This window comes from Streptomyces sp. NP160, assembly GCF_006335115.1.
In the GTDB taxonomy this organism is placed as follows: domain Bacteria; phylum Actinomycetota; class Actinomycetes; order Actinomycetales; family Quadrisphaeraceae; genus Quadrisphaera.
On sequence record NZ_VDMJ01000005.1, the window covers coordinates 171936 to 227235 of the forward strand.

General features: G+C 76.0%; 55 protein-coding genes, 3 tRNA genes and 1 other RNA gene (2 of these 59 only partly in view). 33 read left to right on the forward strand and 26 right to left on the reverse strand.

All coding sequences use genetic code 11. The annotated features are described in order from the left end of the window. The 6 genes from FHN55_RS03785 to FHN55_RS03810 form a co-directional block, all read right to left on the reverse strand. Positions 1–555, reverse strand: partial view of a hemolysin family protein gene (locus tag FHN55_RS03785; protein ID WP_139710908.1) — the start only. It extends 846 nt beyond the left edge of the window; the window shows 555 of its 1401 coding nt (coding positions 1–555); the start codon lies at positions 553–555; its stop codon lies beyond the left edge, outside the window. A 13-nt stretch (positions 556–568) separates the two neighbouring features. After that, a complete protein-coding gene (locus FHN55_RS03790) occupies positions 569–1387 on the reverse strand; it encodes a putative protein N(5)-glutamine methyltransferase (RefSeq protein ID WP_139710909.1) in 819 nt (272 codons plus the stop codon). Continuing rightward, positions 1384–2316 (reverse strand): metal ABC transporter permease, encoded by a 933-nt coding sequence (locus FHN55_RS03795; RefSeq protein ID WP_180357622.1) that lies wholly within the window; start codon positions 2314–2316, stop codon positions 1384–1386. The genes FHN55_RS03790 and FHN55_RS03795 overlap by 4 nt, the downstream gene beginning before the upstream one ends. After that, complete coding sequence (locus FHN55_RS03800; RefSeq protein ID WP_139710910.1) at positions 2313–3149, reverse strand: metal ABC transporter ATP-binding protein; 837 nt, start codon at positions 3147–3149, stop codon at positions 2313–2315. The genes FHN55_RS03795 and FHN55_RS03800 overlap by 4 nt, the downstream gene beginning before the upstream one ends. A 5-nt stretch (positions 3150–3154) precedes the next feature. Continuing rightward, on the reverse strand, positions 3155–4183 hold the full coding sequence (locus FHN55_RS03805) for a metal ABC transporter solute-binding protein, Zn/Mn family (RefSeq protein ID WP_218974321.1): 1029 nt from the start codon (positions 4181–4183) through the stop codon (positions 3155–3157). Positions 4184–4286: 103 nt separating this feature from the next. Further along, positions 4287–4712: a Fur family transcriptional regulator gene (locus FHN55_RS03810; RefSeq protein ID WP_139710911.1), complete on the reverse strand. Its 426-nt coding sequence runs from the start codon at positions 4710–4712 to the stop codon at positions 4287–4289. Positions 4713–4851: 139 nt separating this feature from the next. On the opposite strand from FHN55_RS03810, the gene FHN55_RS03815 reads away from it, so the two are divergent. The 3 genes from FHN55_RS03815 (at position 4852) to FHN55_RS03825 (ending at position 8118) form a co-directional block, all read left to right on the forward strand. Then, complete coding sequence (locus tag FHN55_RS03815) at positions 4852–5133, forward strand: GlsB/YeaQ/YmgE family stress response membrane protein (RefSeq protein ID WP_139710912.1); 282 nt, start codon at positions 4852–4854, stop codon at positions 5131–5133. Between the two features lie 208 nt (positions 5134–5341). Further along, a complete protein-coding gene (locus FHN55_RS03820; RefSeq protein WP_218974322.1) occupies positions 5342–7300 on the forward strand; it encodes an alpha-amylase family protein in 1959 nt (652 codons plus the stop codon). 26 nt (positions 7301–7326) lie between these two features. Further along, the gene (locus FHN55_RS03825) at positions 7327–8118 is read left to right on the forward strand and encodes a hypothetical protein (RefSeq protein WP_139710913.1); all 792 of its coding nucleotides are present in this window, start codon (positions 7327–7329) and stop codon (positions 8116–8118) included. On the opposite strand, the gene FHN55_RS03830 is transcribed toward FHN55_RS03825, so the two are convergent. After that, the gene (locus FHN55_RS03830) at positions 8119–8886 is read right to left on the reverse strand and encodes an SOS response-associated peptidase (protein ID WP_139710914.1); all 768 of its coding nucleotides are present in this window, start codon (positions 8884–8886) and stop codon (positions 8119–8121) included. Positions 8887–9021: 135 nt separating this feature from the next. Between FHN55_RS03830 and FHN55_RS03835 the strand changes: the two genes are divergently transcribed. The 3 genes from FHN55_RS03835 (at position 9022) to FHN55_RS03845 (ending at position 13736) form a co-directional block, all read left to right on the forward strand. Beyond that, entirely contained in the window at positions 9022–10230 is a 1209-nt protein-coding gene (locus FHN55_RS03835) for a YihY/virulence factor BrkB family protein (RefSeq protein WP_218974323.1), read from the forward strand. Positions 10231–10430: 200 nt separating this feature from the next. Beyond that, on the forward strand, positions 10431–10898 hold the full coding sequence (locus tag FHN55_RS03840; RefSeq protein ID WP_139710915.1) for a hypothetical protein: 468 nt from the start codon (positions 10431–10433) through the stop codon (positions 10896–10898). Between the two features lie 270 nt (positions 10899–11168). Then, entirely contained in the window at positions 11169–13736 is a 2568-nt protein-coding gene (locus tag FHN55_RS03845) for a SpoIIE family protein phosphatase (protein ID WP_139710916.1), read from the forward strand. 17 nt (positions 13737–13753) lie between these two features. On the opposite strand, the gene FHN55_RS24060 is transcribed toward FHN55_RS03845, so the two are convergent. From FHN55_RS24060 to FHN55_RS03860, 3 genes are all read right to left on the reverse strand, one after another. After that, positions 13754–14686 (reverse strand): MSMEG_6728 family protein, encoded by a 933-nt coding sequence (locus tag FHN55_RS24060; protein ID WP_139710917.1) that lies wholly within the window; start codon positions 14684–14686, stop codon positions 13754–13756. Positions 14687–14767: 81 nt separating this feature from the next. Continuing rightward, positions 14768–15016: a hypothetical protein gene (locus FHN55_RS03855; protein ID WP_139710918.1), complete on the reverse strand. Its 249-nt coding sequence runs from the start codon at positions 15014–15016 to the stop codon at positions 14768–14770. Beyond that, positions 15016–15306, reverse strand: a complete 291-nt coding sequence (locus FHN55_RS03860; protein ID WP_139710919.1) for a hypothetical protein — start codon at positions 15304–15306, stop codon at positions 15016–15018. Before FHN55_RS03860 ends, FHN55_RS03855 begins: the two co-directional genes overlap by 1 nt. A gap of 213 nt (positions 15307–15519) precedes the next feature. On the opposite strand from FHN55_RS03860, the gene FHN55_RS03865 reads away from it, so the two are divergent. Then, a complete protein-coding gene (locus FHN55_RS03865; protein WP_139710920.1) occupies positions 15520–16332 on the forward strand; it encodes a SigB/SigF/SigG family RNA polymerase sigma factor in 813 nt (270 codons plus the stop codon). Between the two features lie 3 nt (positions 16333–16335). Here FHN55_RS03865 and upp read toward each other — a convergent pair whose 3' ends face one another. After that, complete coding sequence (upp, locus tag FHN55_RS03870; RefSeq protein ID WP_139710921.1) at positions 16336–16971, reverse strand: uracil phosphoribosyltransferase; 636 nt, start codon at positions 16969–16971, stop codon at positions 16336–16338. 87 nt (positions 16972–17058) lie between these two features. Here upp and FHN55_RS03875 point away from each other — a divergent pair, with 87 nt between their 5' ends. The 3 genes from FHN55_RS03875 to FHN55_RS03885 all read left to right on the forward strand — a co-directional run bounded on the left by FHN55_RS03875 (position 17059) and on the right by FHN55_RS03885 (position 18163). Then, positions 17059–17559 (forward strand): hypothetical protein, encoded by a 501-nt coding sequence (locus FHN55_RS03875; RefSeq protein ID WP_180357623.1) that lies wholly within the window; start codon positions 17059–17061, stop codon positions 17557–17559. Next, positions 17556–18053, forward strand: a complete 498-nt coding sequence (gene tadA / locus FHN55_RS03880; RefSeq protein WP_180357630.1) for a tRNA adenosine(34) deaminase TadA — start codon at positions 17556–17558, stop codon at positions 18051–18053. The genes FHN55_RS03875 and tadA overlap by 4 nt, the downstream gene beginning before the upstream one ends. 22 nt (positions 18054–18075) lie before the next feature. Next, a tRNA-Ser gene (locus tag FHN55_RS03885) sits at positions 18076–18163 on the forward strand. A gap of 58 nt (positions 18164–18221) precedes the next feature. On the opposite strand, the gene FHN55_RS03890 is transcribed toward FHN55_RS03885, so the two are convergent. Together FHN55_RS03890 and FHN55_RS03895 are read right to left on the reverse strand one after the other, a co-directional pair. Further along, positions 18222–18485 (reverse strand): hypothetical protein, encoded by a 264-nt coding sequence (locus tag FHN55_RS03890; protein WP_139710924.1) that lies wholly within the window; start codon positions 18483–18485, stop codon positions 18222–18224. Continuing rightward, positions 18482–19777, reverse strand: a complete 1296-nt coding sequence (locus FHN55_RS03895; protein ID WP_139710925.1) for a PspC domain-containing protein — start codon at positions 19775–19777, stop codon at positions 18482–18484. Before FHN55_RS03895 ends, FHN55_RS03890 begins: the two co-directional genes overlap by 4 nt. A 152-nt stretch (positions 19778–19929) precedes the next feature. Between FHN55_RS03895 and FHN55_RS03900 the strand changes: the two genes are divergently transcribed. Both FHN55_RS03900 and FHN55_RS03905 read left to right on the forward strand, forming a co-directional pair. Continuing rightward, positions 19930–21231, forward strand: coding sequence for an ATP-binding protein (locus tag FHN55_RS03900; protein WP_218974324.1), 1302 nt, complete (start codon positions 19930–19932; stop codon positions 21229–21231). Then, positions 21228–21914 carry a response regulator transcription factor gene (locus tag FHN55_RS03905; RefSeq protein WP_139710926.1) on the forward strand — a complete coding sequence of 229 codons (687 nt, stop codon included), beginning with the start codon at positions 21228–21230 and terminating at the stop codon, positions 21912–21914. The genes FHN55_RS03900 and FHN55_RS03905 overlap by 4 nt, the downstream gene beginning before the upstream one ends. Here the strand turns inward: FHN55_RS03905 and FHN55_RS03910 are convergent. From FHN55_RS03910 to FHN55_RS03925, 4 genes are all read right to left on the reverse strand, one after another. Continuing rightward, on the reverse strand, positions 21814–23652 hold the full coding sequence (locus FHN55_RS03910; protein WP_139710927.1) for a bifunctional diguanylate cyclase/phosphodiesterase: 1839 nt from the start codon (positions 23650–23652) through the stop codon (positions 21814–21816). The genes FHN55_RS03905 and FHN55_RS03910 overlap by 101 nt on opposite strands. Positions 23653–23805: 153 nt before the next feature. Further along, positions 23806–24105 (reverse strand): type II toxin-antitoxin system VapB family antitoxin, encoded by a 300-nt coding sequence (locus tag FHN55_RS03915; RefSeq protein ID WP_139710928.1) that lies wholly within the window; start codon positions 24103–24105, stop codon positions 23806–23808. 34 nt (positions 24106–24139) lie between these two features. After that, on the reverse strand, positions 24140–24334 hold the full coding sequence (locus FHN55_RS03920; protein ID WP_139710929.1) for a hypothetical protein: 195 nt from the start codon (positions 24332–24334) through the stop codon (positions 24140–24142). 132 nt (positions 24335–24466) lie between these two features. Then, positions 24467–24552 (reverse strand) — tRNA-Ser (locus FHN55_RS03925). A 104-nt stretch (positions 24553–24656) separates the two neighbouring features. On the opposite strand from FHN55_RS03925, the gene ffs reads away from it, so the two are divergent. From ffs to recR, 3 genes are all read left to right on the forward strand, one after another. Continuing rightward, positions 24657–24753, forward strand: an RNA gene (gene ffs / locus FHN55_RS03930) — signal recognition particle sRNA small type. Between the two features lie 25 nt (positions 24754–24778). Continuing rightward, entirely contained in the window at positions 24779–27523 is a 2745-nt protein-coding gene (locus tag FHN55_RS03935) for a DNA polymerase III subunit gamma and tau (protein WP_373995695.1), read from the forward strand. A 59-nt stretch (positions 27524–27582) separates the two neighbouring features. Beyond that, positions 27583–28182, forward strand: coding sequence for a recombination mediator RecR (gene recR / locus FHN55_RS03940; protein ID WP_139710931.1), 600 nt, complete (start codon positions 27583–27585; stop codon positions 28180–28182). A 75-nt stretch (positions 28183–28257) separates the two neighbouring features. On the opposite strand, the gene FHN55_RS03945 is transcribed toward recR, so the two are convergent. The 3 genes from FHN55_RS03945 to otsA form a co-directional block, all read right to left on the reverse strand. Next, the gene (locus FHN55_RS03945) at positions 28258–29331 is read right to left on the reverse strand and encodes an ABC transporter ATP-binding protein (protein ID WP_139710932.1); all 1074 of its coding nucleotides are present in this window, start codon (positions 29329–29331) and stop codon (positions 28258–28260) included. Between the two features lie 167 nt (positions 29332–29498). Then, complete coding sequence (gene otsB / locus FHN55_RS03950) at positions 29499–30284, reverse strand: trehalose-phosphatase (protein WP_139710933.1); 786 nt, start codon at positions 30282–30284, stop codon at positions 29499–29501. Beyond that, on the reverse strand, positions 30281–31747 hold the full coding sequence (otsA, locus tag FHN55_RS03955) for an alpha,alpha-trehalose-phosphate synthase (UDP-forming) (protein WP_218974325.1): 1467 nt from the start codon (positions 31745–31747) through the stop codon (positions 30281–30283). Before otsA ends, otsB begins: the two co-directional genes overlap by 4 nt. A 162-nt stretch (positions 31748–31909) precedes the next feature. Here otsA and FHN55_RS23190 point away from each other — a divergent pair, with 162 nt between their 5' ends. From FHN55_RS23190 to FHN55_RS03975, 3 genes are all read left to right on the forward strand, one after another. Next, entirely contained in the window at positions 31910–33976 is a 2067-nt protein-coding gene (locus tag FHN55_RS23190; RefSeq protein WP_218974326.1) for a serine/threonine-protein kinase, read from the forward strand. A 78-nt stretch (positions 33977–34054) separates the two neighbouring features. Further along, on the forward strand, positions 34055–34834 hold the full coding sequence (locus FHN55_RS03970) for a thioredoxin domain-containing protein (RefSeq protein WP_139710934.1): 780 nt from the start codon (positions 34055–34057) through the stop codon (positions 34832–34834). Beyond that, positions 34834–35532 carry a vitamin K epoxide reductase family protein gene (locus FHN55_RS03975; RefSeq protein WP_139710935.1) on the forward strand — a complete coding sequence of 233 codons (699 nt, stop codon included), beginning with the start codon at positions 34834–34836 and terminating at the stop codon, positions 35530–35532. The genes FHN55_RS03970 and FHN55_RS03975 overlap by 1 nt, the downstream gene beginning before the upstream one ends. Positions 35533–35535: 3 nt before the next feature. On the opposite strand, the gene FHN55_RS03980 is transcribed toward FHN55_RS03975, so the two are convergent. Then, a complete protein-coding gene (locus FHN55_RS03980; protein ID WP_139710936.1) occupies positions 35536–36561 on the reverse strand; it encodes a LacI family DNA-binding transcriptional regulator in 1026 nt (341 codons plus the stop codon). A 171-nt stretch (positions 36562–36732) separates the two neighbouring features. On the opposite strand from FHN55_RS03980, the gene FHN55_RS03985 reads away from it, so the two are divergent. The 5 genes from FHN55_RS03985 to FHN55_RS04005 all read left to right on the forward strand — a co-directional run bounded on the left by FHN55_RS03985 (position 36733) and on the right by FHN55_RS04005 (position 43481). Next, the gene (locus tag FHN55_RS03985; RefSeq protein WP_257570673.1) at positions 36733–38760 is read left to right on the forward strand and encodes a glycoside hydrolase family 127 protein; all 2028 of its coding nucleotides are present in this window, start codon (positions 36733–36735) and stop codon (positions 38758–38760) included. A gap of 115 nt (positions 38761–38875) precedes the next feature. Further along, positions 38876–40195: a sugar ABC transporter substrate-binding protein gene (locus FHN55_RS03990; RefSeq protein ID WP_139710937.1), complete on the forward strand. Its 1320-nt coding sequence runs from the start codon at positions 38876–38878 to the stop codon at positions 40193–40195. Continuing rightward, positions 40192–41097 (forward strand): carbohydrate ABC transporter permease, encoded by a 906-nt coding sequence (locus FHN55_RS03995; protein WP_139710938.1) that lies wholly within the window; start codon positions 40192–40194, stop codon positions 41095–41097. The genes FHN55_RS03990 and FHN55_RS03995 overlap by 4 nt, the downstream gene beginning before the upstream one ends. A 10-nt stretch (positions 41098–41107) precedes the next feature. Continuing rightward, positions 41108–42031 (forward strand): carbohydrate ABC transporter permease, encoded by a 924-nt coding sequence (locus FHN55_RS04000; protein ID WP_139710939.1) that lies wholly within the window; start codon positions 41108–41110, stop codon positions 42029–42031. Positions 42032–42239: 208 nt separating this feature from the next. Further along, positions 42240–43481, forward strand: coding sequence for an MFS transporter (locus FHN55_RS04005; protein ID WP_180357624.1), 1242 nt, complete (start codon positions 42240–42242; stop codon positions 43479–43481). Positions 43482–43493: 12 nt separating this feature from the next. Here FHN55_RS04005 and FHN55_RS04010 read toward each other — a convergent pair whose 3' ends face one another. Together FHN55_RS04010 and FHN55_RS04015 are read right to left on the reverse strand one after the other, a co-directional pair. Further along, positions 43494–44255 carry a ThuA domain-containing protein gene (locus tag FHN55_RS04010; protein ID WP_139710941.1) on the reverse strand — a complete coding sequence of 254 codons (762 nt, stop codon included), beginning with the start codon at positions 44253–44255 and terminating at the stop codon, positions 43494–43496. Further along, on the reverse strand, positions 44252–45355 hold the full coding sequence (locus tag FHN55_RS04015) for a Gfo/Idh/MocA family protein (RefSeq protein ID WP_180357625.1): 1104 nt from the start codon (positions 45353–45355) through the stop codon (positions 44252–44254). The genes FHN55_RS04010 and FHN55_RS04015 overlap by 4 nt, the downstream gene beginning before the upstream one ends. A 57-nt stretch (positions 45356–45412) precedes the next feature. Here FHN55_RS04015 and FHN55_RS04020 point away from each other — a divergent pair, with 57 nt between their 5' ends. The 8 genes from FHN55_RS04020 (at position 45413) to FHN55_RS04055 (ending at position 51913) form a co-directional block, all read left to right on the forward strand. Next, positions 45413–46000 carry a TetR family transcriptional regulator gene (locus FHN55_RS04020; RefSeq protein ID WP_180357626.1) on the forward strand — a complete coding sequence of 196 codons (588 nt, stop codon included), beginning with the start codon at positions 45413–45415 and terminating at the stop codon, positions 45998–46000. A 54-nt stretch (positions 46001–46054) separates the two neighbouring features. Next, positions 46055–47134 (forward strand): SDR family NAD(P)-dependent oxidoreductase, encoded by a 1080-nt coding sequence (locus FHN55_RS04025; protein WP_257570674.1) that lies wholly within the window; start codon positions 46055–46057, stop codon positions 47132–47134. 59 nt (positions 47135–47193) lie between these two features. Continuing rightward, positions 47194–47269, forward strand: a tRNA-Thr gene (locus tag FHN55_RS04030). An 82-nt stretch (positions 47270–47351) separates the two neighbouring features. Further along, positions 47352–47675: a putative quinol monooxygenase gene (locus FHN55_RS04035; protein ID WP_139710944.1), complete on the forward strand. Its 324-nt coding sequence runs from the start codon at positions 47352–47354 to the stop codon at positions 47673–47675. Beyond that, positions 47675–48469: a GolD/DthD family dehydrogenase gene (locus FHN55_RS04040; protein ID WP_139710945.1), complete on the forward strand. Its 795-nt coding sequence runs from the start codon at positions 47675–47677 to the stop codon at positions 48467–48469. The genes FHN55_RS04035 and FHN55_RS04040 overlap by 1 nt, the downstream gene beginning before the upstream one ends. Positions 48470–48502: 33 nt before the next feature. Beyond that, positions 48503–49360 (forward strand): ribokinase, encoded by an 858-nt coding sequence (locus FHN55_RS04045; protein ID WP_139710946.1) that lies wholly within the window; start codon positions 48503–48505, stop codon positions 49358–49360. Positions 49361–49370: 10 nt separating this feature from the next. After that, positions 49371–50825: an aspartate ammonia-lyase gene (locus FHN55_RS04050; protein ID WP_139710947.1), complete on the forward strand. Its 1455-nt coding sequence runs from the start codon at positions 49371–49373 to the stop codon at positions 50823–50825. Between the two features lie 83 nt (positions 50826–50908). Continuing rightward, positions 50909–51913: a sugar phosphate isomerase/epimerase gene (locus FHN55_RS04055; RefSeq protein WP_139710948.1), complete on the forward strand. Its 1005-nt coding sequence runs from the start codon at positions 50909–50911 to the stop codon at positions 51911–51913. Positions 51914–51961: 48 nt separating this feature from the next. On the opposite strand, the gene FHN55_RS04060 is transcribed toward FHN55_RS04055, so the two are convergent. After that, positions 51962–52303: a GNAT family N-acetyltransferase gene (locus FHN55_RS04060; RefSeq protein ID WP_218974327.1), complete on the reverse strand. Its 342-nt coding sequence runs from the start codon at positions 52301–52303 to the stop codon at positions 51962–51964. 115 nt (positions 52304–52418) lie between these two features. On the opposite strand from FHN55_RS04060, the gene FHN55_RS04065 reads away from it, so the two are divergent. After that, complete coding sequence (locus FHN55_RS04065; RefSeq protein ID WP_139710950.1) at positions 52419–52784, forward strand: hypothetical protein; 366 nt, start codon at positions 52419–52421, stop codon at positions 52782–52784. Between the two features lie 8 nt (positions 52785–52792). Here FHN55_RS04065 and FHN55_RS04070 read toward each other — a convergent pair whose 3' ends face one another. Continuing rightward, positions 52793–53827, reverse strand: coding sequence for an aldo/keto reductase (locus FHN55_RS04070; RefSeq protein WP_257570675.1), 1035 nt, complete (start codon positions 53825–53827; stop codon positions 52793–52795). Positions 53828–53934: 107 nt separating this feature from the next. On the opposite strand from FHN55_RS04070, the gene FHN55_RS04075 reads away from it, so the two are divergent. Then, positions 53935–54906 carry a tetratricopeptide repeat protein gene (locus FHN55_RS04075; RefSeq protein WP_180357627.1) on the forward strand — a complete coding sequence of 324 codons (972 nt, stop codon included), beginning with the start codon at positions 53935–53937 and terminating at the stop codon, positions 54904–54906. A gap of 3 nt (positions 54907–54909) precedes the next feature. Here FHN55_RS04075 and FHN55_RS04080 read toward each other — a convergent pair whose 3' ends face one another. Next, positions 54910–55300: the final stretch of a SpoIIE family protein phosphatase gene (locus FHN55_RS04080; protein WP_139710952.1), read on the reverse strand. 1847 nt of this gene lie beyond the right edge of the window; the window shows 391 of its 2238 coding nt (coding positions 1848–2238); its start codon lies beyond the right edge, outside the window — the gene reads right to left on this strand; its stop codon occupies positions 54910–54912.

Sequence of the window (55300 nt, forward strand, 5' to 3'; positions counted from 1 at the left end):
CTCGTCGGCGGAGCGCGCCGACGCCAGCTCCTCGGCGGGCTCGGTGCGGAACACCCGGCGGAGCACGGCGTTGGCCAGGCCGTTGAGCAGCCGGATCGGCCACGCCATGGCGCGGGCGAAGCCGCGGCTGAAGCCCTGCACGGCGTAGGCGGTGGCGTAGGGCAGCGAGATGGCGAGGTTCTTGGGCACCAGCTCGCCGAAGACCATCGTGCCCAGCGTCGACAGCCCCAGGGCGATCACCACCGAGGTGGCCGTGGCGGCACCGCCCGTGATGCCCACGCCCGCGAGCCACGGCGCCACCAGCCGGCCGATGGCCGGCTCGGCGAGGTAGCCGATGGCGAGGTTGGTGATGGTGATGCCGACCTGCGCCCCCGACAGCTGCGTGGACAGGCTCCGCAGAGCGGCCAGGGTTCCCGCGGCGCGCCGGTCCCCTCCGGCGGCGTCACGCTCGACCGTGGCCCGGTCCACCGTGAGCAGCGAGAACTCAGCGGCCACGAAGCCTCCGCAGGCCACGACGAGCGCGGCGGCGGTGAGCAGGAGGAGCAGCTCTGTCACGGTGCTCGCCAGGCTAGGCCCTGGCGAGCACGCACGACGCCTCCAGGTCGTCGTCGTGGACGGCCACCGCGGCCAGGCCCCCTGCCCGGCAGGCGGCCAGCGTGCCCTCGGCCTGCGGCTCGCTCGTCTCCAGGACCAGCGCCCCGCCGCGGGCGAGCCACGGCCGGGCCCCGGCGGCCACCCGGCGGTGCACGTCGAGGCCGTCAGCCCCGCCGTCCAGCGCGGTCAGCGGCTCGTGGTCGCGGGCCTCCGGCGGCATGAGCGCCACCCGCGAGGTGGGCACGTAGGGGGCGTTGACCACCAGCAGGTGCACGCGGCCGCGCAGCGCGGCGGGCAGGGCGGCGTAGAGGTCTCCGGTGTGCGCGCGAGCCCCCGGCACGCCCCGCAGGTTGTGGGCGGCGCAGGCCGTGGCCAGGGGGTCGGCGTCTGCGGCGTGCAGCGCCACGTCCACCCCCTCGGCCGCCGCGCCCACGGCCACCGCCAGCCCCACGGCGCCCGTCCCGCAGCACAGGTCGACGACGACGCGGGCGTCGCTGCGCCCGGGAACGGCGCGCAGCGCGGCGAGCCCCTCGCGGACGAGCAGCTCGCTCCGGCGCCGCGGCACGAACACCCCGGCGGCCGTGCCGACCCGCAGCCCGGCGAACTGCGCCCACCCGAGCACCAGCTCCAGCGGCTCGCCGGCCTCGCGGCGGCGGACGCGCTCCTCGAGCGCGTCCGGGGGGAGCCCCTCCGCGAGCAGCAGCGCCGCCTCGTCCTCCGCGAAGACGCACCCCGCAGCGCGCAGCCGGGCGACCAGCCGGGCCGCGCCGACGCCGGACGGGGGCGCGGTCACACGGGGGCGCCGGTGAGGCCGGACGGGCCTCCCGCCGCCGCGCCGGGAGTGGCGCCCGGAGTGCTGGACCCGGCGGCGGGGCGCCGCCGGGTCCAGCCGCGGCGGCCCCGGCGGGCACCGAGCAGGCGGCAGACCACGTAGATGGCGAAGGAGATGGTGGTGACGTACGGGCTGATCGGCACGGTGCCGCCCAGGGCCAGCAGGATCCCGCCGACGGCCGAGGTCACCGCGAAGGCGACGGAGAGCACGGGCACCCACAGCGGCGAGGCGGACACGCGCGTGGCGGCAGCGGCCGGGGTGATGAGCAGCGACAGCACGAGCAGGGCGCCGACCACCTGCACGGCCATGGCCACCGACAGGCCGAGCACCACCATGAACACCAGCGACAGCCCGCGCACCGGCACGCCGCGGGCCGCGGCGCCGTCCGGGTCCACGCTGGCGAACAGCAGCGGGCGCCACACCACGGCCAGCACCGCCAGGACCACCGCCGAGGTGGCGAGCATGGTGATCAGCCGGGGGTCGTCCACGGCCACGACCTGGCCGGTGAGCAGGCCGAACTTGTTCGCGGAGCGCCCCGGGTAGAGGGCGAGGAAGAGCACGCCCAGCCCGAGGCCGAACGGCATGAGCACGCCGATGATGGAGTTCCGGTCGCGCGCCCTGACCCCGAGCACGCCGATGAGCACCGCGGCCAGCAGCGAGCCGACCACCGAGCCGAGCACCACGTCGACGCCGACGAGCAGGGCGGCCGCCGCGCCCGCGAAGCTCAGCTCGGAGATGCCGTGGACCGCGAAGGCCATGTCCCGGGCCGCCACGAGCACCCCGACCAGGCCGCCGACCAGCCCCAGCGCCGCGGCGGCCCACAGCGAGTTGGTGACCAGGGGCAGCAGGCGCGAGTAGTCGTCGAAGTTGATGACCGCGTCCCAGCTCACCGGACCCCCTCCACGTCCACCGCCCGCGCCGGGTGGCAGTCGTGCTCGCCGGCCGCGCCGGTCGCGGCGATGAGCACGCGGCCGCCGTGGTGGAGCACCTCCACGCGGGTCCCGTACAGGTCGGAGAGCGACTCCGTGGTCAGCACCTCCTCCGGCGTCCCCACGCGGTGGCCCGCGGGCGCCAGGTAGAGCACCTTGTCGACGACGTCGAGGACGGGGTTGATCTCGTGCGTCACGAACAGCACGGCCGTGCCCGCGCGGCGCCGCGCGTCGATGACGCCGACCACCTCGCGCTGGTGGGCCAGGTCGAGGGAGAGCAGCGGCTCGTCGCACAGCAGCAGCGCCGGGTCGGTGGCGACGGCCTGGGCGATGCGCACCCGCTGCTGCTCGCCCCCGGACAGCAGCCCCACCGGGACGTCGCCGTAGGCGGTGGCGCCCACGGCGGCCAGCAGCGCGTCCACCCGGTCGCGCACGCGCCGCCCCGGCAGCGGCACCCCCCAGCGGTGCCCGTCCAGGCCCTGGCGCACGAGGTCGCGGGCGCGCAGCGGCGTCATCGGGTCGATGAGCCGCTGCTGGGGCACGTAGCCGATCTCGGGGGAGCCGGCCCGCGGTGGGCGGCCCCGCACCTGCACGCGGCCCCGGGTCAGCGGCTGCTGCCCGAGGACCGTGCGCACGAGGCTGGTCTTGCCGGACCCGTTGGGGCCCAGGACGGCGACCAGCTCGCCCGGGGCGACGTCGAGGTCCAGGCCGGACCAGACCTCGTGGTCGCCGTAGCTCAGGGCCGCCCCGCGCAGCGAGAGCGCGGGAGCCGGGGCCCCGGCCGCCGCGCCCACGCCCGTCAGCCCTGGACCGCGGCGCGGATCGCCTCGGCGTTCGCGGTCATCCACTGCGTGTAGTCCTGCCCGTCGGGGAGCGTCTCGGTGACCGGCACCACGGCGGTGCCGGCAGCCTCCGCGGCCGAGAGCACGGCCTCGGTCTCGGCGCCGGTGGTCTGCTCGTTGTACACCAGCGCCTTGACGGCGCCGTCGCTGAAGAGAGCACGGGTGTCGGCGAGGACGGCGGGGGAGACGTCGGTGCCCTCCTCCACGGCCTCGGAGAAGGCCTCGGGGGTCTTCACCACCAGGCCCATCGCCTCGAGCATGTGGTCGGGGACGGGCTCGGTGATCGCCACGCCGGTGCCCGCCGAGCTGGCCTTCACGGACGCCTCGACCTGCTGCACGGCGGCGAGGCCGTCGGTGAAGGCCTTCGCGTTGGCCGTGAACGTGCTCGCGGCGGACGGGTCGACGGTGGAGAGCTCCTGCGCCACGGCCTCCGCGACCTTCCCGGCGGTGGCCAGGTCGTACCAGACGTGCTCGTTGAACTCGCCGTGGTCGTGACCGCCCTCGTCGGAGTGGCCCTCCTCGGAGTGGCCCTCCTCGGCGTGGTCGTCGGCGGAGGCCTCCTGGGAGCCCTCCAGGCCGGAGACCTCCACGGCGTCGACCACGGGCGCCTGCGTCCCGGAGGCCGAGAGCAGCTGCGTCATGAACGGGTCGTACCCGCCGCCGTTCATGACCACGAGCTGCGCGTCCTGGACGAGCAGCTGGTCGCGCGTGGTCGCCTCGAAGGAGTGCGGGTCCTGGCTGGGGTCGTTGATGATCGAGGTGACCTCGACGGCGTCCCCGCCGACCGCCTCCACCACGCTGCCCCAGACGTCGGTGGAGGCCACCACCGAGACCCTGTCACCGGCGGCGCCGGCCGGGGCGCCCTCGCTGCTCGAGGGCGCGTCCGTCGGAGCGGTGCCGCCTCCGCACGCCGTCAGCAGCACCGCGGCGGTCAGCCCGCCGACCAGGGCGAGCGGGCGAGCGGGTCGGAGTGCGGGGCGGTGCACGGGCCCTCCAGAGCGACGATGAGAGTCGGAGTGATAACTCTTCTCATCTTAGACCGCGCCGAGGCCCCTGATGACCAGGCCCGGTGCCGGGTGGTGGAGGCGCTCAGCGAGCAGCGGCGCAGTCGGCGCAGGTGCCGAAGATCTCGACCACGTGGTCGACGTCCGTGAAGCCGTGGCCGCCGGCCGTCCGGCGGGCCCAGGCCTCCACGGCAGAGCCCTCGACCTCCTCCGCCCGGCCGCAGCGCCGGCAGACGAGGTGGTGGTGGTGCCCCGTGCTGCAGCGCCGGTACACCGCCTCGCCGTCCTCGCCGGTGCGCAGGACGTCGACCTCGCCGTCCTCCACCAGCGCCTGCAGCGCCCGGTAGACCGTGGCCAGCCCGATCGGGTTCCCCTGCTCGCGCAGGCGCGCGTAGAGGTCCTGCGCGGAGGTGAAGCTCGGCTCGGAGTCGAGCATGGCGGCGACCGCCGCCCGCTGGCGTCCGGTGCGGCGCTGAGCAGGGCGGTTGCGCGACGGGGCTGCCTCGGTCATCACCCACCATCATCACACGCGGCGCTGGGTGACCGGCGTCCGGCGAGCGGCCGCCCCCGCCCGTCCCGAGATGCCGGGACGGGCGTCTGGGCCTACCGTCGTGGACGCCAGGAAACCACTCCTCACCAGGGCGGACGCCATGCTCGGAACCATCATCGGCCTCATCGTCATCGGCATCATCGCCGGCTACATCGCACGCCTCGTCGTGCCCGGCCGGTCGGGCCTCGGCATCGGCGGGACGCTGCTGCTGGGCATCGTCGGGTCCTTCGTCGGCGGCTTCCTCGGCTACTTCCTGCTCGGCCGCAACAGCAGCGGGGAGGGCTTCGTGCAGCCCTCCAGCTGGATCGGGTCGATCATCGGCGCGATCATCGTGCTGGCGATCTACCAGGCCACCCGCGGCCGCAGCCGCAGCCGCGCCTGACCCCTCGGGGGCCCGCGGCCCCCGCACCACCTCCGGGACCGTCGAGCCGAGCGCGGCCCCGCCCCACCGCAGCCCCACCCGCCGAACGGGTGGGGCTGCGGTGCGTCCCGGGGTCCCCCGGCCGGGTCCGGGCCACCTGGGACGCCGAGGTGCCGATGGATAGCGTGGCGCCGCGCCGCGCGGGCGGCGCGGCCGAGCGGGAGGCGTGGTGGACGTGGTGCAGGACGACGGCTCCAGGGACGGGGCCGAGCAGCTCGTGGAGGAGCTCGCAGGCGACGTGCTCGCCGGTCTGTCCGCCGAGCGCCGTGAGCTCTTCGCGCTGCGGGTGGAGCGGTGGTGGCCCGACCTGCGGGCCGGCCTCGCCGCCGTCCACGCGCCCGACGTCGTCGCCGACCTCGAGCGCCGGCTGCTGCGCGCCGCCGCCTCCGCCTACGCCGAGCGCGAGCCGGAGCTGCACCGCCTCGACCAGGCCCGCACCCTGCGGCCCGACTGGTTCCAGGAGCCGTCGATGCTGGGCTACGCGGCCTACACCGAGCGCTACGCCGGGACCCTCGGCGGAGTGCGCGGGCGCCTCGACCACCTGCGCGAGCTGGGTGTCACGTACCTGCACCTCATGCCGGTCCTGCAGCCCCGGGAGGGCGACAGCGACGGCGGCTACGCCGTGGCCGACTACCGCGCGGTGCGCCCCGACCTCGGCGACGTCGAGGACCTGCGCGAGCTCGCCCGCGCCCTGCGCGCGCAGGGCACCTCGCTCGTGCTGGACCTCGTGCTCAACCACGTGGCCCGCGAGCACGAGTGGGCGCGGAGGGCCCGCGAGGGCGACCCCCGCTACCGCGCCTACTTCCACGTCCACCCCGACCGCGCCGTCCCCGACGCCTACGAGCGCACGCTGCCGGAGGTCTTCCCCGACTTCGCCCCCGGCAACTTCACCTGGGACGACGAGCTGGACGGCTGGGTCTGGACGACCTTCAACAGCTTCCAGTGGGACGTCGACTGGTCCAACCCCGACGTGCTGGTCGAGTACGCCGAGGTCGTCCTGTTCCTGGCCAACCTCGGCGTCGAGGTGCTCCGCCTCGACGCGATCGCCTTCATCTGGAAGCGCCTGGGCACCGACTGCCAGAACCAGCCGGAGGTCCACAGCCTCACCCAGGTGCTGCGCGCGCTGACCCGCGTGGCCTGCCCCGGCGTCCTTCTCAAGGCCGAGGCGATCGTCTCCCCGCAGCAGCTGGTGGCCTACCTGGGCCAGGGCGAGCACCACGGCCGCGTCTCCGACCTGGCCTACCACAACACCCTCATGGTGCAGTTCTGGTCGATGATCGCCTCGCAGGACGCACGGCTGGCCGCTCACGCCCTGCGCTCGCTGCCCGCGGCGCCCACCAGCGCCGCGTGGATCACCTACGTGCGCTGCCACGACGACATCGGCTGGGCCGTCAGCGACGAGGACGCCGCGGCAGTCGGCCTGAGCGGCTTCGACCACCGGTCGTTCCTGTCCGACTGGTTCAGCGGCTCCTTCCCCGGCTCCCCGGCGCGCGGGCTCGTGTTCCAGGAGAACCCCGTCACGCGCGACCGGCGCATCTCCGGCTCCGCCGCCGCCCTCACCGGCCTCGTCGCCGCGCAGGACTCCGGCGACGCCGCCGCGGTCGAGGCCGGGGTGGCCCGGGTGCTCCTGGGCCACGCGCTGGTCATGGGCTGGGGCGGGATCCCCGTCCTCTGGATGGGTGACGAGCTGGGGCTGCGCGGCGACGAGGCCTGGGCGTCCGAGCCCGGCCACGAGTCCGACAACCGCTGGGTGCACCGCCCCTGGATGGACGAGGGTGCGCTGGCCGCCCGCCACGACCCGGCCACGCTGCCCGGGCGCCTCTTCGCCGGGGTCCGCCACCTCGCCCGCGTGCGCGCCTCGCTGCCGCACCTGCACGCCTCGGTCCCCTCGCAGGTGCTGGAGGTGCACGACCCGGGCGTGCTGCCCGTGCTGCGCCGCCACCCCGTGGGCGACCTGCTGTGCCTCTACAACGCCACCGACGGCTGGCGGCACTTCCCGGGCTGGCGCCTGGCCGAGCTGGGCCTGGCCGGCGCGCGGGACGCCCTCACGGGCCGCGCCGCGCACGTCGGAGATGACGGGAACGTCTGGCTCGCCCCTTGGTCGGCGGCGTGGCTGCACCGCCCGTGACCGGCGGCTGCGCCACCATGTGAGACATGGGCAGCCGCGGTGAGGGCCTCGCGCTCGCGCTGCTGCGCGTGGCGCTCGGTCTGCTGTGGCTGCAGGACCTCGTGCTGCCTCGGCTGGGCGCGCAGACCTGGACCACGGGCGGCCTCGGGCTGGACGGTGCCGCCGGGTGGCTGCTGCCGGCGCTCGAGGTGGCCCTGGTCGTCACCCTCCTGACGGGACTGCTCGTGCGGCCCGCGGCCGCGGTGGGCGCTGCGCTCGCGGTCGCCGGTGCGGTCCAGCTCGGTGCCGGCCAGTCGGCGCAGGCCGAGGCCGGCGCCTGGGCCGTGGTGCTGCTCGCCGTCGTCCACGGCGTGCTCGTGGTCGGCGGTGCGGGCAGCTGGGGCGCGCTCGACGTCGTCCGCCGCAGCGGCGACCCGGCCCTCGCCGCCCGGCTGGGCCGGGGCTGGGGCCTGCTGGCGCTGGCCGCCGGCGTCACGGGCGTGGTGCTCGCCTCCCGGGCGCAGCCGCGCTGGACCACCGAGCACGTCGTCGAGCTGCCGCGGGGCCTGCTCTCGCTCGGCACGTGGGACCTGCCGGGTGCCCTGGTCGTGGGAGGCGCCGGGCTGGTGCTGCTGCTGGGCACGGCGCCGCGCATGTCGCCGATGGCGCTCGTGGCGCTGCTCGTGGCGGGCGGTGGGGCCGTGCTCGTGGTCATCGGCGTGCTGGCCGGTGGCGTGGCCTCCGCCTCGCTGCTGGCCGCCCTCGCCGTCGTCGCGGCGGTCTGCGCGCCCCACCTGCGGGCCGCGGCCGGCGGCGGCGGGGACGACGGCGAGGTCTGATCACCCCTGCAGCTCGTCGAGGGGGAGCACCAGCTGGGGCCCGTTGACGCGGGGGCTGCCGACGGCGCGGCCCACCTCGTGGGTGGCCAGCTGCGGCGGCGGCACGGCGTCGAGCACCTGGCGGACCAGGTCGAGGTCGGTCAGGGCCGGGTCGAGCCAGTCGGCCTGGAAGTCCGCCGGCAGCACCACGGGGCTGCGGTCGTGGATGCGCCCCGCCGCGTCACGCGCCTGGGTGGTGATGACGGTGACCGTCCACAGCCACGGGTCCTCGCCCTCGGGGGTGGCCGGGTCCTTCCAGAGCTCGTACAGCCCGGCGAAGGTCAGCGGGCCCCCGTCGGCGGCGTGCAGGAAGTGGGGCACCTTGAGCTCCTTGCCGGACCCGTCCGGCGCGGGGCGGCGCTCCCACTCGAAGTAGCCGTCGGCGGGCACCAGGCAGCGCCGGCGGGCCGCCGCGCGCTTGTACGCCGGCTTCTCGGTCACCGTCTCGACCCGGGCGTTGATCATCCTCGAGCCGATGCCGGGGTCCTTGGCCCAGGAGGGCACCAGCCCCCACCGCAGCGTGCGCAGCTGCCGCTGCGCCCCCTCGGCGCTCCCGGCCGGGGCGCCCCCGGCCTCGTCCTCGCGCGGCTCGCGCTCGACCACGGCGCGCACCTGCTGGGTCGGCGCGACGTTCCAGGAGGGACCCACCTCGGGCCCGACGACGGCGTCGACGGCGTAGTCCTCGACGAGCTGGGCGTCGGACCTGCTGCTGGCGTAGCGACCGCACACGCCAGGCAGTCTGCCGCCGGCCACCGACGGCAGCACCGCCAGGCGCTCCGGTCGCCGCTGCGTCCCCCTCGCAGCAGACTGGCCGCGACGTCGAGCCCACGGCGCCCCACCGCCTGAAGGGCCCGCCGAGCCGAGATGAGCGTCGACGACCACGCGCGCACCGCGCAGAAGGCGCGCACCGCGCCCGCACCCGACGACCCCCGCAAGCCCGACGACCCCACCGACCTCACCAAGCGGTCGTGGACGTACGTGCTGCGCAAGACGGCGCGCGAGTTCACCGGTGACGGCTGCCTGGACCTGGCCGCCGCGCTCGTCTACTACGCGGTGCTGGCGCTCTTCCCGGGGCTGGTGGCGATCATCTCGCTGGTCGGTGTGCTGGGGCAGGGGCCGCAGACCACGCAGACGCTGCTGGAGGTCATCGGGGGCTTCGCGCCGGAGACCGTGACCGACCAGCTCGGGGGCGTCATCAACGGCCTCCAGGAGAACCAGGCCGCTGGCCTCGGCCTCGTCGTGGGCCTCCTGGGCGCGCTGTGGTCTGCCTCGGGGTACGTGGGCGCCTTCTCCCGCGCCATGAACCGCATCTACGGCATCACCGAGGGGCGCCCGTTCTGGAAGATGCGCCCGATGCAGCTCTTCGTCACGGTCGTGGCGGTGGTGCTGGTGGTGGCGGCCCTGATCATCCTCGTGGTCTCCGGCCCGGTGGCCGAGTCGATCGGCGACGTCGCCGGACTGGGCTCCGCGGCGGTGACGGCGTGGGGCATCGCCAAGTGGCCGGTGCTGGCGCTCATCGTCGTCGTCGTGGTCGCGGTGCTCTACCAGATGACGCCCAACATCAGGCGGCCCAAGTGGACCTGGACCAGCGTGGGCGCCGTCACGGCGATCCTCGTGTGGGCCGTCGCCTCGCTGCTCTTCGGGCTCTACGTGGCGAACTTCAGCAACTACAACAAGACGTACGGCAGCTTCGCCGCGGTGATCATCTTCCTGCTCTGGCTGTGGATCACCAACCTCGCGCTGCTGTTCGGCGCCGAGCTCGACGCCGAGCTCGAGCGCGGCCGCGAGCTGCAGGCCGGCATCGAGGCCGAGGAGGACCTCCAGCTGCCGCCGCGCGACACCCGCAAGAGCGACAAGGCGGCCGCCAAGCACGAGGAGGACGTCGCCCTGGGTCGGCAGCTGCGCCTCGCCCACGGCGCGGACGACGACGAGGGCGGGGGCGCCCGTCCCGGGCAGGCCTCCGGTGGCGGGTCCCACGCGGCGGGAGGCGAGCGGCGCCCCGAGGTGGCCGCTCCGGACCGCCAGGCCGAGCGCGACGCGGCCGTGCGCAGGGCGGGCGGCACGCCGACCTGAGCGGGCGGCGCGAGGGCGGTCGCGACGGCTCCGCGACACGCCGGGGCGGTGCTGGCTGTGTGTCTCAGGTTCCTCTAACTTCTCTCAAGTCACACGAGTCACACACGTAGCAAGAGCAACGCGAGCACCGCCTGATACACCAGCACCGCGCAGCCCCGGGGTCCACCGGGGCCGGCCAGCCAGCCAGATCGGAGCCAGGAATGTCTGCTGCCCCTGCGTCACCGGTGGTCGACCTCGACGCGTGGCGCCAGCGCGCACGGGTCGTGCGCGGTGCTGAGGTCTCCGCCGGCGCCGCCGCCGACCAGGCGGGACCGGCGGCCGCCAGCGGTGGTGCCGGGTCGGTCCTCCGGATGCCGTCGCCCGCCGGCCCGGGCCCTCTCAGCGTCTTCGGCCCCGTGATGGCCTTCGGGCTCGTGCGACGCCCGGCCGCCGGTGAGCTGCCCACCCGCCCGCGCGCGGTGCACGCCCCGCAGCTCGAGGCGGCCCGCGCCGCCGAGGCCAGCGGTGACGGTGGCCCCGACGCCGCAAGACAGCCGGCCCCGGCCGGGCCGCCCGCGCTGCGCGTCCTGCCCGCCCTGTCCAGCGAGCAGGGCGTGACGTCGGCGCCCATGCCGCGGCTGCGCGCCGTGCTCGACAGCCGAGGGACCACCCGGGGGCCCCGCCGCTGACGCACCGCCGACCCACCGGTGACCTCGCGGTGTCCCACCGGTGACCCCCTGCTGGACCTGAGGGCACCGGTGGATCCCGCAGAGGGGACGGCCCGCGCGGCCCCACCGCCCGGCGAGTGGGCCCCGTGCCTGCGCGGGACACCCGCCGTGCCCCAGACTGCTCACAGGTCCGGGCCTGGCAGGCGCGACCCGCCGGTCCAGGACGGGGCGGCACAGGGCCCCGCGGTCAGCGCGAGCCGACGAGCGGGGGGTCCGGTGGAGGCTGGTCGAGTGGCTGCCTGGCTCGAACGCGGTGGTGGTGCGCCCGCCGGTGGACCCGGGCCCGGTGGTGCGTCCGCGCAGGAGCCGTCCGCGCAGGAGCCGACCGGGCTGGACCGCCTGGCCGACCTCGCCGCACGGCTGGTCGGTGCGCCGTGGGCCCAGGTGTCCCTCGTGCACGACGACGTGCACGAGGTGGTGGGCTCCGCGGGCCGGCCGGCCGGGCTCGCGGCGCGCCGCGCGGACCGCGCCGAGGACACCCTGTGCGAGCTGGTCGTCGTGGACGGACGGGTGGTCGCGGTGGAGGACGCCGCCGCCGACGCCCGCACCGCCGACCGGCCGGGGGTGGCGGCCGGGCTGGTCGGCTCCTACCTGGGCGTGCCCCTGGTCCACGGCGGACGCACCGCGGGCGTGCTGTGCGCCTACGGCCCCGAGCCCCGGCGCTGGGAGGAGCACGAGGTCGAGGCCCTCGTCCACCTCGCCGCCAGCGCCGCGGCGGAGCTCGAGCTGGATCGCATCGCCGCGGAGATGGAGCGCAGCCGGCTGCGCGTCCAGCTGGCCGTCGACGCCGCCGGCGTGGGCAGCTTCGACTGGGACCTCCTCACCGGCGACCTCGAGTGGGACGACCGCCTCCTGGAGGTGTTCGGCCTGGACCGCGACTCCTTCGGAGGCACCATCGAGGCCTTCAACTCCTGCCTGCACCCCGACGACCTCGACCGCGTCTCGGCCGCGCTGCGTCACTCGATCGACACCTGCGGGGAGTACGAGGCGGAGTACCGGGTGGTCCGGCCGGGCGGCGAGGTGCGCTGGGTGCAGGCCCGCGGCCGCACTCTGCGCGACCAGGAGGGGCGGGCAGCGCGCGTGGTGGGAGCCGCCTTCGACACCACCGACGTCCACGAGGGCGAGGCGCGCGTGGGCCGCGTGCTCGAGAGCATGTCGGCCGCCTTCTACAGCCTCGACGCCGCGTTCCGCTTCACCTACGTCAACGCCGAGGCCGAGCGCCTGCTGGGCCGGCCGCGCGGCGAGCTGCTCGGCGGGTCCCTGTGGGAGCTGTTCCCCGCCGCGGTCGGCGGCGACTTCGAGCACCACTACCGGGCGGCGGTCAGCAGCGGGCAGCCCCGCACCTTCGAGGCCCACTACCCGCCGCCGCTGGACGGCTGGTACGAGGTGCGGGTCTGGCCCGCTCCGGACGGGCTGTCCGTGTACTTCCTCGAGATCACCGAGCGGCGCCGCGCGCAGGAGCGCGCCGACGCGGCCGCAGCCCAGCTCGCGCTGCTCGCCCGCACCACCGAGCAGCTGACCGAGGTGCTGGACGGCCGCACGGCGGTCGCCCGGCTCGCCGCGCTCGTGGTCCCGGCGCTCGCCGACTGGTCGGTGGTCTCGCTGGTGGAGGACGGCGGCGCCCTGCGCGACGTGGGCTGGGCGCACCGCGACCCGGACCTCGTGCCGCTGGTCGAGCGCTACGCCGCCTGCCGGTCCCGCGGCCTCAGGGACACCTCCCCGCTCCTGCGGGCGCTGGCGAGCGGGGAGCCCCAGCTCGTCGAGCGCGACGCCGCCGCCGCGGTCCGTGAGGCGCTGGGCGACGAGCAGGCGCGGCGCCTGGTGCTCGAGCTGGCGCCCGGGGCGCTGTGCGTCCTGCCCCTGACGGCCCACGGCCGCACGCTCGGCGCGCTCTCGCTGTTCTGGGACCCGCAGCGGGGGGCGCCGGGCGCGGACGACCTCGCCACCGCCCGGGAGGTCGCCTCGCGCGCCGGCTCCGCCCTGGAGAACGCACGCCTCTACGAGCGCCAGCGCGAGCTGGCCGAAGAGCTCCAGCGCAGCCTGCTCACCGCACCGCCGGAGCCCGACCACCTCGAGGTCGTGGTGCGCTACCTGCCGGCCGGTGTGGCCGCGCAGGTGGGAGGCGACTGGTACGACTCGTTCCTGCAGCCGGACGGCGCCACCGTCGTCGTCATCGGGGACGTCATCGGGCACGACACCGCGGCGGCAGCCGCCATGGGGCAGCTGCGCGGGCTGCTGCGCGGCATCGCCTACACCACCGGGGCGGGGCCCGCGGAGGTGCTCGAGCGCCTCGACGCCGCCATCCCGGGCCTGATGGTGTCCACCACGGCGACGGCGGCGGTGCTGCGGCTCGAGCAGGGCGAGCGGGAGGGCGCTGCGGCCACGACCGCGCTCCGGTGGTCCAGCGCCGGCCACCCCCCGCCGCTCGTCCTGCACCCCGACGGCTCGGTGACCGCGCTCGAAGCCGAAGAGGCCGACCTGCTGCTGGGCATCGACCCGGGGGTGGTCCGCCAGGAGCGCGTCGAGCAGGTGGAGCGCGGCTGCACCGTGCTCCTGTACACCGACGGGCTCGTGGAGCGTCGCGGGCAGTCGCTCGACGACGGGCTGGACCGCCTCGGCCGGCTGCTCGCCGAGCTGGGGCACCTGCCCCTCCAGGAGCTGTGCGACCAGCTGCTCCGCGTGCTGGTGTGCGATCAGCCGGAGGACGACGTGGCCGTGGTCGCGGTCCGCCTCCACCCGGAGGACCGCCCGCGCCCCGCGGAGGCAGGGCCCCAGCGCGTGCCGCCCGCCCTGGCCTGAGGCGGGCCCGGCCGGCATCAGGCCGCGGGGGTCGCCCCGAGCGCCAAGACCACCCGGAACAGCGAGCGGGGGTCCTGCAGCTGCGCCGGCCTGGCGAGGGCCGCCCGCGGGACCACGTCCACCCAGCGGACGGCGCGGCGGTGGGGGACCAGCGCGCCGCTGCCCGCGAAGGCGTACTCGCCGGTGACCTCCCCGAGCAGGAGCGACCTGCCCTCCTGGACCGGCACGGCCACCTCGTCGCCCACGGCCACCTCGGAGACCAGCGCCTCCAGCTGGCGCAGGGCCTTGCCGGGCCGGCGCTTGACGCCGGTGGCCTCGGCGCGCTCGGCGAGCAGCGCGCGCAGGCCGCCGTCCGCGGGCCCCAGGTCGGCCGGGACGTCGATGCCGCTGCTCGTGTCGAGCCCGACCACCCCCCGGTCGACCAGCAGGCCCAGGGTCGTCGGGTCGGCGGCGCGCACCACCCACAGGGCCCGCCCCGGCACCGCGGGCCGCTCCGGCACGTCGTCGGCGCCGGGCCAGACGTACTCCAGGTCGTCCTGCAGGCCGGCCTCGAAGCGCCCGCCGTAGAAGCCCGGGTCCTTGCGCAGCAGGTTGGACCGGTGCGAGCGGTGCAGCGGCTCCAGGCCGAGCCACGAGGGCAGCTGCGCGGAGGCGGCGAGCTCCTCCTGGGAGGAACCGGCGGCGTCGGGGGCGAACTCGGCGATCTGCGCCGCCGTGGAGTCGGCGTGCCCCCGGGAGGTCCACTCCCGCACGCAGGCCAGTCCGTAGCAGACGAGGGCGGGGGTGCGGCCCCGCCACATGGCCACCACCGGGTGGCTGCTCCAGCCGTACTCCGGCAGCTCGAGGGCCCGCAGCACCTGCAGCACCTCCACCCTCTGCTTGCCCAGGCGCGGCGCGTCGAGGACGGCGGCGCTCTCGGCGAAGCCCGGGAAGGGCAGGAAGGTCTGCACGCCGGATCGGTCCTCGCTGGTGGTGGTGCGGGTGGTGCGGGCGCCGCAGCCCCTCGGGGAGCGGCTGCGGCGCGGGTGGCGCTACTGCGCCCGGTGCCCCTCCGGCTCCTCCTCGGCGGGCTCGGACAGCCGGCCGGTCGCGTCCATCACCTGGCCCGTCTCGTCCTGGTCGTCGGAGACCACGCGGACCTCGTCGGGCACGGAGTTCACGCCCATCGCCGCGGCGATGTCGGCCTCGCTGACCTCGGGCAGGCCCGCGGTGGGGTCCTCGTCGGTGCCGGTGCCCAGGGGGGTGGCGGCGTCGCTGCTCGTGCGGTCCTGCTGGCTCATCAGCTCTCCTCGCGGGTCTTCTCGTGCGCGTTGCCGGCGGTCTCCTCGAGCGGCGCGTCCACGCCCAGCTCCCGGTCGACCACCACGTGCCGGCCCTGGCTCACCTCAGCGGCGGTGTCGTCCACCCACTTCTGCGGCTGCTCGGGGAAGCCGCGCTCCGCGATCCGGCGCGCGAGCGCCTCGCGCACGACGTCGACGTCGTCACCGCCGTGGTCGGCGTGGACCTCGGAGACGATCTGCTGCAGCAGGACCTGGCGGTCGTGCTGCGCCTCGGGAGCGGGTTCCGGCATGCGCCCTGCCTACCACCGGGGAGACGGCCGGACCACTCCTGCTGGACCGGTCGTTGAACCACTCCTGGCTCGGCTTGCCGGGGGTGCGGGGCGGTGTTGTGCTGGTCCGCGTCCCGGAGGCTCGAGCCCGGTGGTGCCCTCGGGCGGCCGCCCGCCCGGCCTCGGGACGACCGCGCCCGTGCGGCGAACGACGCGAGAGCACAGGAGCCTTCGATGACCGCGTCCGTCGACGCCCCCGCGGCCCGCACCGAGGGGGTGGGCAGCGCGCGCGAGCAGGCCACCGAGGACCTCCTGCTGCGCGCCTCCACCGCTGCGCCGCAGGAGCGCGCCCGCCTGCTCGACGAGGTCGTCGTCCTCAACCTCCCCGTGGCGCGCGCCCTCGCGGCGCGCTTCCGCGACCGCGGAGAGCAGCAGGACGACCTCGTGCAGGTCGCGTCCCTCGCGCTGGTCAAGGCCGCCCAGGGCTACCAGCCGGGGAAGGGCCGCGGCTTCCTGCCCTACGCCGTGCCCACCATCACCGGGGAGCTGCGCCGCCACTTCCGCGACCGCCAGTGGGGCGTTCGACCGCCGCGCCGGCTCCAGGAGCTGCGCCTGTCGCTGGGCGCCGCGGCCGCCGAGCTCACGCAGAAGATCGGACGCGCGCCGACGGTGCCCCAGCTGGCCGAGCACCTCGGGGTCGACCAGGAGGAGGTCATCGAGGCGCTGGCCGCGGCGCAGGACTACCACCTGGCCTCCCTCGACGCGCCCATGGACGGCGAGGCCGACGGCACGCCGCTGGGGGCCACCCTCGGCGGGGACGACGGCGCCATCGACAGGGTGGTCGACCACGTCAGCGTGGCGCCTCTGCTGGCGTCGCTGCCGGAGCGGGACCGCCGGATCCTGTCCCTGCGCTTCTTCCGCGGGTGGACGCAGAGCCAGATCGCCGCCGACATCGGCGTCACCCAGATGCAGGTGTCGCGGCTGCTCGCGCGCACGCTGGAGCGGCTGCGCAGCCAGCTGGAGGACCCCGAGGCCGAGGCCGCCTGAGGGTCAGACCACCCCGTACAGGCGGTCTCCCGCGTCGCCCAGGCCGGGCACGATGTAGCCGTTCTCGTCGAGCCGCTCGTCGACGGCGGCGGTCACCACGGTGATGGGGGCGTCCGCGCCGAAGGACGAGGTCACCACCTCGACGCCCTCGGGCGCCGCCAGCAGGCACACCGCCGTGACGTCGGTGGCTCCCAGCTCGAAGAGGTAGCGGATCGCCGCGACCAGCGTGCCGCCGGTGGCGAGCATCGGGTCGAGCACGTAGCACTGGCGGCCGGACAGGTCGTCCGGGAGGCGGTGGGCGTAGGTGCTGGCCTGCAGGGTCTCCTCGTCGCGGACCATGCCGAGGAAGCCGACCTCGGCGGTGGGCAGCAGGCGGGTCATCCCGTCGAGCATGCCCAGTCCCGCGCGCAGGATCGGGACCACGAGGGGCTTGGGGCTGGCCAGCTTCACCCCCGTGGTGGGACCGACGGGGGTGGTGATGTCGAGGGGCTCCACCCGCGCGCCGCGCGTCGCCTCGTAGGCCAGCAGCGTGACGAGCTCGTCCGCGAGGCGCCGGAACGTCGGCGACTCGGTCCTCTCGTCGCGCAGGGCCGTGAGCTTGTGGGCCACGAGGGGGTGGTCGACGACCTGGACGCGCACGGACGCCGACCCTACCCAGTCACGCTCGGTCAGGGGCTGTCCGCGCGCCTCTCGCCTGGCGCGCCCGTCTGCGCCACGATGACCTCCATGTCCTACTTCACCGCGGTCCTGGCCTCCGACGGGGACGGCTGGCGCTCCGTCGACCTGGACGTCGAGGACGCCGTGGACGTCGACGAGCTCGCCGACGAGGTGCGCGCCGCCGTCGACGGCACCGGCGACGCCCCCGGCCCGCTCCTGGTGGTCCTCGAGCGCGAGGACGACTGGTTCGCCCTGGTCAGGGTGGACGGCGAGGAGCCCCGCGCCTTCGTCTCCGACCTGGCCGCCGCCACGACGAGCCACTTCGGCGAGCTGCTCAGCGTCACGGCCGACTCCCCGGCGCCGCAGCCCGCCCCCCAGGAGGACGAGGAGGAGGACAGCGCCGCCCGCGTGGCGGCGCCCACCTGGGCCGGCGACGCCGACCTCCTCGCCGACCTCGACCTGCCGGGCAGCGAGCTGGCCGACACCGCCGAGTCCCGCGACCCCGCCAGCGCGCTGGTGGCGGTGGGCGAGAAGGTCGGGTTCGTCGACCTCCTCGAGGCGCTGCGCTGACGCGGCCCGCCAGGAGCGGCCGCCGCGACGACGAGCGGCTGGTCCGGCTGGCGCTGGCGCAGGCGCGCTCGGCGCTCCTGGCCGGCGGGGCAGCAGGTGACGTGCCGATCGGCGCCGTGGTCGTCGACGGCCGCGGGCGGGTGCTCGGAGCCGGCGCCAACGAGCGCGAGGCCACCGGCGACCCGACGGCGCACGCCGAGGTGGTGGCCCTGCGCCGGGCAGCGGCCGCGAATGGGTCCTGGCGGCTGGAGGGCGCGACCCTGGCCGTGACGCTGGAGCCGTGCACGATGTGCGCGGGCGCCCTCGTCCAGGCCCGGGTGGCGCGTGTGGTCTTCGGCGCCTGGGACCCCAAGGCGGGGGCCGTGGGGTCCCTGTGGGACGTCGTCCGCGACCCTCGCCTCAACCACCGCCCCGAGGTGGTCGCCGGGGTGCTCGAGGGGGAGTGCGGCGGCCTGCTGCGCGCCTTCTTCGGGGAGCGGCGCACGCCGCCCTGACCGGGCGGGTAGGCTCCTCGGCGGTGGCGTGACCGAGCGGCCGAAGGAGCGCGCCTCGAAAGCGCGTGAGGGGAAACTCTCCGTGGGTTCAAATCCCACCGCCACCGCCACGAGGACGGCGGCGCCCGCAGGGGCGCCGCCGTCTCGTCGTCTCAGCGCCCTCTCGTCTCAGCGCCCGCGCAGGCCCGCGGCCAGGCCACCCGCCACGAGCAGGGCTCCCAGCGCCACCAGGGCGACGGCGGCGACGGCGGTGGCGTCCACGCGCACACCGGCCAGCACGCCGAGCCCCACGAGCACCGCCACGAGGAGGGCCGCCAGGCCCGTCACGAGGCTCGGGACGTGAGGGCCGCCGGGCGCCGGCTCGACCGGCTGCTCGACCGGCTGCTCGACCGGCTGCTCGGCCGGCTGGGGGAGGGTCTGCTCGGTGCTCATGCTGCGCTCCTGACGATCTCGAGCTGGCCGACGGCGGTGCGGGCGTCCACGACCAGGCGGACGGGCTCGGGCGCACCCGCCGCCGTCGTCGCGGTCGCCGTCGAGGAGGTGCTGGTGAAGAAGCCGTCGCCGCGCCCGCGGGTGGTCCAGCCGCCCCCGCGGGTGACCACCTCACCGATGACGCCGCTCGTGCGGACCTCCACGTCGGCGTCGGCCGGCACCAGGACGCGCGCGTCGCCGAAGCCGTGGCGCAGCACCACGTCGACCGTGGCGCCGGCGGCGGACGGGTCGTCGGCCACGGAGCGCAGGTCGAGGGTGGTCTCACCCGCCCAGGAGGCGAAGCCGCGCTCCGCCTGCGCCGCCGTCAGCGGTCGCCAGTCGACGTCGCCGACGCCGCGGACGTCAGCGCCGGGCGGCACGGCCAGCGCCACGAGGGCCGTGGTGGCGCCGGCGAACGCCCAGAACCCGAGGCCGTCCCCGCGCCGCCCGGACAGCCCCGCCAGCACCAGCGCCAGGGCCAGCGCGGCGGTCCCCGCCGCCGCGGCCACGGCCACCACCTGCGGCCCGGTGAGGTCCGCGGGCCAGCCCGCGACAGACCACCCGCCGAGGCCCAGCGGGGCCAGCGCCTCCGGCCGGCTCGCCAGCCACGCCGCGGCGCCCAGCAGCAGGGCCAGGCCGAGCGCGGTGGCGGTCGCCCACGCGGACACCGGGGGGCGCTGAGCGCGCCGCTGACCGCCGCGGGCGCTGCGGACCGCCTCGGCCACGGGCTGCCCGTCGGGGCGCGCCCCGCCCGCCGAGGCGGGCACCAGGCGCGGCAGCAGGGCCACCGCCACCGCCAGGACGACGCCGACGACGACGAGCGAGGCGACGTCACCGCCGCTGACCACCCGGCCGTCCGCCACCCACGACCAGGGGGCGGGGACCGCGGAGGCGACCGCCACCAGCCCCAGCGCCAGGACCGCCGACGCCGAGACCTCACCGCCCACCAGCGCCCGCGCCTCGATCCGGCCCGCGCGGTCCGGCAGCAGCAGCCACGCGGCGGCGTAGAGCACCAGGCCCGCGCCGCCCAGGAGGGCGACGACCACCACGACGACGCGCAGCAGCACGGGGTCGACGCCGAGGCGCTCTGCCGTGCCGGCGGCGACGCCGCCGAGCCAGCGCTCGTCGGAGCGGCGCAAGTCCAGGCGGCCCAGCCAGTCCCAGAAGGCGGTGCGCGGGGCGGTGCGGGGAGCCGACGCGGAGGGGCCGGGGCCCTGGTCCCCGCCGGCTGCGGAGCTGGGTGTGGAGGTCATGGCGTCGAGACTGCTCCGCAGCCGGGTCCGCCGGATCCGGGGAGGACCCTGGGACGACCCTGGTCGTGACGGTCCCGGCTCGGGGTCGGACCGGGGGGCTCCCAGGGTGGCGCAGGGGTGACCGGCGGCGCAGCAGCCACGACGATGGACCGGTGAGCAGCACGACCCCCGGCGCGGTGCGGCCCGGCGGCGCAGCGGGAGCCGGGCGGCGAGCACGGCCGCCGCTGCGCCGCCCGCTGCGGGGCCGCTGGGTGGGCGGCGTGGCCGCCGGCACCGCGGACCACCTGTGCCTGCCCGTGGCCGTCGCCCGGGTGCTGTGGCTGGGCCTGGTCGCCGCGGGCGGTGCGGGCCTGGTGGGCTACGCCCTGCTGTGGGTGCTGGTGCCGCTCCGGGGCGAGGACGCGCCGACGGGCGCCGGGGCGCGCGGCGCCGCCGACCGGCTCTCCCGGTGGAGCCCCGCCGGCGGTGCCGGCGCCCAGCTGGTGGTGGGGGCCGTGCTCACGGGCGCGGGGCTCCAGCTGCTCCTCCAGCGCAGCAGCGTCGACCTGCCCGGCGGCCTCCTCGTGCCGGTGGCCGCCGGGCTGGCCGGGGCCGCGGTCGCGTGGGGCTCCCTCTCCACCGCCCGGCGCACGGCGCTGCTCGCGCAGGTCGGTGGCGGGACGCCCGACGGCACGCGCCGCGTGGTCCTCGGGACGGGCCTGGCGGCCGCCGGGCTCGTGGTGCTGGCCCTGGGCGGCGCGCAGGCGCAGGCGCTGGGACCCGCCGCGGTGGCGGCGCTCGCCGTGCTCGGCGGCGCGGCGCTGGTGGTTGCGCCGTGGGTGGTGCGGCTCCTGCGCGACCTCGGCGAGGAGCGCACTGCCCGGCTGCGCGAGGCCGAGCGGGCCGAGGTGGCGGCCCACCTGCACGACTCCGTGCTCCAGACCCTCGCCCTGCTGCAGCGCCACAGCGACGACCCGGCCACCGTCACCCGCCTGGCCCGCCGCCAGGAGCGCGAGCTGCGCGACTGGCTCTACGGGGGGCGGGTGCAGCCGGGGGAGCAGGGGAGGGGGAGGAGCCTGGCGGAGCGGGTGCGCGCCGAGGCCGCGGACGTCGAGGACGCGGTCGGCGTCCCGGTGGAGGTCGTCGTGGTGGGCGACCGGGAGGTGGGTCGCGTCGAGGAGGCGCTCGTCGCGGCCCTGCGCGAGGCGGTGCTCAACGCCGTGCGCCACGGCCGTCCCCCGGTGCAGGTCTACCTGGAGGCGGGCCCAGGGGGCGCCGAGGCGTTCGTGCGCGACCACGGCGACGGCTTCGACCCGGACGCGGTGCCTGCGGACCGCCGCGGCGTGCGGGAGTCGGTCATCGCCAGGATGTCCAGGGCCGGTGGGTCGGCGCAGGTCGGTCCGGCTCCCGGCGGGGGCACCGAGGTGGTGCTCCGAGCGGGCGCGGCCGCAGACCAGGGAGGGGGTGGGGCGTGAGCGGGCTGAGGGTCCTCCTCGTCGACGACCACGCGCTGGTGCGCTCGGGGGTGCGGGCCGTGCTCCCGCCGGACCTGGTGGTGGTCGGGGAGGCCGAGGACGTCGGCTCCGCGGTCGAGGCCGTCCAGCGCCTCGCGCCCGACGTCGTCCTCCTCGACGTGCACCTGCCGGGGGGCGACGCCCCCGGCGGGGCGGGCAGCGGGGGTGCGGAGGTGCTGCGCCGCTGCTCGGGCGCGCTGCGGGCCGACGGGCAGCCGGTGCGGTTCCTGGCGCTGAGCGTCTCCGACGCCGCCGAGGACGTCATCGCGGTGGTGCGCGCCGGTGCCCGGGGCTACGTCACCAAGTCGGTCGACGCCGCGGCGCTCGCGGACGCCGTCCGCCGCGTCGCCGAGGGCGACTCGGTCTTCTCCCCGCGCCTGGCCGGCTTCGTGCTGGACGCCTTCGGCGCGGCCGGCGGCGGCGCCGAGGTCGCCACCACCGACGCCGAGCTCGACCGGCTCTCCGCCCGCGAGCGCGAGGTGATGCGGCTCATCGCCCGGGGCTACGCGTACAAGGACGTGGCCCGGCAGCTGTTCATCTCGGTCAAGACCGTGGAGACCCACGTCTCGGCGGTGCTGCGCAAGCTGCAGCTGTCGAACCGCCACGAGCTGACGCGCTGGGCCAGCGACCGGCGCCTGCTGTGACGGCCGCCCCCCACAGGGCCGGCACGTCGTCGGGGTGCAGCGGCTCGGCCACCGCGCTGCCCTGGGCGAGCAGGCAGCGCCCGCCGGCCATCCGCCGCAGCAGGGCCAGGTGCTCAGGCCCCTGCGCGCCCTCGGCCGTGACGGGGACGCCGAGGCCGTGGCCCAGATCCACCAGGGTGCGCAGGACCACGGCCGACCGCGCGTCCTCGGGGGCCCGCTCCACGTAGCGCCGGTCGATCTTCAGGCCGTCCACGTGCAGCTCGGACAGGTGGCTCAGCCCCGCGGCGCCGCTGCCGACGTCGTCGAGGGTGAGGGCCACCCCGAGCGCCCGCAGCGCCCGCAGCGAGGGCTCGGCGGCCCGGACGTGGGCGGCGGTGGCCACCTCCGGCAGCTCCAGCCGCAGGACCCTGGACGGGACGCCCGCGCGCGCCAGCTCCCGGGCCACCACGGCGGGGAGGTCGGGTGCGAGCAGGCCCGCCACCGAGAGGTTGACGTTGAGGTGGGCCGGCACGGCGTCGCCGTGCTCGGCCGCCCACCGCGCCCTCTGGGTGAGCGCCGTGCGCAGCACGTGCGCGTCGAGCTCCGCGGAGTAGCCGGCCGCGGCGACGTCGTCGAGGAAGTCGGCGGGGGCCAGCAGCCCCCGCTGGGGGTGCCGCCACCGCACGAGCGCCTCGAGGCTGCGCAGCGAGCCGTCGGCGACGGCGACGATCGGCTGGTAGTGCACCTCCAGCTGGCCTGCGGCCGCGGCGGCCTCGAAGGCGCGGTGGTCCGGCGCCAGCGGCGCGGCGTCGCTGCACCAGGAGGCGTCCACCACCTCGCAGCGCCGCCCTCCCGCCTGCTTGGCCCGGTAGGCCGCGAGGTCGGCCTCGTGGAGCAGGGCGCTGGGCTCGGCCGGCAGCGCCGAGCAGACCGCCACCCCGGCGCTCGCCCGGCCGGGGAGGACCCGGCCGCCGAGGTCGTGGGGGCGCCCCAGCGCCTCCTGGAGCCGCGCCGCCAGGTGCTGGGCGTCGGCGGCCGAGGCGCCGGCCAGCAGCACCGCGAACTCGTCCCCGCCCAGGCGCGCCACGACGGCGCCGGGTCCGGCGCAGCCGCGGAGCCGCTCGGCCGTGCGGCGCAGCAGCTGGTCACCGGCGGCGTGGCCGGAGGAGTCGTTGACGGCCTTGAAGCCGTCGAGGTCGACGCACGCGACGACCGCCCCGCCGGTGCCGGCGCACACCTCGTCGAGGCGGCGCAGGAAGTCCGCGCGGTTGGACAGGCCCGTCAGCGGGTCGGTGAGCGCCTCCCGCGCGAGCTGCGCCGAGAGGGCGCGGAACACCCGCTCGGCCTCGAGCAGGCGCAGCTCCCCGTCGGGGCGGCGCACCAGCACCTCGGAGAAGCGCCGCGACCGCTCGCGGGCCAGGAGCATCTCAGCGGCCCGGGGCACGCCGGTGGAGGCGTCGATGACGAGCACGTCGCGGTCTGCGAGGTGCCCCACCGGACGCCGCGCGTGCAGGGAGCGCCCGTGGCCGAGGCGCCCGCTCATCGCGCTGAGGAAGGCGGTCCTGGAGAGGAGCCCGGGTGCCGGCCGCGCGCGGTCGTCGTCCGTGACGGCCAGGCACAGCAGGTCGGGGTCGGCGCGGAAGGCCTCGTCCACCCGCCAGCACGGGGTGCTCGCCGGCACGGAGCGCAGCGGCTCGCCCAGGTCGTCGACGCAGACCACCGGATCGGCGTCCAGGAGGGCCCGGGGCACCTGGCTCATGCGGAGCTCGCCGGGGACACGAGGGTGGAGTGTGTCAGGGTTCCGCCCCCTCCCGGACCCCCGCTGCGCTGTCGGCCCCGAGGGAGGGCGGTCCTCGCGGCGCTGCTCGTGCGGCGCCGGCGCGCCTGACCCGCTGCCCCGGTCCTCTGCGCGTCAGTCCGGGATCACCAGCACCCGCGCGTGCAGCACGCTGCGCTGCTGCAGCGCCGCCCGCAGGGCGCGGTGGAGCCCGTCCTCCAGGTAGAGCGCGCCGCGCCACTGCACGACGTGGGCGAACAGGTCGCCGTAGAACGTCGAGTCCTCCGAGAGCAGGCTGCCCAGGTCGAGCGTGCGCTTGGTGGTGACGAGCTCGTCGAGGCGCACCTGCCGCGGCGGCACGGCGGCCCACTGGCGGGGGGTGTCGCAGCCGTGCTCGGGGTAGGGCCGGGAGTCTCCGACGCGGGCGAAGATCACCCGGTCGAGCCTACGCCGCGCAGGCCGCGGGCCCTCAGGCGACGACGGCCAGGTGCTGCCGGCGGGCGGAGGGCGCCGGGTCCGCGCCGAGCAGCAGCGCCCCCGAGCAGGCGGTGCAGACCCGCTCGGGGCACGCCTCGCCGTGACCGTCGGCGCACGGGGGGACCTCGAACGGCCGCGGCCCCGAGCACCAGGGGCAGTCCAGCTCCTCCAGCACGTCCTCCAGCACGCTGACCTCCTCGCTCAGCGCCCGGCGGGCGCCCCCTCGACGACCCGTGGACCGTCCCAGAGGGGTCTGACAGCCCGTCCGACGCCGGGACGCAGCAGGGCCCGGACGCTCGTCGCGTCCGGGCCCCGGGGGCGGAGGATGCGGGATTTGAACCCGCGAGGGCTGTTAACCCAACCCGCGTTCCAGGCGAGCGCCATAGGCCACTAGGCGAATCCTCCGTGGGCGACCTTACCGGACGGCCGCTGCGTCCGTCAGCGGTCCCCCGTCCCCGCGACGCGCGGCGGGCCGCTCGGTCCGGCGGCCGGGGGGGCGCTACAGTGGTCGCGGCCCCTCGTGCGGCGCCATCCTGCTGAACCCCCCCAGGGCCGGAAGGCAGCAAGGGCAGGTGGGCTCTGGCGGGTGCGCGAGGGGTCCTTCCCTGTCCGGCCCCGCTGTCCACAGGCGCTGCAGCGGCGGCCCCGAGCTGTCGGAACCCGGCGGGAGGATGCTGACGTGGCCACCGCCCTGTACCGCCGCTACCGGCCCGACTCCTTCGCCGAGGTGATCGGGCAGGAGCACGTCACCGACCCGCTGCGCGCCGCCCTGCGGTCGGGCCGGGTCGGCCAGGCGTACTTGTTCTCCGGGCCGCGCGGCTGCGGCAAGACCACCTCGGCCCGCATCCTGGCCCGCTGCCTCAACTGCGCCCAGGGCCCCACCGACACGCCCTGCGGCACCTGCGACAGCTGCGTCGAGCTCGCCCGCGGCGGCTCGGGCAGCCTCGACGTGGTGGAGATCGACGCCGCCAGCCACGGCGGCGTCGACGACGCCCGAGAGCTGCGCGAGCGCGCCACGTTCGCGCCTGCGCGCGACCGCCAGAAGGTCTTCATCATCGACGAGGCGCACATGGTGACGCCCCAGGGCTTCAACGCCCTGCTGAAGATCGTCGAGGAGCCCCCGCCGCACATCGCCTTCATCTTCGCCACCACCGAGCCGGACAAGGTGCTCGGCACCATCCGCTCGCGGACCCACCACTACCCCTTCCGCCTGGTCCCGCCGCAGGTGCTGCAGGCGCACCTGCAGCAGGTCTGCGACGCCGAGGGCGTGCAGGTGGGTCCCGGTGTGCTGCCTCTGGTGGTCCGCGCGGGAGCGGGCTCCGTGCGCGACTCGCTGTCCGTGCTCGACCAGCTCGCCGCCGGCGCCGGCACCGGCGGGATCGACTACGAGCACGCGGTGGGCCTGCTCGGCTACACGCACGCGACCCTCCTGGACGACGTCACCGCTGCCTTCGCCGCCGGCGACGGTGCCACGGTCTTCCAGGTGGTCGACCGGGTCATCTCCTCCGGCCAGGACCCGCGCCGCTTCGTCGACGACCTCCTCCAGCGCCTGCGCGACCTGGTCGTGGTCCAGGCGGTCGGAGAGCGCGCCGCCCAGGTCTTCCCCGGCGTCCCGGCCGACCAGCTGGAGCGGATGGCCCTGCAGGCGGCGGGCTTCGGCGCGGCCCAGCTCTCCCGGGCGGCGGACCTCGCCAACACCGCCTCCACCGAGATGACCGGCGCGACGTCGCCGCGCCTGCACCTGGAGCTGCTGTGCGCGCGGATGCTGCTGCCCGCCGCTGACGACGGCGAGCGCGGCCTGGCGGCTCGTCTCGACCGCGTCGAGCGGCGCCTGGCCGTCCCCGGTGGGGTGCCCGCTGCCGGGGGAGGTGCTCCGGCGGCCGAGCACGAGGGAGCGGCCCGTGAGCTGCACCCCGGCGCCGCCGCCCTCCCCGCGGGCCCCGCCCCAGACGACGGCGAGCCCCGCGGCGCCCAGCACGTCCGCGACCTGATCGCGCGCCGTCGTGACGGCGGCGCGCCCGCGCCCGCCCCCGGTCAGCCGACCGAGCCCGCCCGGGACCAGCGCGCCGCCGGGGCTGCGCAGACGGTTCCCGCCGAAGAGCCGGCAGCACCGGCCGGGGCCACGGCGGTCGACCCGGTCGCCCAGGTGCCGGCGCCTGCTGCTGCGCCCCCGCAGGGGCGGCAGCGGGAGTGGCCCGAAGAGACCGCCGGTGCGTCCTCCCAGGGACCCCGGGAGGCGCGCGCCGTGCCGGACGGCGGGCCCGTCGAGGAGCCCGTCGACCGGGGACCCGCCGACCGGGACGACCGGGACGACCGGGCGAGCGCGGCCACGCCCGTGGCCGTGTCGCCGGACCCCGTCGGCGGCGTGCCGACCGGCGGACCCGCCGGGCCCCACTCCACCGAGGCCGTGCGCCGGATGTGGCCCGAGGTGCTCGACCACCTCGCCAGCGTCAAGCGCCGCACCTGGACGCGCGTCAGCCAGGACGCGCAGGTCGCCCACGTGGACGACCAGCGCGTCGTCCTGCAGTTCGCCCGTCCCAACACCCTCCAGGCGTTCAGCATCGGCCCCCACGCCGACTTCGTGCGGGAGGCGCTGATCGCCGTCATCGGCCTCGACCGCCAGGTGGTCGCCGTCAACGCGGGCGCACCCGTGCCCGGGGCGTCCGCGCCGGCTCCCGCGGCAGTCGCGCCTGCGCCTGCAGCTGCACCTGCGCCTGCTCCCGCTCCGCAGCGCCTCGCCGCCGGCGAGGAGCAGGAGCAGCCCGCGCCGCAGCGCGAGGGCGTCACCCGGCCCGACGCGTCCGCCGCCGCTCCCCAGCGGCCGGCCCAGCAGGCACGGCCGGCGCAGGCGCCGCCCCCGGCGCAGCGGGCGCGCCAGCGCAGCGCGGCGCCGCCCCCCTGGGAGGACGTCCCGCCGCCGGAGCCGCCCGACGACGGGGAGCCGCCCCCGCCGGAGCACGACGACCCCTGGGCGGACCCCGGCCAGCTCTCGCGCCAGCGCCCCGCTGCGCCGGCAGCTCCGTCGTCGTCACCGGAGGTCCGCGGAGCGCCGCGGTCAGCGGACGCCCCCGCGAGCAGCCCCGCTCCCGCCGCGCGGTCCGGGCAGCAGCCCGCTCCTCAGCCGGTGCAGCGCGCGGCCGCGCCCGGCCGGCCCCTGAGCGGAGCCGACCTCGCCCGCTCGGCGATGCGGTCGGCGGCAGGGGCAGCTGCCGGCGGCGACGTGGCCCCCGGTGGCCCTGCCTCGGGGGCGCAGGCCGCTCCCGAGGACGAGCCCAGCCGCGACGACCCCGACGCCGAGGGGTCCGGGCAGGTCGGTCTGCCCGTGGTGCAGCGGCTCCTGGGCGGCAGGGTGCTGTCCGTCGACGAGCGCCGCTGAGCCCGGCGCCGGTCGGCGTCCGGGCCCGGGCGGTCGGCGCCGGCACGTAGGCTCGACGTGTGTACGAGGGCGCGGTCCAGGACCTCATCGACGAGCTCGGGCGGCTCCCCGGTGTGGGGCCCAAGAGCGCCCAGCGCCTGGCCTTCCACCTGCTCGCCGCCGACGAGGACGAAGTGGCGCGCCTGGTGTCGGCCCTGACCGAGGTGAAGCGCCGGGTGCGGTTCTGCTCGGTGTGCGGCAACGTCGCGCAGGAGGAGCAGTGCCGCATCTGCCTCGACCCGCGGCGCGACACCACCGTGCTGTGCGTGGTGGAGGAGCCGAAGGACGTCGTGGCCATCGAGCGCACGCGGGAGTTCCGCGGCCGCTACCACGTGCTCGGCGGCGCCATCAGCCCCATCGAGGGCGTCGGACCCGACGACCTGCGCGTGCGGGAGCTGCTGTCGCGGCTCGCGTCGGGCGAGGTCACCGAGGTCATCCTGGCGACCGATCCCAACCTCGAGGGTGAGGCGACCGCCACCTACCTGGCGCGGATGCTCAAGCCCATGGGGCTGCGCACCACGCGCCTGGCCTCCGGGCTGCCCGTCGGCGGTGACCTGGAGTACGCCGACGAGGTCACCCTCGGCCGCGCCTTCGAGGGTCGCCGCCTGCTCGACGTCTGACGCGCCGAGGGGCGCCCCGCCGCAGCGGGACGCCCCTCGGGTGGAGCTGGTGGTGCTGAGCCGCCGGAGCGGAGCTCAGTCGCCGATGCGCTGACCGTCCTTGGACGAGAACAGGTGGATGTGGTTCGACTTGGGGACCACGCGCACCGTGGAGCCGGCCTGGGGAGGACGGCGGCCGTCGACGCGGGCGATGATCTGCTGCTCGGTGGAGCCCAGCTTCGCGCGGCCGTACAGGTAGGCGTCGGCGCCGAGCTCCTCGACGACGTCGACCTCGACGGGCAGGCCGTCGTCAGCGAGGTCGAGGTCCTCGGGACGAACACCCAGGGTCACGGTCGAGCCGGTCTCCTGGAGGGTGTCGCGGGGCACCGGCACGGTGGTGGAGCCGAACTTCACGCCGCCGTCGACGACGTCGAGGTTGAGCAGGTTCATGGCGGGGGAGCCGATGAAGCCGGCCACGAAGACGTTGTTCGGGTGGTCGTACATGCGGCGCGGGCTGTCGACCTGCATGAGCAGGCCGTCCTTGAGGACCGCCACGCGGTCGCCCATCGTCATGGCCTCGACCTGGTCGTGGGTCACGTAGACGGTGGTGACGCCGAGGCGGCGCTGCAGCTGGGCGATCTGGGTGCGGGTCTGGACGCGCAGCTTGGCGTCCAGGTTGGACAGCGGCTCGTCCATGAGGAAGACCTGCGGCTGGCGCACGATGGCGCGCCCCATGGCGACGCGCTGGCGCTGACCACCCGAGAGGGCCTTCGGCTTGCGCTCGAGGTACTGGGTGAGGTCGAGGATCTTCGCGGCCTCGGCGACGCGGGTCTTGATCTCGTCCTTCTTGACGCCGGCGATCTTCAGGGCGAAGCCCATGTTGTCGGCGACGGTCATGTGCGGGTAGAGCGCGTAGTTCTGGAACACCATCGCGATGTCCCGGTCCTTGGGCTGCACGTCGGTGACGTCGCGGTCGCCGATGAGGATGCGCCCGGAGTTGACGTCCTCCAGGCCGGCCAGCATGCGCAGGGACGTCGACTTGCCGCAGCCCGACGGGCCGACCAGCACGAGGAACTCGCCGTCGGCGACCTCGAGGTTGAGCTTGTCGACCGCGGGGCGCTCGCCGCCCGGGTACAGGCGCGTCGCGTTGTCGTAGACCACAGAAGCCATGAGAAAGCGTCCTCCCACCGGCAGGAACGTGCCGGACGATCCGAGTGAGGGACTCCGCGCGGCCGGCGGTGGCCGTGCGAAGGGCTACCGGCGGCCGAGGTGGACGCCGGTGTCCGAGCCACATACTGCCCTAGACCGGTCCTGCGTGGAAGCCCCGAGGTCCGCCATCACGCCCTGAGAACGCTCACAAGGTGCTGGAGCAGCGCTGAGACGTCCTCGGGAGTGCCCACGCGGAACTCCGCCGCGGTCTCGCCCTCGCCCACCTTCACGCCCACGTCACCGGCGCCCGGCTCCAGCGCGCGGAACGCGTCCTCGTCGGTGACGTCGTCGCCGGCGTACACGACCACGGGCCGCGTGCCGCTCCGCTCGGCCAGCCGGTCACGCAGGGCCAGGAGCGCGCTGCCCTTGTCGGCCTCGACCACGCTCAGCTCGACGACCTCCTTGCCGCGCAGGGCGCGCACGCCGTCCCACGCACCCGGTCCGTCCTCGACGAGACGGGAGGCCTGCGCGGCCACGTCGCGCGCGGCGGACCGGGTGTGGATCACTGCCCCGGCCGGTTTGAGCTCCAGGTGCGTCCCGGCGTGGGCGTCCACCACGGCGCGCACCGCCTCGACCACCCGCGCCAGCAGGGCTCGCTGCCCGTCGTCGAGCTCGCTGGGCACGCCGTCGCCCTCGGCGCCGTGGCTCGCCACCAGCAGCGCGCCCTCGGGCGGGCCGCTGACCTCGCGCAGGGAGTCCATCGCGCGCCCGCTGACCAGGGCCACCGCGACGCGGTCGGTGCGGACCAGCTCGTCGATCGCGGAGGCGCTGGCAGGCAGCGCCCGCGCCCCGCCCGGCTGCTCGACGATGGGCGCCAGCACCCCGTCGAAGTCGAAGGCCAGCAGCACCGACCGGGCCGTGGCCACGGAGCCGAGCGCCTCCAGCAGGGGGGCGGGCAGGGCCCCGGCGCTCACCGCTCACCCGCCGCGGCCTGCTCCGCCTCGGGGGTGGCCGCCCCGGAGCCGCGGCCGGTCTCAAGCGCCGCCAGGAACGCCTCGGCCCAGCGCGTGACGTCGTGCGTGCGCACCCGGCGGCGCAGCTGCCTCATGCGCCGGGACTGCTCCTTCTCCGGCATCGCCAGCGCCTGAGCGATCGAGCGCTTCAGGCCCGAGATGTCGTGGGGGTTGACCAGCAGCGCGCCGCCCAGCTCGTCCGCGGCCCCGGTGAACTCACTGAGCACCAGCACCCCGCGCTCGTCCAGCCGGGACGCCGCGTACTCCTTGGCCACGAGGTTCATGCCGTCGCGCAGCGCCGTCACGAGCATGACGTCAGCGGCCTGGTAGAGCGCCGACATCTCCTCCCGCGGCTGGTTGTGGTGGAGGTAGTGCACCGCGGCCCGCCCGATGGAGCCGTGCTCGCCGTTGATGCGCCCCACCGCCAGCTCGATCTCGTCGCGCAGCTGGCGGTAGCTGTCCACCCGCTCCCGGCTGGGGGTCGCCACCTGCACGAGCACCGTGTCTTCGGGGTCGACGGCGCCGTCGTCGAGCAGCTCCCCGTACGCCTTGAGGCGGTGCATGATCCCCTTGGTGTAGTCGAGCCGGTCCACGCCGAGGAGCAGCTTGCGCGGCGCGCCCAGCTCGAAGCGCACCTCGGTCACCCGCGACTGCACCGCGGGCCGGGCCGCGAGCTCCTCGAACGCCGGGGTGTCGATGGAGATGGGGAAGGCCGCGGCGTGCACCTGCCGCTCGCCGCCCTGCTCGTCGCGCACGCTGATCCGGTGGCGCCGGCTGTCCAGCCCGAGCAGCCGCCGGCACACGCGCAGGAAGTTGTTGGCGTCGGACTGGCGCTGGAAGCCCACCAGGTCGGCGCCGAGCAGGCCCTCGACCACCTGGCGGCGCCACGGCATCTGCGCGAACAGCTCGTAGGGCGGGAAGGGGATGTGGTTGAAGAAGCCGATCCGCAGGTCGGGACGCAGCTCGCGCAGCACGGCCGGGACGAGCTGCAGCTGGTAGTCCTGCACCCACACGGTGGCCCCGCGGGCCGCCTGGGCGGCGGCCGCCTCGGCGAAGCGGCGGTTCACCCGCACGTAGGCGTCCCACCAGGCGCGGTGGTACGTGGGGACCGCGATGACGTCGTGGTAGAGCGGCCAGAGGGTGTCGTTCGAGAAGCCCTCGTAGTAGGTGGCCACCTCGTCCTCGGACAGCGGCACCGGCACGAGGTGCATGTCCTCGCCGTCGAAGGGCTCAGGGGCGTCGCCCGCGTCGCCGCTCCACCCGACCCAGGCGCCCTCGGCGCGGCGCATGACCGGCTCCAGGGCCGTCACGAGGCCGCCCGGCGAGGTGCGCCAGGTGGTGCTCCCGTCGTCGGAGACCACGCGGTCGACGGGAAGGCGGTTGGCCACCACCACGAAGTCGTACTCGCCCACGCCCTGCGGCACCCGGCGTCAACTCCCAGCTCGTCCGACAGCTCCGCCGACCAGGGGACGGCTCGGCCCCGACCCTAGGCGGGCGTCGCCCGACCCGCGACCCCCGCCCGACCCGCGACGCCGGCCCCGTCGCGCCACGGGCGCAGTGGGGCGTCGTCCGCGTACCGTGGCGGGGTGGACGCCAGGACCTCGGGGCCCGTCGCGCGCGACGGCGCCGGGAGCCGCGCGCCCGGCTGGCCCGCGGTCCAGGCGGCGGGCGCCGCGCGACCGGCGGGCGCCCCGGCCGCGGCGCCGGCGGCCCCGGCGACACCGTCCGTGATCGGTCGGCTGGGGCCCTACCGCCTCCTGCAGGTGATCGGCGGCGGCGGGATGGGCGTGGTCCACCTCGGGCTGGACCCCGCCGGGCGGGCCGTCGCCATCAAGGTCCTGCGCCCCCACGTGGCCGCCGACCCCTCGGCCCGCAGCCGGCTGGCCCGCGAGGTCGACGCGCTGCAGCGGGTGCGCTCCCCCCGGGTCGCCGAGGTCCTCGACGCCGACCCCGACGCCGACCAGCCCTACGTGGTGACCGAGTTCGTCCCCGCCCCTCCGCTCGACGTGCTGGTGGAGCGCGAGGGCCCGCTGGCAGGCGCCGCCCTCGGGCGCCTCGGGCTCGGCCTGGGTGACGCGCTGGCGGCCATCCACCACGCCGGCGTGGTCCACCGGGACCTCAAGCCCGGCAACGTGCTGGTGGCCGACGGCGACCCGGTGGTCATCGACTTCGGCATCGCGCAGGTCGCTGACGACGTGCGCCTGACCAGCGCCGGTCTCGTCATGGGGACCCCCGGGTACCTCGCCCCCGAGGTGCTCGACGGCGCGTCGCCGACGTCGTCCGGCGACTGGTGGGGCTGGGCGGCCACCCTGGCCTTCGCCGCCACGGGTCGCCCGCCCTTCGGCACCGGTCCCTCCGAGGCGGTGCTCTCGCGGGTCCGTCGGGGAGCCGCGGACCTCACCGGCGTCCCCGGTGCCCTGCTCGGGCTCCTGGGGTCCGCGCTGTCCCCCGACCCCGCCCTGCGCCCGCCCCCGCGCCGGCTGCGGCAGGCCGTGCAGGCCCTCCTGGAGCCGGACGCCGGCACGTGGCCCCCCGTCCGCACCGGCTCCAGCGCCGCGCCCACCGCCGCGGTGCCGGTGCACCGCCCCGCGCCGGCGCCGGCCGCGCCGGTCTCGGCCGTGCTCCCGGAGACCAGCGTCATGCCGGAGGCGGCGCCTCCCCTGGTGGGCGCGCCTCCCGAGGCGGCTCCGGTCCCGTGGCCCGAACCGCCCGTCCGCGGCCCCGGGGCCGACACGCCCACCGAGGTGGTGGACGCCTCCACGGCGCCCTCCGCCCGGGGCTCGCACCCGGCTCCCCCCGCGGCCGGGACCACCCGGGTGCTGCCCTCGGACCCCTCGCCCCCCCGGCTCCCGGCCGGCTCGCTGGACCGCACGCAGGTGGTCCTCCCGCCCGCCCCCGCCAGGTCCGCGCCCGAGCAGCCCGATCGCGACGAGCGCCCCGGCCAGCCCCAGCAGCACGACGGCGCGCACCGCGGTCCGCCCCCGCCCTACGACCCCCCGCGGGGCTACGAGCGGCCGGAGCCGCCAGCCGGCCAGTCCTCCCCGTACGCCCCGATCGGAGACGCCGCCGAGCCGGGCCGACCGGTGACGGGGGCGGTGCTGCTCCTGCTGCTCCTGGTCGCCGTGGCGCTCGGCGCCGTCGCGCCGCTGGTGGCGGCCATCGCCGTCGCCGGGGCCGTCGTCGTGGCGCGCACCGTGGACCGCTCCGTGGCGGCGGTGGTCCGGCGCCGCTACGAGCGGGGCCCGCGCCGCTCCGACGGCGCCGTGGTGGCCCTGGCGCTGCCGGGCCAGCTGCTGCTGGCGCTCCTCGCATCGCTCCCGGCGCTCCTGCTGCCCGCCGCGATGGCGGTGAGCACGGCCTTCCTCGTGGGCTGGGCCATCGCCCCGCAGAGCACCCCCGTGCCGGGCCAGGCCCTGCCCCTCGCGGCGGCGGTGCTCGTGGGCACGGCCACCGCCTGGTGGGGACCCGGGAGCCGCACCGTGCGCCGCGGCACCCGGACCGCGGTGCGCGGTGCGCTGCCCGGGCGCACCAGCAGCCTGGTGGCCGTGTCGGTCCTGGCCCTGGTGCTCCTCGCCTGCGCCATCGTGGTGGCGAACAGCGGGGGGACGCCCGACTGGACCCCGCTCACCACGCCGCCTCCCGGCCTGGGCTGAGCCCCCGCTGCACCGAGGGGACTCCCAGGTTGCGCCCCTACCCTGGGCGCCGACCGGACACCCCTGGAGGAAAGACCCGTGCCCGACCGGCCCACCACCAAGGACGCCCGCCGCGAGGCCGCGCGCGAGAAGGCCCGCCAGATGCGGGAGGCCCAGGCGCGCAAGCAGCGCCGCAACCGCGTCCTGGCGATCTCCGCGGCAGCCGTCGCGCTGGTGCTCGTGGCCGGTGCCGTGGCCTTCGGCGTCAGCCGCGCGAGCGGAGGCGGCGAGCCCGTGGCCGCGCCCCCCGGGGTCACGGCCGACGGGGGCATCGTCCTCGGCGAGAGCAGCGCCCCGCACACCGTCACGATCTTCCAGGACTACCAGTGCCCGGTCTGCAAGGCCTACGAGGCCGCCGTGGGCCCCTGGCTCGACCAGCAGGTCGAGGCGGGCACCACCAAGCTCGAGTACCGCCCGCTGACGTTCCTCGACGGGCAGTCGAGCGGCACGAAGTACTCCACGCGCGCGGCCAACGCCGCGTACTGCCTGGCCGGCCAGCCGGACGCGGACTTCTACGCCTTCAACACCGCCATGTACGTGGAGCAGCCCGAGGAGGGCGGCACCGGCCTGACCGACAGCAGGCTCGTCTCCATCGCCCAGGCGGCGGGCGGTGACATCGGCACCTGCATCGCGGACGGCACCTACGACCGCTTCGCCCAGCAGCAGAACGACGCCGCCTTCGAGCTCACCGACGCCCAGGGGCAGCGGCTCGTCAACGGCACGCCGACCGTCCTCGTCGACGGGAAGCTGCTGCAGAACCCCCAGGGCGGCGCCCCCGACCAGCAGGCGCTGGCCACGGCCCTCGGCGTCGCGGGCTGATGAGCACGCGCAGCGGCGTGCGGCCGCCCGCTCCGCGCGCGTCGTCGTCCCCGGCGGCCGCCGAGGACGACGACGCGGGCCGCGCCGCCGAGGGGCACCTCTCCGCCGACCCGGTGCCCCCGCGGCGCCTGGGCCTGCTCCTCACCGTCGGGGGCGTGATCGGCTTCCTGGCCGCGTTCACGCTGACCGTGGAGCGCTTCAAGCTCGCGGCGGACCCCGGGTACGAGCCCTCCTGCGACGTCAACCCCTTCATCTCCTGCGGCTCGGTGATGTCCCAGCCGCAGGCGGCGCTGTTCGGGTTCCCGAACCCCCTGCTCGGCATCGCCGCGTTCGCGATCGCCACGACGCTGGGGGTGCTGCTGCTGTCCGGCACCGCGCTGCCCCGGTGGGTGCGGGCGGGCTGGCAGGTGGGCATCACGCTCGGGTTCGTCTTCATCGGCTGGCTCGTCACGCAGAGCCTCTACGAGATCCGGGCCCTGTGCCCGTACTGCATGGTCGTCTGGGCGGTGGTCATCCCGCTGTTCTGGACCACCACCGCGGACTCGCTCGACCGCGGCGTCATCCCGGTGCCCGCGGGGGCGCGTCGCGCCGTCGCGACCTTCGTCGAGTACCGGCTCGTCGCGGTGGTGCTGACCTGCCTCGCCGTGGTCGTGCTCATCGCCCAGGCGTTCTGGTCCAGCTGGGTCGCCCTCGTCTGACCCTCACGACCCCAGGGTCGACGCGCGCAGCACCAGCTGCGACGGCAGCACGGTGAGCGGCGGCACGTCGCGCCCGTCCACGGCGTCGAGCAGCAGCTGGGCGGCGCGCCGTCCCACCTCGGTCAGGCGCAGGTCCACGGTGGTCAGGGGCGGGCGCGACGCCAGCGCCATGACGTCCCAGTCGTCCACGCCGGTGACGGCGACGTCGTCGGGGACCGCCCGGCCCAGCTCGCGCAGCCGGTCGCAGACCCCGCGGGCGATCTGGTCGCTGCCGCAGCTCACGGCGTCGAGGTCGGGGTGCCGGCGCAGCAGCACGTCGACGGCCTGGCGCCCCCACTGCTCGGTCCATGCACCGAACAGCGGCTCGCCGGCGGCGGCGCCACCGAGGACGTCGGCGACGGACGCGGCGCGCACCCGGGCGCTGTGGTGCTCCGGCCAGCCGGTGACGTGGCCGACGCGGCGCCGGCCGAGGTCGAGCAGGTGGCGGGCGGCGTCGGCGGCACCGCCCGCCTCGTCCACCACCACGCTGGTGTCGCCGGCGCGGGCCGACGGCTGGAAGGCGTAGACCACCGGCACCGCGCCCGCTGCGGCGCCGGCGAGGTCCACGGGCGGGCGCGGGTCGGTGCGGCGGCCCATGACGATGATCCCGTCCACCCGGCGGCTGGCCAGCATGCGCAGCAGGTGCTTCTCGCGCAGCGCGTCGTCGCGGGTGTCGCACAGCAGCACGGCCATGTCACCGGCGCCCAGGGCGTCCTCGGCGCCCTGCAGCACGGGGATGGTGAACCTCCCGAAGCTGTCGGTGGTGACCAGCCCCACCGTGAAGCTGCGCCCCGAGGACAGGGCGCGGCCCACGCCGTCGGGGGTGAAGCCCAGCTGGTCCGCGGCGCGGCGCACCCGCTCCACCGTCTCGCTGCGCAGCTGCCCAGTGCCGTTGAGGGCCTTCGAGGCGGTGCCGGGGGACACCCCGGCCAGGGCGGCCACGTCCACGATGCGCGCCACGGCGCGCCGCGGGGCGGCCCTGCTGGTCACGCGGCACCTCCTCGGCGCGGGGTGTTCCGGGTTTTCCGCTCGAGGTCCGGGCGGGGGACGACAGTAGCGCTCCTTCGTCACGGCGAGCGGGTTGTGATCCTGGGCCCGTCGGGCTACCGTCCCAGAAAACGTGTTCCGGATGTTCCGCGATGATGCGAGAGAGGGAGCCGCGTGGCCACCCAGACCGCCGCCCAGCCCACCGACACCACCCTCCCGCCGGGTGCGCCACCCGTGAGCGCCGGGCCCGCCCGTCCCACGCCGGGCACCACGGCGCTGCAGCCGGTGGCACCCGGCGCGGCCCGCATCACCGGTGGCTACTGGGCCGACCGCCAGCGGGCCAACCGCGAGAACGCCATCCCCACCGGGCGCGAGCGCCTCGAGAGCGCCGGCAACCTCACCAACCTGCGGATCGCCGCCGGCACCGCGCCGGAGGGAGCGCGCGTCACCGGGCCGATCTTCATGGACTCCGACGTCTACAAGTGGCTCGAGGCCGCCGCCTGGGAGCACGGCCGCGAGCCGAGCGAGCAGCTGCTCGGCTGGATCCGCGAGCTCACCGCGGAGGTCGCCGCCGCGCAGGCCGAGGACGGCTACCTCGACTCGGTGGTGCAGGAGCAGGACGGCTCCCTCGGCAGGCGCGGGCGGTACGCCGACCTGCCGTGGAGCCACGAGATGTACTGCGCCGGGCACCTGTTCCAGGCCGCCGTGGCCGTGGTCCGCGCCACCGGCGAGCGCGGCCTGCTCGACGTCGCCGTGCGGCTGGCCGACCACCTCGACACCACCTTCGGGGACGGCGAGGGGCAGCTGCGCGACGTCGACGGCCACCCGGTGGTCGAGATGGGCCTGGTGGAGCTGTTCCGCGAGACGGGCGAGCGGCGCTACCTCGAGCTGGCGCGCTGGATGGTCGAGGCGCGAGGCACGGGCATCATCGAGGGCCACGGCAAGGAGCCGACCTACTTCTCCGACCGCGTCCGGGTGCGCGAGGCCACCACGGTGGAGGGCCACGCGGTGCGCGCCGTCTACCTCACCGCGGGAGCGGCCGACGTCGCCGCCGAGACCGACGACGCCGAGCTGCTCGCCGCCCTCGGCCGGCAGTTCGACCACATGCTGGCGACCAAGACCTACATCACCGGCGGTCTCGGCTCGCGCTGGGACATGGAGGCCTTCGGCGACCCCTACGAGCTGCCCAGCGACCGCGCCTACGCCGAGACCTGCGCCGCCATCGGCGGCATCCAGTGGGCCCACCGGATGCTGCTCGCGACCGGCGAGGCGAAGTACGCCGACGTCGCCGAGCGGATGCTGCACAACGGCTTCCCCGCCGGGGTCTCACTGAGCGGCGACGAGTACTTCTACGTGAACCCGCTGCAGTTCCGCGACTCCTCGCACGCGAACGAGAACCGCAGCCCCGCCCACGGGCGCCGCGGCTGGTTCGACTGCGCCTGCTGCCCGCCCAACATCATGCGGACCATCTCCAGCCTGGACGGCTACCTCGCCACCACCGGCGCGGTCGACGGGACCGACGGCGTCCAGCTCCACCTCTTCGCCCCGAGCGCGCTCACCGCGCAGGTCGAGGGCGTCGGCGCCGTCGGGCTGGTCGTCGAGACCGGGTACCCGTGGGACGGCGGCGTGCGCGTGCGCGTGGACAGCTGCAGCCCGGGCGGCCAGGGCGAGCCGGCGGGCACCGCGGAGTGGACCCTCTCCGTGCGCGTCCCCGCCTGGGCGGCCGGCGCCACCGCGCGCGTCGCCGGCCAGGAGCTGGCCCCGCAGCCGGGTACCTACCTCCGCGTCACCCGCACCTGGGCCGCCGGCGACGTCCTCGAGCTCGACCTGCCTCTGGACGTGCGCCTCTCGCGCGCCGACCGGCGCGTCGACGACGCCCGCGGCGCCGTCGCCCTCGAGCGCGGCCCGCTCGTGTACGCCCTCGAGCAGGTCGACCAGCCCGAGGGCGTCCTCGTGGACGACGTCGTGGTCGACGGCTCCGCCCCCGTCGGCGCGGAGCACCGCGACGACCTGCTCGGCGGCGTCGTCGTCCTGCACCCGAGGGGGCGCAGCGCCGGCCACGAGGGCGGCGCGGCCACCTGGCTGCCCGCCACCGACCCCGAGCCCGCCCCGGGGGAGGACGTCGAGCTCACCGCCGTCCCCTACGCGGTGTGGGCCAACCGCGGCGTCGGCCCCATGCGGGTGTGGCTGCCGGTGCGCTGACGCAGGGCCCGCGAGGGCCCCCGCAGACCCCGCCGGGTCCGCTCGTCCAGCAGGGCGGACCCGGCGGAACACCGCGGCGCAGCCAGCGCCGCACACCACGGAGGGAGGCGCGAGGGTGCGCACCAGACGGGAGTTCCTCGCCCTGGCGGGGGTCGCAGGCCTGGCCGGCCTGTCGCCGGCGATCGCCGGGTGCGGCAGCGGAGTGCTGCCGGCGCCGGACACAGCGGCCCCCGGCTTCGGGCAGGACGCCAGCGGTGTGCTGCGCCTGTGGGCCCGGTCCGACACCCAGACCGGCACGCAGGCGGTGGTCGACGCCTTCCACGCCAGCCAGGACCGCATCCGCGTCGAGCTCACCCCGGTGCTGGGCGCGCAGTACGTCACCAAGCTCGCCACGGCCATCCGGGCCCGCGCCGTGCCCGACCTGCTGGCGATGAACGACATCGACACGATCCTGTTCATCGTCAGGGACGTCTTCACCGACCTGACCGACCTCGCGGCGCAGCTGCCGGGGCGCGACCAGCTCAGCCCCGGGCAGACGGCGCTGTCCACCCTGGACGACCGCGTCTTCGGCCTGCCGTTCCTCGCCGACAACTCCGTGCTCTGGTACAACTCCGAGCTCTTCGACCGCGCCGGCGTCGACCCCGCGTCGCTGACGGACCTGGACGGCTGCCTGGCCGCCGCCCGTGCGGTGCGCGGGCTCGGCGGCGACACCTACGGGTGGTCCCTGCCGGGCAACTCCTCGGGCATCATCGGGTTCGTCACCCAGCCCCACGTCTGGGCCGCGGGGACCGACGTCATCACCGGGGAGGTCGGCCAGCAGCGGGGCGACGTGGAGGGCAACGCCGCCCTGCGGTCCGTGCTCGGCTTCTACCGGACGATGTGGTCCGAGGACCTGCTGCCCCGCGCGAGCTTCGCCGACGCCGGCACCTCCTGGGGCTCGGACTTCACCGCCGGCAGGATCGGGATGCTGCCCGGCAACTACTTCGCCGCCGTCATGGGCCAGCCGCCGGAGGTGGCCGCCCGCACGGGCGTCTCGCTCCTGCCCGGCCCCACCGGCGGGGTCTCCTTCTTCACCGGCGGCGACAACCTGTGCATCCCCCGGGGCGCGCAGAACGCCTCGGCGGCGTGGGAGTTCGTGAGGTTCGCCCTCGACGTCGCCCAGCAGGAGCGGCTGCCCGAGGGCGGGTACTTCCCGGTGCGCGCCGACGCCGCGACCGACCGCTACCGCGAGGAGTTCCCCCTGGCCGTGGCACCGCTGGAGCAGATCCAGACCGGCTACGCGCCGCGCACCCTCTCCTACAACCTGCTCTACAACCAGCCCGACAGCCCGTACTTCGAGATGTTCCGCCGGGCGGTCTTCGACGGCGACGTCGACGGCGCGGTGGCGGGGGCGCAGGGCGCCTACGACCGCATCCTCGAGCAGGCGCAGCGATGAGCGCCGCGCAGGTGCCCGCCGGGAGCGGGCGCAGCACCATCACGCACCGCTCGTCGACGGGCCTGCTGCTGGTGCTGCCGGCGCTCGCGTTCGTCGTCGTCTTCGTCCTGGTGCCGTTCGTGTTCGCGATCGGCATCTCCCTGACCAACTGGCCGCTGGTCGGGGCCTTCCGCTTCGTCGGGCTGGAGAACTACGCGGCCATCCCCGGCGACGCCGCGTTCTGGAAGTCCGTCGGCTACACGCTGCTGTACACGGCCGTCGTCACCCTGCCGATCCTGGTCGTCGGCTACCTCATGGCGGTGGTGGTGCGCGCGAACCGGCGCGGCTCCACGCTGCTGCGCACCCTCTTCTTCCTGCCCTACGTCATCGGCCTGTCCACCCTGAGCTTCCTGCTGGTCCTGGAGGTGCAGCCCGGCAGCGGAGCGGTCAACCTCCTGCTGCAGGCGCTGGGGGTCACCGACGGCCAGACGGCCTGGGTCACCTCCGCCCCCCTCGCGACCGCGCTCATCAGCGTGCTGGTGGTCTGGGGCGTCTCCGGCCTGACGATGGTGCTGCTGCTGTCCGGCATGCAGGCCGTGCCGCGGGAGTGCTACGAGTCGGCCGAGGTGGACGGCGCCACCTGGTGGCAGCGCGAGCGGGACATCACCATCCCGATGCTCCGCCGCCCCATCGCCATGAGCCTGATCCTCTCGGTGATCGGCTCCTTCCTGGCCTTCACGCAGTTCTTCGTGCTGACCCAGGGGGGCCCGGGCACCGACACCACCCCGGTGGTGCTCGCCATCTACAACCGCGCCTTCGTGCAGCTGCAGGTCGGGTCGGCGACCGCGCTGTCGCTGGTGCTCGTGCTGGTGGTGGCCCTGGTGACCGCCGCCCAGTTCTGGCTGCTGCGCGAGAAGGACTGAGGGAGACCCCATGGCCACTGCCGCACCCGCGCGCCCCGCTGCCGCGGACGACCCGTCCGGCAGCACCCGCAGGACGACGACGGCGAGCGCCGCCGGCCACGCCGAGCCGCGCACCAAGCTGGTGCTCTACGCGCTGGCGGCGGTCCTGGCGGTGCTGGTCTTCGCCGCTCCGCTGCTGTGGTCGCTGCTGCGCGCCTTCCAGACGAACGCCGTCATCACCGAGGCGCCGTCCTGGTCGACGTTCTTCGACCTCACCGCGGCCAACTTCGCCGCCGTCGGCGGCACCGCGGGCCTGGGGCGCGCGACGCTCAACAGCCTCCTCGTGTCGGTCTCCACGGCGGTGCTGACCGCCGTGGTGGCGACGATGGCCGGCTACGGCTTCGGGCGGTTCCGGTTCCGCTTCTCGGGGGCGGCGTTCGGCGCCATCGTGCTGACGCTGATGATCCCCTTCCAGGCGATCATCACGCCGCTGTTCATGCAGCTCAACGCGATGCGGCTCACCGACAGCCTGCTCGGGCTGGTGCTCTTCTACACGACGGTGAACCTGCCGTTCGGGGTCTTCGTCATGCGGAACGCCTTCGCGGCGGTGCCGTCCGAGCTCGAGGACGCCGCCTTCGTGGACGGCGCGGGCACCGGCCGCACCTTCTTCTCGGTGCTGCGCCCCCTGGTCACGCCCGGCATCGCCACCACGGCGCTCTACGCCTTCCTCGCCTCGTGGACCGAGTTCCTCGGCGCGCTGACGTTCCTCACCCAGCAGCGGCTGTACACGCTCCCGGTGGCGCTCCTGAACCTGCAGCAGGGCGCGTACGGGGCCGTCGACTACGGGCTGCTCGCAGCGGGGGCGATCATCGCGATGGTCCCGTGCGTGGTGCTGTACGTGGCGCTGCAGCGGTACTACGTGGCGGGGCTGGCGAGCGGCTCCCTCAAGGGCTGACGGCCAGGAGGGGCCGCCGACGACGGAATCCGCGGCCCACCGGGAGGACGACCGGCCATCCGCCACGCGGACGGTCGGTTCGGAGTGGGAACAAGCGGTGGGGGTCTGGCACTGTAGGGAGTGCTGGTCCGCGTCCCGGGCCCGCCCACCGCCGGGGTGCTGACCCGGCCGCGGCGCCCGTCGGCGCTGGTACCTGAACGGATCGTCGTTGTCCCTCGCCGTCTACCGCGGAGTGCTCGCACGCCGCGGAGTCCCCGCCGTCATCCTCATCGGGCTCTTCGCGCGGATCCCGATCGCTGCTGCCCCCGTGGTCCTCACCCTCCACGTGGTGCTCGACCTCGGGCACGGCTACGGCCTCGCCGGCCTGCTCGGCGCCGCCTTCGCCGTCGGCGCCGCGGTCGGTGCGCCGCTCGTCGGCCGGACCGTCGACAGGGTCGGCCTGCGCCCCGTCGTGGCCGTCACCACGGTCGCGTCCACCGCCTTCTGGGTGGTGGCCCCGCACCTGGAGTACTCGGCCCTGCTCCCCGCTGCGCTGCTGGCCGGGCTGCTGTCGCTGCCGGTGTTCTCCGTGACGCGCCAGGCGCTCGCGGCGATGCTCACCCCCGAGCTGCGCCGCCCCGGCTTCTCGCTCGACTCCATGGCCGTGGAGATGAGCTTCGCCGTCGGTCCGGCGGCGGGCATCGCCCTCTACACCGCCACGACGGCGGCCACCACGCTCACCGCCGTCGCCGGGCTCGTGCTGGTGGCCGGCGCCGCGCTGCTCGTCCTCGACCCCCCGGTGCGCGACCCCGAGCTGGCCCGCACCCTGGCCGCGGGCGAGCGCGCCGAGCGCCCGCGCCTGCGCAGCTGGATGAGCCGGCCGGTGGCGGCGCTGCTGCTGGTCACCTCCGCCGCCACCGTCACCGTCAGCGGCACCGACACCGCGCTGTCCGCCGTGATGACCTCGTGGGACGCCGTGCCGCACCTCGGCCTGGTGTTCGCGATCTGGTGCATCGCCTCGCTCGTCGGCGGCTTCGTCTTCGGGGCGGTGAAGGACCGGCCCTCTCCGCTGCTCGTGCTGCTCCTGCTGGCGGGCACCGCCCTGCCGGTGTCCCTGGCGGGCAGCTGGCCGGTGCTGGCGCTGCTCGTGGTGCCCACGGGCCTGTTCTGCGCGCCGCTGATGGCGGGCACCGCGGAGGCCCTCACCCACGCCACCCCGGCCACCGTGCGCGGCCTGGTCCTCGGCGTGCACGCCTCGGCCCTGACGCTGGGCGACGCGTTCGGCGCGCCGCTGACGGGCGTCGCCGTCGACAGGTTCGGCGCCCAGTGGGGCTTCGCGGCGGTCGGCGCCGCCGGGCTGGCGCTGGCAGCTCTGGCCCTGCTCGTCGGTGGGTGGCGCGTGCCGGCGGCGGCCGGAGCCGCGCCGCGCCCGTCGTCGTCCTCGCTCCCCGAGGCCGCCCTCTCCCGCTGACGGAGCGGGTCCTCAGAAGCGGCGCGGCGGGTTGGTGCAGCCGAGCTGCTCCTCGGTGAGCCGCTCCACCTCGGGGCGGTGCGCCCACTGCACGGCGTTGGCGAGGACCCGGCGCACGTCCGGGTGCTGGTAGACGGGGTACTCCTGGTCACCGGGGGAGAAGTAGAAGACCCTCCCCTGCCCGCGCTGGTAGGTGACCCCGGACCGGAACACCTCGCCGCCGGCGAAGGTCGACAGGAACACCACCTCGTCGGGGTGGGGGATGCCGAACGGCTCCCCGTACATCTCCTGCTTCTCGATGACGACGGGGTTGGGCACGCCCCGGGCGATGGGGTGGGACGGGTCCGTCGTCCACACGAGCTCGCGCTCGCCCTCGTTGCGCCACGCCAGCGAGCACGTGGTGCCCAGCAGCCGCGTGAAGATCTTGGAGTAGTGCGCCGAGTGCAGCCCGATGAAGCCCATGCCGGCCAGCACGTGCCGGTGCACGCGGGCGACCACCTCGTCGCTGACCTGCTCGTGCGCGGCGTGTCCCCACCACAGCAGCACGTCGGTGCCGGCGAGCACCTCCTCGGTGAGCCCGTGGTCGGGCTCGGAGGCCAGCGTCGCCGTGCGCACCACCGCGCGGTCGCCGAGGTGCTCGGTGATGCCCTCGGCGATCGCCCCGTGCAGGCCGGACGGGTAGATCTCCCCGATCCACTCGGGGTGCTGGCGCGCCTCGTGCACGCCCTCGTTCCAGACGGTGACCCTGACGGGACCGGTCGTCGTCGAGCTCACAGCTGGACCTCCCTGTTCTCGCGCGCCGAGGCGTAGCACGCGTCGATGACGCGGGCGCGGTCCAGCGCCAGCGACCCGTCGTGGTCCTTCCAGGCCGCGGCGCCGCTGCGCACCACGTCCACGAAGGCGTCGACCACCGCGGCGTGGCCGCGGCCCGGCTGCACCGGCACGGTCCTGTCGGCGGCCTCCCCGTCGGCCGTCAGCGGGCTGTCGGTGAAGACCCGCAGCTCACCGGTCGGGTCGGGGTCGCCCTGCACCACCAGCTCGGCGCCGCCGTCGGTGCCGCGCACGGTCATGCCCATCTGGTCGACGGGCTCGCGGAAGACCGCCCACGACGTCTCCAGCTGCAGCAGCCCACCGCCCTCGAGGCGCAGGAAGGCGTGCGCGAGGTCCTCGACCTCGTAGGCCGACGGGTCCCCGGCGAGCGACTTGGTGCCGCCGCGGCTGCCGCCCAGCCCGCGCGGTCCCAGCTCGGAGAAGGTCACGGCGCTGGCGGCCACCACGCGCGGCTCGCCCAGCACGTGCAGCGCCCAGTCCAGGCAGTGGACGCCGATGTCCACCAGCGGGCCCCCGCCGGAGGCCTCGGCGTTGGTGAACCAGCTGCCGAGCATGGGGATGCCCCGCCGGCGCAGCCACCACGAGCGCGCGGCGTACGGCCGGCCCAGCTCACCGGAGGCCACGAGCTGCCGCAGCGCCTGCACGTCGCCGCGCTGGCGGTGGTTGAACACCACCTCCAGCACGCGGCCCGCGGCGCGCGCCGCCTCGACCATCGTGGCGGCCTCGGGGGCGTCGCGGGCGATGGGCTTCTCGCACAGCACGTGCAGCCCGCGCTGCAGCGCGGCGACGGCGATGGGCGCGTGCAGCGCGGTGGGCACGGCGATGCTCACGGCCTGCAGGCCCTCGACCTCGAGCAGGTCCTGCCAGCGGGCCACCCGGTGCGCCACGTCGTGGGCCTCGCCGAGGGAGGCGAGCAGCCCGGCCTCCATGCCCGCGAGCGCCACCACCTCGACGTCGGGCCGGTCGGCGTACGCGGCCAGGTGCTGCTGGCCCGCCCACCCGAGCCCCACGACGCCGACCTTCAGGACTTCCTCGTCTGGCACGTGCTCCGGTCTACCAGCCGGGCGCGGCCGCTGTCGCCCGGGGGACACGATGGGGGAGTGGCGGTGGGCGACGACGACGACGGCGGGACCGGCGGCCGGCGCAACCCCGGACCGAGCGCCGCGGCGCGCAACCGCGCGGCGCTGCTGGCCGCTGCGCGCAGGCTGTTCGACGAGGTGGGCGCGGACGTGCCCCTGTCCAGGCTGGCCGCGGAGGCGGGCGTGGGGCAGGCGGTGCTGTACCGGGTCTTCCCCGACCGGGCCAGCGCCGTGTGGGAGGTGTTCGGCGAGGACCTCACCGCTCTCGAGGAGCTGGCCGCGGCCGCGGACCTCCCGGTGCTGCTGGGGGAGGTGACGCGGTCGGCGGTCCGCTCGACCGGCTTCCTGCAGGTGGTGGCGGGGCACCTCGACGACACCCGGCTGCTGGACGCTGGGCGGCGGTTCGCCGTGGCGCTCGCCCGGTGCCGCGAGGGCACGGCCCCCGCACGGCGGCCGGCCCGCGACCTCACCGCCGCAGACCTGGGACTGGCGGTGCAGATGGTGGCGGGGGCGCTGGTCACCACCGCGCGCGAGCAGCGCCTGGAGGTCGCTCGTCGCGCGTGGGACCTCCTGGGCGTCCCCGTGGACCTGGGCCGCCCGGCGGGATAGCGTCGGGCCATCAACCGGACAGCGCTGTCCGGTGCACGACGCCTGGAGGTCACCGTGCCCGCTCGACTCACCGCCGCGTCCTCGATCGCCACCTGGCTCGACCACCCGCGCGGCGGCCCGCTCCTGAGGGGCCTGCTCGCCGCCGGGGGGCAGGACGAGAGCGCCCTGGCGCCCGTCCGGCTGCTGCCCCTCGAGCGCCTCGTGGCCCTCAGCGGAGGACAGCTGCCGGCCGAGGCCGTCGCCGACCTCGTGCGTCGAGCCTCCGCTGACGACGACGCTGACGACGACGCAGACGGCGACGGCGAGGCGACCGAGCAGGGCCTCGGCGCCAGCGACGTCCCGCGCGCCCTCCCGCAGTGGCAGGAGCGGGTCAGCACCGGTCGCTTCACCGGCATGACCGTGGTGGTGACGGGCGCCGGCTCCGGCATCGGGCGCGCCACGGCGTCCCGGGTGGCCCGCGAGGGCGGGCGCGTCGTCGCGGTCGACGTGGTCGCGGAGCGCCTCGACGCGCTCGCGGCCGACCTGGGACCGCGGGCGCAGGAGGCGGGCGGCGAGGTGGTGGTCGTCACCGCCGACATCACCGACCCCGACGGCGTCGCCCGGATCCTCGAGGCAGCGGGCAGCGACGTGGCGGGCCTGGCCAACGTCGCGGGCGTCATGGACGACATGACGCCCGTCCACGAGGTCACCGACGCCGTCTGGGAGCGCGTCATGCGCATCAACGTCGACGGGATGATGCGGCTCACCCGGGCCGTGGTGCCGCTGATGCTCGCCCGCGGAGGGGGCTCGGTGGTCAACGTCGCGTCCGAGGCGGGGCTGCGGGGCTCGGCGGCGGGCGCCGCCTACACGACCTCCAAGCACGCCGTCGTGGGCCTGACGAAGAGCTCGGCGGTCATGTACGGCCGCCTGGGCGTCCGCGTCAACGCGGTGGCGCCCGGGCCCGTCATCACGGGGATCGAGGCGCGCTTCGCCTCCGAGCTCGGCGCCGAGCGCATCGGCGGCCTGCTGGCCACCATCCCGGACCCGGTGCAGCCGGAGCAGCTGGCGGCCTCCATCACGTTCCTGCTGTCCGACGACGGCGTCAACGTCAGCGGCACGGTCCTCGCCTCCGACGGCGGGTGGTCCGCGCAGTGACGCCCGGCGGGCGCTCGCGCGGCCTACTGTGGGGGTGACGCGCCCGGCAGGGCGCGCCGGCCAGCATGGCGCAACTGGTAGCGCACTCGTCTTGTAAACGAGGGGTTGCGGGTTCGAGTCCCGCTGCTGGCCCCACCCGCCCGCGGCAGCGGGTGGCGCGCGGCGGTGCCGTGCCCGAGGGTGGCCCCCAGACGCCGTCGTCCCGAGGGGAGCACCCGTGATCTTCATCGCCGTCAAGTGGCGCATCAAGCCCGAGCACGCCGACACCTGGCTGGACGAGGTCGCCGACTTCACCGAGGCCACCCGCGCCGAGCCCGGCAACCTCTTCTTCGACTGGTCGCGCAGCGTCGACGACCCCACCGAGTACGTGCTCCTCGAGGCGTTCACCGACGACGGCGCCGGCCCCCACGTCAGCAGCGACCACTTCAGGCACGCGATGAGCACCCTCGGCGACAAGGTGGCCGAGCGCCCGCAGATCGTGAACTTCCAGCTCCCGCAGGACGACTGGTCGCGCCTGGGCGAGCTCCAGCTGGACGACTGATGGCGACCCCCGGGTCCGCGTCGACCGAGCTGACCGACGACGACGTCGACCTCAGCTTCCGCCTCGACGGCAGGACGGCGCTGGTCACCGGTGCGGTCTCCGGCATCGGCTCGGCGATCGCGGGCGTCTTCGCCGACCGCGGAGCGCGCGTCGTCGTCGTCGACCTCGACGAGGCCGCCGCGAGGCGGCGCGCCGACGAGCTCGGCGGCGAGGCCCTCGGGCTGGGGTGCGACGTGTCCGACGCCGCCAGCGTCGAGGCCGCCGTGGCCGCGGCGGTGGAGGCCACCGGCGGGATCAACGTCCTGGTCAACTGCGCCGGCATCGTCGACCTCGCCCCCGCGGAGGACCTGTCCGCCCGCGCCTGGGACCGCACCATCGCCGTCAACCTCACCGGCACGTTCCTCGTGAGCCAGGCGGTGGGCCGCCGCATGCTCGAGGCGGGCCGCGGCAAGGTCATCTCCATGGCCAGCCAGGCCGCCAGCGTCGGGCTGCTGGAGCACGCCGCCTACTGCGCCTCCAAGGCCGGCGTCGTCGGGCTGACCCGCGTGCTGGCCGCGGAGTGGGCCGGTCGCGGGGTCACCGCCAACTGCATCTCCCCGACGGTGGTGCTCACCGAGCTCGGCAAGAAGGCCTGGGCGGGGGATAAGGGCGAGGCCGCCAAGCGGGAGATCCCCGTCGGGCGCTTCGCGCTGCCGCGCGAGGTGGCGGGCGCGGCCCTGTTCCTGGCCAGCGGCGCCTCGGACATGGTCAACGGCGCCGACCTCGTCGTCGACGGCGGCTACACCGTCCGCTGAGGCCGACCGGGGCAGCCGCCTACGCTCGCCGTCGTGAGCACCTCCACGCGCGGGAACGCAGGCCGGGTCGTCGTGCTCGGGTCGGTCAACCTCGACCTCCACCTGCAGGTGGAGCGGCACCCGCGCGGCGGGGAGACGCTCCTCGCGGCGGACCTCGAACGGCGCTTCGGCGGCAAGGGCGGCAACCAGGCGGTGGCTGCCGCGCACGCCGGCGCCACCACCTCGGTGGTCGGGGCCGTCGGGGACGACGAGCCGGGCCGGGAGTACCGCAGGCGCCTGGGGGCGTTCGGCGTCGACGCCGGCGCCCTGCGCGAGGTGCCGGGGGCACCCACCGGCACGGCCGTGATCTGCGTCGACGCCGACGGCGAGAACACCATCGTCGTCGCCCCCGGCGCCAACCACCGCGTGAGCACCGAGGACCTGGTCGCGCTGGACGGGCTCACCGAGCGCGACGTGCTGCTGGCCCAGCTGGAGCTCCCCCTCGACGTCGTCGCCGAGGGGGTGAGGCGCGCTGCGGCCGCGGGGGCGCGCGTGGTGCTCAACCTCGCGCCGTTCGCGGTGCTGGAGCCGGGCGTGCTGGAGCTGGCCGACCCCGTCGTCGTCAACGAGCACGAGGCCGAGCAGCTGCGCGCCGCGGGCGCCGAGCCGCCCTCGCTGCTGGTGACGCTCGGCGCCGCCGGCTCGCGCTGGGACGGGCTCGAGGTGCCCGGGCAGCGCGTCGAGCACGTCGTGGACACCACCGGCGCCGGTGACTCCTTCTGCGGCGTGCTCGCCGCTCGCCTGGCGGCCGGCGACGACCGCCGCGCCGCGGTGGAGGCGGCGACGACCGCCGCTGCCCTCACGGTGCAGCACGAGGGCGCTCAGCCCGCGGCGCCGGGGGCTGCTGGCTAGGCTCGCCGCCGTGTCGACGCAGACGACCGGTCAGAGCACCACGGGCGCGACCCGCCTCGAGCACGACCTGCTGGGAGACCGAGAGGTCGACGCCGACGCCTACTACGGCGTCCACACGCTGAGGGCGCTGGAGAACTTCCCGATCTCGGGCAGCCCCATCAGCACGCACCCCGACCTCGTGGTGGCGCTGGCGTGCGTCAAGCAGGCCGCCGCCCGGGCCAACGCCGAGCTCGGGCTGCTGACCCCGGAGGTGGCCGGTGCCATCGAGGCCGCCTGCGAGGAGGTGCGCGCCGGCGAGCTGCACGACCAGTTCGTCGTGGACGTCATCCAGGGCGGCGCCGGGACCTCGAGCAACATGAACGCCAACGAGGTCATCGCCAACCGGGCCATCGAGCTGCTCGGCGGCACCAAGGGCGACTACTCCGTCGTCCACCCCCTCGACCAGGTCAACCGCAGCCAGTCCACCAACGACGTCTACCCGACCGCGGTGAAGGTGGCGATGCACTTCGCCATCGACAGGCTCCACACCGCCATGAAGAGCCTGTCGCAGGCCTTCGCCGTGAAGGCCGACGAGTTCGCCGACGTCCTCAAGATGGGCCGCACCCAGCTGCAGGACGCCGTGCCCATGACGCTCGGGCAGGAGTTCGCCACCTACTCGGTCATGGTCGCCGAGGACGCCGACCGCCTCGCCGAGGCCGCTGCGCTCATCCGCGAGATCAACCTCGGCGGGACGGCCATCGGCACCGGCCTCAACGCCCCCGGCCGGTACACGGAGCTCGCCGTCGCGGCGCTGCGGGAGCTCAGCGGCGTGCGAGTGGTCAGCGCGACCGACCTCGTGGAGGCCACGCAGGACGTCGGCTCCTTCGTGCAGCTGTCCGGCGTCCTCAAGCGCACCGCGGTCAAGCTCTCGAAGATCTGCAACGACCTGCGGCTGCTCTCCTCCGGGCCGCGCAGCGGCTTCTCCGAGATCAACCTGCCGCCCGTCCAGGCCGGCTCGTCGATCATGCCGGGCAAGGTGAACCCCGTGATCCCCGAGGTGGTCAACCAGGTGGCCTTCGAGGTGGTCGGCAACGACGTGTCCATCACGCTGGCGGCCGAGGGCGGTCAGCTGCAGCTCAACGCCTTCGAGCCGATCATCGCCCACAACCTCTTCGAGTCCGTGACGCACCTGACGGCCGCCTGCCGGGTGCTGGAGTCCAAGTGCGTGGTGGGCATCACCGCCAACACCGAGCACCTGCGCGGTGTGGTGGAGCGCTCGATCGGCATCGTCACGGCCCTCAACCCCCACATCGGGTACGCGGCGGCCACGGACGTGGCCGCCGCGGCGCTGGCCACCGGGCGCAGCGTGACGGAGCTGGTGGTGGAGCGGGGCCTCATGACGCCCGAGCAGGTGGACGCGGTGATGCGGCCCGAGGTGCTCATCCCCACGCTGCAGCGCCGCGCCGCCACCGTGCGCGACGTCTGAGGCACCCCGGACGGTGACCTACCACCTGGTCGGTCCATGCTGGTGCCGACCCTGAACACCGCTGACGAGCAGGAGCTTCGACGATGACGCGACCGATCACGCTGTTCACCGGCCAGTGGGCCGACCTGCCCTTCACCGAGGTGGCCCGGCTCGCGGGCGAGTGGGGCTTCGACGGCCTGGAGATCGCCTGCTGGGGCGACCACCTCGACCCCTACCGCGTGGTGGAGGAGGACGGCTACCTCGAGGAGAAGCAGCGCGTCCTCGCCGAGAACGGCCTGCAGGTCTTCGCCATCTCCAACCACCTCACCGGCCAGGCCGTCTGCGACGACCCGATCGACGAGCGCCACGAGGACATGCTGTCCCCGCGGGTGTGGGGCGACGGCGACCCCGAGGGCGTGCGCCAGCGCGCCGCCGACGCGCTCAAGATGACGGCGCGCGCCGCCGCCAAGATGGGCGTGAAGACCGTCACCGGCTTCACGGGCTCCTCGATCTGGAAGTGCGTGGCGATGTTCCCGCCGCCGCCCGCGGGCATGATCGAGCGCGGCTACGAGGACTTCGCCCGCCGCTGGAACCCCATCATCGACGTCTTCGACGAGGTCGGCGTGCGCTTCGCCCTCGAGGTCCACCCCAGCGAGATCGCCTACGACTACTGGACCGCCAAGAAGACCCTCGAGGTGCTCGACAGGCCCGGGTTCGGGCTGAACTTCGACCCGTCGCACTTCATCTGGCAGGACCTCGACCCGGTGATGTTCCTGCAGGACTTCGCCGAGAAGATCTACCACGTCCACGTCAAGGAGTCGGTGCGCCACCTCGACGGCCGCAACGGCCGGCTCGGGTCCCACCTGCCCTGGGCGGACCGGCGCCGCGGCTGGGACTTCGTCACCGCCGGCCACGGGCACGTCGACTGGGAGCCGATCTTCCGCACCCTCAACGCCATCGGCTACGAGGGCCCCACGAGCGTAGAGTGGGAGGACGCCGGCATGGACCGCCTCGTCGGCGCCCCGCAGGCGCTGGCGATGGTCAAGGAGCTGGCGAAGATCTCCCCGCCGGCCGCCGCCTTCGACGCCGCCTTCTCCACGAAGCGCTGACGCAGCAGCCCCTCCACCGCCCCTGACCCCGCGTCCAGCGCGCGGGAGTCAGGGGCGGCGCTGCACCACCACGTCGTCGAACTCCGGGTGCGCCGCCACCCACCGGCTCACGAAGGGACAGATCGCCGCCGCGCGCCGACCCTCCGCGCGGGTCTGCTCCAGCGCGTGCCGGACCACGGCGCTGGCAAGGCCCCGGCCGCTGAAGGCCTGGCCGATCTCGGTGTGCACGAAGACGCGGCGCCCCTCGGACTCGAAGTACTCGGTGAAGCCCGCGCGGCGGCCCCCCACGTGCACCTCGAAGCGCCGCTTCTCGGGGACGTGGAGCACCACCTGGCGGGGCTCCGGCAGCGCGGGCGCAGGCGGTGCCGGGGGCACCGGTGCGAGCGTCACGGCGGGAGGGTCGACGACGGCCATGGAGCATGGTCGCAACGCCCGGCGGCGCCGGACGGCGTGAAACGCACTCGTCACACGGCGGTCCCGTCGTCGGCCGCCTAGCGTCGGCGGCATGGCACCCGGAGCGGGCGACCGCACCCCGCTCGTGACCCCCGACGGGCGCTACCTCGTGGTGCGAGGGCGCCTGTGGCGGGCCTCCGACCCGCGCCTGGACCCCGACCGGCGCGAGGGCCTCGTGGCCGAGCTGATGGCGGCGCGCCGCGCCAAGGGAGCCGCCCTGCGCTCCGGGGACGACCACGCCCGCGGCGCCGCCCGGGCGCGGGTGCAGGCGGCCAAGGAGGCCCTGGGGGAGCGCGGCCCCGTGTGGTGGGACGACGGCGCGCCCGACCTCACGCGCCACCTCGCGCGCACGACCCCCTACGCGGCCTGGTACGCCGAGCAGGAGGACGGCGGCGCCGGCGGCGCGCCGGAGGCCTGAGGCCCGCCTCAGCCGTTGGTGAGGCGGGCCATGTGCTCGGGGTACCGCTCGCCCTGCACCTCCACCTGCGCGTACGCGGCGTCGATCGCCGCGACGTCGTCGGCGGTCAGCTCCAGGTCCACCGCGCCGAGGTTCTCCTCGAGCCGGCTGAGGCGCCGGGTGCCGGGGATCGGAACCACCCAGGGCCGCTGTGCGAGCAGCCACGCGAGCGCGATCTGGCCTGTGGTGGCGCCCTTCGCGGCGGCCGTCTGGCCGAGCAGGTCGAGCAGCGCCTGGTTCGCCGCGAGCGCCTCCGGGGTGAAGCGGGGCAGCCCGGACCGGATGTCACCCTCCCCGAACGTGCTGGTGGCGCTGACGCCGCCGGTGAGGAAGCCGCGCCCCAGCGGGCTGAACGGCACCAGCCCGATGCCGAGCTCCTCCAGGGCCGGCAGCACCTCGGCCTCGACGTCGCGGAACCAGATCGAGTACTCGCTCTGCAGCGCGGTCACCGGGTGCACGGCGTGCGCGCGGCGGATCGTCGCGGCGCTGGCCTCCGAGAGCCCGAAGTGCTTGACCTTGCCCTCGGCCACCAGCTCGCCGACCACCCCGGCGACGTCCTCGACCGGCACGGCCGGGTCCACGCGGTGCTGGTACAGCAGGTCGATGACGTCGGTGCGGAGCCTGCGCAGGCTGGCCTCCACCACCTCCCGGACGTGCTCGGGGCGGCTGTCGGTGCCTCCGGGACCGCCGTGCTGGCGGGAGCTCTCGTCGATGGCGAAGCCGAACTTGGTGGCGATGACCACCTGCTCGCGCACCGGCTCGAGCGCCTCGCCCACGAGCTCCTCGTTGACGTAGGGCCCGTAGACCTCCGCCGTGTCGAAGAGCGTGACGCCGCGTTCGACGGCGCCGCGCAGGACGGCCACCATCTCCTCGCGGGTGCCGGGGTTCGGCCCGAAGGACTGGCTGAAGCCCATGCACCCGAGCCCGAGCGCGGAGACCTCCAGCGCGGTGCCGTTGCGGGCCGAGCCGAGGATGCGGGTGGTGACGGGTCCCTGGGTGCTCACGTCGACGACGCTAGGCCTCCCCGCCGCGGACGACCAGACCGCGGGGCCGCCCCGCGGCACCCCGGGGCGGCGGGGTGGAGCGGCCACCGGCTTGGCACAGTACGGGGGTGGAGCAGACCGGGGCGGGCGGCACGGCGGCTGCTGCGGCGCAGCAGCACGACCTCGGCGTCGACGCCGCCGAGGCGGGGCGACACGAGGAGGCGGCCGAGGCCTTCGCCCGTGCGGTGCAGCTCGGTGACCGCGATGCGCTGCTCGGGCTCGGCAACGCCCTGCTCGACCTCGGCCGCGACGACGAGGCCGAGGCCGCCTTCGCCCGGGCGGTGGACGAGGGCGACCCGCTGGCGGGGCTCAACCTCGGCATCGCCCGGGAGCGCCGGGAGGACTGGGCCGGCGCCGAGCGGGCCTACCAGGTGGCGCGCTCGGCGGGGGACCCGCGGGCCGTGGTCTTCCTGGCCGACGTGTGGCGCTGGCACGGCGGCGCGCCGGGTGTCTCCGGGAGCGAGGACGACGCGCGCGACCTCCTGCGGTCCGCGGCCTCCGGTGGTGACCCCGAGGCGTGCGCCGTCCTCGGGACGTGGCTGTTCAGCGAGGCCGCGAGCGCACCGGGCGGTGGCGAGGAGGGGGTGGCGGCACTGCCCGCGGGCGGTGAGGTGGAGCAGCTGCTGCGCGCCGGGGCCGACGTCGACGTCGACGCCCGCGGCGACCTGGCCTGGCTGCTGCGCACGCGCGGCGTCCGCCGCGCAGACGCCGCCGCCCACGCGGAGGCCCTGGCGCTGCTGCGCTCCGGTGCGGCCGAGGGGGACCCCACGGGAGCCATCCGCCTCGCGCTGGTCCTCGAGGAGGACCTCGGTGACCTCGACGGCGCCGAGGGGGTGCTGCGCACCCTCGCCGAGGGCGGTGAGCCCCGGGCGTGGAACAACCTGGGGCTGCTGCTGGAGCGGCGCGGACGGATCGTCGAGGCGCGCCGCATGCTGTCCCGCGGGGTGCGCGCCGGCGACGTCCTGGCGGCCAAGAACCTGCGCTCGTTCCTCGTGCGGCACCACCCGGCGCAGGTCGCCGAGGGCACCGCGCCCCTGTGACCGTCAGGAGGGGGGCAGCACCCGCAGCGCCAGCACGGCCACGTCGTCGGCGGGGTGGTCGGGCAGCAGGCGCAGCAGCACCGCGTCGACCAGCGCCTCGAGGTCGAGCTCGTGGGCCCGCAGCGCCACCAGCTCGTCCTGGAGCCGGCGCAGCCCGGCGTCGAGCGGCTGCCCGCGCCGCTCGACCAGGCCGTCGGTGTACAGCAGCACGGTGGTGCCAGCGGCCAGGGAGGTGCGCAGCTCCTGGCGCGGCACCTCGGCCTTGACCCCCAGGAGGAGGTCGGTGGTCTCGCTGACCAGCGCGCGGACCTCGCCGTCGGGGCCGACGGCCACCGGTGGCGGGTGGCCCGCGTTGGACCACACCAGCTCGCCGTCCTCCCAGCGAGCCACCAGC

What these genes read in the sequence shown, in the direction of transcription:
- FHN55_RS03855 (WP_139710918.1), bottom strand. Translation starts at nt 15,016, where the DNA reads ATGAGCCAGCAGGACCGCACGAGCAGCGACGCCGCCACCCCCCTGGGC.
- FHN55_RS03945 (WP_139710932.1), bottom strand. Translation starts at nt 29,331, where the DNA reads ATGGCTTCTGTGGTCTACGACAACGCGACGCGCCTGTACCCGGGCGGC.
- FHN55_RS04065 (WP_139710950.1), top strand. Translation starts at nt 52,419, where the DNA reads ATGGCACCCGGAGCGGGCGACCGCACCCCGCTCGTGACCCCCGACGGG.
- FHN55_RS03810 (WP_139710911.1), bottom strand. Translation starts at nt 4,712, where the DNA reads ATGACCGAGGCAGCCCCGTCGCGCAACCGCCCTGCTCAGCGCCGCACC.
- FHN55_RS03975 (WP_139710935.1), top strand. Translation starts at nt 34,834, where the DNA reads ATGAGCACGCGCAGCGGCGTGCGGCCGCCCGCTCCGCGCGCGTCGTCG.
- FHN55_RS03890 (WP_139710924.1), bottom strand. Translation starts at nt 18,485, where the DNA reads ATGAGCACCGAGCAGACCCTCCCCCAGCCGGCCGAGCAGCCGGTCGAG.
- FHN55_RS03865 (WP_139710920.1), top strand. Translation starts at nt 15,520, where the DNA reads ATGACCGCGTCCGTCGACGCCCCCGCGGCCCGCACCGAGGGGGTGGGC.
- FHN55_RS04055 (WP_139710948.1), top strand. Translation starts at nt 50,909, where the DNA reads ATGACGCGACCGATCACGCTGTTCACCGGCCAGTGGGCCGACCTGCCC.
- FHN55_RS03995 (WP_139710938.1), top strand. Translation starts at nt 40,192, where the DNA reads ATGAGCGCCGCGCAGGTGCCCGCCGGGAGCGGGCGCAGCACCATCACG.
- FHN55_RS03910 (WP_139710927.1), bottom strand. Translation starts at nt 23,652, where the DNA reads ATGAGCCAGGTGCCCCGGGCCCTCCTGGACGCCGATCCGGTGGTCTGC.
- FHN55_RS03825 (WP_139710913.1), top strand. Translation starts at nt 7,327, where the DNA reads ATGGGCAGCCGCGGTGAGGGCCTCGCGCTCGCGCTGCTGCGCGTGGCG.
- FHN55_RS03895 (WP_139710925.1), bottom strand. Translation starts at nt 19,777, where the DNA reads ATGACCTCCACACCCAGCTCCGCAGCCGGCGGGGACCAGGGCCCCGGC.
- FHN55_RS04000 (WP_139710939.1), top strand. Translation starts at nt 41,108, where the DNA reads ATGGCCACTGCCGCACCCGCGCGCCCCGCTGCCGCGGACGACCCGTCC.
- FHN55_RS03815 (WP_139710912.1), top strand. Translation starts at nt 4,852, where the DNA reads ATGCTCGGAACCATCATCGGCCTCATCGTCATCGGCATCATCGCCGGC.
- FHN55_RS03840 (WP_139710915.1), top strand. Translation starts at nt 10,431, where the DNA reads ATGTCTGCTGCCCCTGCGTCACCGGTGGTCGACCTCGACGCGTGGCGC.
- FHN55_RS03835 (WP_218974323.1), top strand. Translation starts at nt 9,022, where the DNA reads ATGAGCGTCGACGACCACGCGCGCACCGCGCAGAAGGCGCGCACCGCG.
- FHN55_RS04040 (WP_139710945.1), top strand. Translation starts at nt 47,675, where the DNA reads ATGGCGACCCCCGGGTCCGCGTCGACCGAGCTGACCGACGACGACGTC.
- FHN55_RS03875 (WP_180357623.1), top strand. Translation starts at nt 17,059, where the DNA reads ATGTCCTACTTCACCGCGGTCCTGGCCTCCGACGGGGACGGCTGGCGC.
- FHN55_RS03860 (WP_139710919.1), bottom strand. Translation starts at nt 15,306, where the DNA reads ATGCCGGAACCCGCTCCCGAGGCGCAGCACGACCGCCAGGTCCTGCTG.